The organism is Verrucomicrobiota bacterium (assembly GCA_027622555.1).
In the GTDB taxonomy this organism is placed as follows: domain Bacteria; phylum Verrucomicrobiota; class Verrucomicrobiia; order Opitutales; family UBA2995; genus UBA2995.
The window spans coordinates 1-42,154 of record JAQBYJ010000044.1 but is presented as its reverse complement, the minus strand read 5'-3'; the positions used below and the strand labels follow the sequence as shown (position 1 = coordinate 42,154).

Genomic DNA, 42,154 nt, shown 5'->3' with positions numbered 1-42,154 from the left:
AAAAACCGAATCCTAAAAACTCCATAAGTCCTTGTTGAAAATTGACTTATGTTTTAGCAATGGTGCCCAAGGGGGGACTCGAACCCCCACACCTCGCGGAACATGAACCTGAATCATGCGTGTCTACCAATTTCACCACCTGGGCCTGACTTAAAGAGTTGGGAATTGAAGGTGGGTTAGTCTTCTTTGCCAAGTGAAAAATATCGAGATATTGAAGGTTAGGTGTGAATTTCAAGAGTGCCAAAAAGAGTGGAATATAAATTTTGGGTAGGGCTCGATCCAGCTACGTTTGAAAACTTCGCTGGACACAGTCGCCGACCTGTCCGGCGAAGCTCTGAGGAGCGTAGCGGGAGCGAGCCGTCTAAGAATCGGCGGTTTAGGGCCAAACCGCCCTACCATAAATTAGCGTATGGGATCTCTCGAAATTGTAACTGGTGAGGGTAGTTGCAGACTATTCTCCGTCGAGCAGCTTGCGTATATCCGGGAGCCATTTCTCCCGGTTACCATTTACCATTTTTACCATATAGGGATCTTCTTGCGGGCCTTCCCAGTCCTCATCTTCTTCGTCTTCCTCTTCGAGCCAATCATCATTTAGATCGAAGTAGTGGGAGATGCGTCGTGCTTGTGGTTCGAGAATCAGGCTCGGGTTACTTACGCGACCTTTTTTAGTGGGCACTAAAAGGCATGGAATATGGTTTTCCAGGTAACGGTCAGTAAGGTCTTGAACAAGTTTGTTGCTGGTCTCCAATCCGCGATTGATCAAACAGGCATCTGAAAAATGAATACAGGCATCATACCAGTTTTGCATGTGTTTGTGTGTCTCGATTAAATCACAATGGATAACCGTTATGATTCTGCTTAGCTCGCAGCCAGATGCTTCAAGTAGTGGCATGAGGGCTTCTACTTGATCCACAGGGTTTTCTCTTCCAGGGCTAAGAATGATGTTTTGCTGGTGAGGATTCAGTTGGTCCGTTGCGATGGAGGCCACCTCACCGTCATAAGTTTCAATGGTGACATGCGGAAGCCCTGCCATTTTTTCGTCCCACTCGTTTAAGGTTTCTCCGGACTCGCGAAGGATGGTAAAGGGATTATCCTCTGTGGCTACATCCGAGATCAAGTCATACAGCACCTGCCGACGACCTGACGTTGCGCACCCCAGGATTAAATACACGTTGGGCTCCATTAGTCTTCGAAACTGAATGTTTTGTTTTGCGCTGAATCACGCATCCAATGGTCGACCAGGATTAGAGCGGTCATGGCTTCAACGATGGGTACGGCGCGGGGTAGGACGCAGGGGTCATGACGCCCGCGACCAATCAGCTCCGTTTCGTTACCATCCTTGTCGACGGTTGCCTGTGGCTGCAGTATGGTGGCGGTTGGTTTGAATGCTACGCGGAAGATCAATTCTTCGCCATTACTGATACCGCCTTGAACTCCACCTGAATGGTTGGTGCGTGTCCGGATCTGGCCATCGCGGTTTTCAAAGGGGTCGTTATGCTGAGATCCTTTCAGCTGCGTTCCGGAGAATCCGCTTCCGATTTCAAACCCTTTGGTTGCCGGTAAGGAAAGCATACCTTTTGCCAGGTCGGCTTCCAATCGGTCGAAGACAGGTTCACCCAAACCAATGGGAAGGTTACGGACCCGCGTTTCGATAATGCCACCCACCGAGTCACCTTCGCTGCGAACCGCTTTGATCAACTTGATCATTTTTTCCGCTGAGTCGGCGTCCGGGCATCGAACGGCGTTGGCTTCCACGGATTCCAGGGTAGGGAAGTCCAGCGTTTCCGGCATGGAAATGTTCTGGATGGTTTTAACATACGATCGAATTTCCACTTGGCCGGCTTGGGCGAGTATTTTTTTGGCGATCGCGCCTGCCGCGACCCGGCCGATCGTTTCGCGGGCTGAACTCCGACCTCCTCCCTCGTGGTTGCGGATGCCGTATTTCGTCTGGTAGGTATAGTCTGCGTGTGACGGACGAAACTTGTCCTTCATTTCCGCATAGGCGGATGGACGCTGGTCGCCGTTGGGCACATACATCGCGATGGGCGTGCCGAGGGTTTTGCCCTCAAACGTTCCAGAAATGATGGAGACCGTATCCGTTTCTTTCCTCGGAGTAGTTATGTCACTTTGGCCGGGACGGCGGCGATCAAGCTCAAATTGAATCTCGGCCTCCGTGATCGCGAGATTGGGAGGACAGCCGTCCACAACCACGCCGATGCCACCCCCATGACTTTCTCCCCAGGTGGATATTGAAAATAATTTGCCGAATGTATTTGAGCTCATCTCTTTTTTAAAACGGCGAGTAAAATGCGAGCATTTCCTCGCGTCAACCTTTGACCTGCGGATGTAAATTCCCCTCAATACCCCAATGCCTGTAATCACAGACTCTGAGTATTTATCTTTTCTTGATACTCTCCAACCTATCCAGAAGGAATCGTTAACGCATTACCTGGAAACGTTTGTTTCAGACAACAAGCGTGGACAGATGCATCAGGTGCTCGATCATAGGACGCGGCACGTAGCCGTCGTTTTGGAGAATATATACCAGCCCCATAATGCGGCTGCGACTGTCCGGTCTTGCGAGTGTTTCGGTTTTCAAGATCTCCATATCATAGAAGCAAAAACCAAACATGTCATAAATCGGAACGTTACGATGGGAGGCTGCAAATGGGTTTCCATGCATCACCATAAAAAAGACCTTGGAGGAACGAAATCCATTCTTCAACGGATTAAGGCCTCGGGGTACAAAATTGCAGCTACCTCCATGCGACCGGGATGTGTACCTTTGGAAGAACTCGACCTAAGCGAACCCGTTGCCTTGTGTTTTGGAACAGAGGAAAAGGGATTGAGTGAAGAGGCCCACGAAATGGCTGATGTGTTTGTGCAGATCCCTTCTTTTGGTTTCACGCAAAGTTTCAATGTTTCAGTGAGCGTTGCCTTAAGCCTTACCTCGATTCGGAATCGTCTTGAGAAAAGTAAATTGCCTTGGCAATTGCCCCCGGAGGATCGGCATAATCTTTATCTTACCTGGCTGATGAAAACGGCCAATCGAGGGCTGGTAGTTGCACGGAACTATCTTGCCAGGGAATAATCTCAGGTAAACCGGCTTTAAACTTGTTATTCCCCGATGCTTGCTTCGGGGTCGGTGACTGATAGGAAGTTTGAGCATTCGAAATCGGCAGCGAGCTACCTCCTACAGTTGTATTTGCGATACGAAATGTAGGAGGTAGCTTGCTGCCGAGCATACCATCAACGATGTCTGCTCAGTCTTTTGGAGAAAGTGAAAATAATAAGTAGAAAGCGAACATCTGGTGGGATGTTTTAAGCCTTTCATACCCTGTGGTCTCTGCCACAGGGTTTTGATTTACACCCATCCCCGCTAATACACCGAAAGAATATGCTCACCGCTTTTTGCCCACTGTCGGTTTCCATATCCCTTCGACCGACTCGACCGACTCCGGGCCTGTCCAAGGCGGCATGGTCACGCCAATCATTTTTAGTGGCTCCGATTTCAAAGAGCGAAATTGAAATATCGTTTTCGCCGGTATGGTGAGACAAACGCCGGTTTCAAGGTTGACTACCTCTTCACGTTCTTCGGATTTTCGCCACATCTCACCCCGGCCTGAAAGGATATACCAAATCTCATCGAAGTCCGGATGAATCTCAGCCGTCGAACTCTCTCCCGGCGGAAGCTCAAAATGAGCCATTCCTCCCCGGTCAACTCCCAGCAAAACTCTGACGTTCGATCCGTCAGGTGCTACTTCATCCCAGTCCTCCGGTAATTCCATGGTTTCAAAATGATTCATGCCGTCAGGTCTAAATTCGACAGCTTGATACTGCAAGCCTCCGTCGCGCTTGTTATATGGTTATAAATAAGCTACACCCTCCAGTTATGAAACACTTTGTACGGATCACTCTTCTGTTTTTTTGGACTGGACTAACGGTAGCTTGCACTTCCGAAAAGGCTGAGCAGCCGGGGCACAACTTGAAAACGCACGCGATCACCTACACCGATTCAGTCATCAGCATAGATGGCCAGCTCAACGAAACGGCCTGGTTGTCCGCAACATCTCTGGACGTCTTTGAATTTCCCTGGTGGGAAGCCGGAAGGAAGGAGCAGACCCAGGCCAAACTGCTTTGGGACGACCAATACCTTTATGTCAGCTTTATTTGCGAGGATGCCCACATCTGGGGCGATCATACCGAACGGGACAGTCCTGTTTATTTGGATGACTGTGTCGAAGTATTCACTTCACCCAACCCCGACACCTTGGACATTTATTTCAACCTAGAAATGAACGTGCTCGGTCAATCGCTTGACCACATCCATCCGGAAGGACCTGGCAGCAAGGCTGACTGGGATCCGGAGGTAAAAATTGCAACCACCGTTGACGGTACATTAAACGATGATTCTGACATCGACCGCCACTGGATACTCGAAGTGGCCATCCCATTTGCATCGTTCAGTCAGGTAGCGAAACACACGCCACCGGAGCCGGGTGACGAGTGGCGCTTGAACCTCAATCGCCTCGGCGGTAAATCAAATTTTCAAAAGAGCCAGTGGTCTCCCTCCATTCCAGAAAATACCAGCTTCCATGCACCTCAATTTTTCGGTCGAGTAACTTTTGCAAAGTGAAGACCTTTCTTAATTTCAAAACCAAGCATTTATTATGAAACAGACGAACCGCCTTTTACTGTTGGCATTACTGCTGACTCGATTTCTTCCTATGTCCACGGCCGATGATATGGACTCCCACAAAATATTGTGGGTACAATACGGACTTGCCAATGGAACGCTTAAGCTGGCGGCGCACACGGACGCTGATCCAATGAATCCAACCGAGGCCTCTGCGACCCTTCAGTTTAAAAGCGGTGATAAATGGAACTCGGTTACGGCCGTTAGAGTAGATCCCTTAACCACCGTTGCAGAATTTCGTATTGATCATTGGAATACACTTCAAAGTAGATCTTATCGCGTATTGTGCGGCTCAAACGAGTTTGAAGGGATTATCCGGGCGGACCCAATTAAACAAGACGTTCTTAAGCTCATGGCCATCTCGTGCGTGAACGACAAAAAGTTTCCGTATAGCAAAACGGTGGAGCAGATGGTTTCGCAGGATCCCGATCTGGTTTTCTTTGCAGGCGACCAGCTTTACCAAACCAATTCTGGTGGAGAAACCCTGGAAGCGGAAACGGAGGAAGAGGTGTTACCAGCTATGGCCAGTTACTTGAAAAAGTGGCGAAAATTCGGGCTCACTTTTCGCGATCTTTTAAAGGATAGGCCTTCTATTATTATTACCGACGATCACGACGTCTACGCACGCGATTTGTGGGGGAATGGAGGTAAGCGCATGACAGGCGATCGAACCATGGGTGGCTATTTGCATCCGAAATGGGTGAATGCGGTTGAACGCATTCAAATGTGGTGCCTACCTGATCCGGCTGACGCAGGTCCCTGGGGTGACGGGATCTATGCTTACTTTACTTCTCTTGAATATGGAGGCGTCAGTTTCGCTATTCTGGAAGACCGTAAATTCAAATCCCCGCCGACAGATATTCTGAAGAAGGCCATTGATGATCCAAAAAGTAACAAGCCAAACACCACGCTCGAAGTGATCATGGACCCCACCTTCGACACAAGTACCCTCGACGCTCCCGGACTCAATTTATTAGGGGAGGCTCAGGAAGCGTTCGTTGCGGCTTGGGCAAACAAAGTGAGTAAAACGGATCGTTTGGCAGCAGTATTACACCAGTCTCCATTGGTAAATGTAGGCAACTATCAGCGCACCTTTGGCGACATGGATTCCAACGGTTGGCCGCCCACTGCCCGCAAGAATGCCCTGCGCGCCATGACTCCAGCCAATTCGATCATGATCTCCGGAGATCTTCATTACGGAACCATTTTACAACAAGGGGTAGACGACTGGGGTGATGGTCCCTGGTGTTATTCGCTTCCTCCCTTTGGTTCCGGTCAAGGCCGGGTTTGGGATCCCCTTGAAGCACCTCAAGGAGGAGCCATTCCTGGAATGCCAGGTTCGGGTAATCATTTCGATCGCTTCGGGAACAAGCTTACCGTGTTAGCCAAAGCCGATGGTATCGTTGGTTACGGCATGATCCTTTTCGATAAAGACGCAGGTGAAATCGAACTGCAATTCCATCCCATGGATCCCGACACCCGTGACCCCATCGATATCGATGTTCCCGGTTGGCCTCAACGGATTAAACTCAAAAAGTAGCTGGCGAACAAACACACCAAGATCGCTGAGCATTCCTTAAATTTAAGACAACCATGCAGCACGCATCCCAACACGTAGTCATCGAGGTGCCCATCGAAAAGGTGTTCGAGGTAGTAGGTGGATTTTACACTTTGTCAGATTGGCATCCGTTGTGTGAAGACCCTCCTGAGGGACCGATAGCCAACGAGGGAGCTGTCATTCGGCGAAAGAACCGTATTGTCGGATCGGCTATCGATAACGTGGAAGACCTCGTCCGCAGCTCACTCGACCCGGAAGACCTGCATTATGTTTATGAATACCGGCACGGCATGTTCAGCTCTATTGGCTATCGGTCGACCATACGATGCACTCCGACAAATGGCGGGAAAAGTACCGTAGTGCTGTGGCACGCAACTTGGGAAAGCACCGAAGAAAACGGCGAAGAAGAACAGGTTGCGGTCAACAATTTCTACCGTATTGGCCTTGATGCGGCGAAGGCACTGATAGAAGGAAAATAGTAGCTCACATCCGTGAGTCTTTTTGCCCTTTGAACTTGTTATACCCCGATGCTTGTGTCGGGGTCGGTGACTGAAGGGAAAGGTTGAAATCGCGGAGATCGCCAGCCACTTCGACAAGCTCAAGGAATACAAGCTGGCTCTTACATTTTGACACGCGAAAGTAGCTGTAGGAGTGACCTTGGTCGCGAATCGAATACCAATGATGTCTGCTGGAATCTTGCGAGCAAAAGAGAAAAGAGCTTGTTCTTGTATTTCAGATACCCAGATCCTTACGTCGGGAAGTTTCATTAGGTCAGGCGGGAGGCAAGGCGTTCGGATGGTTCTCTTTGTTACCGAAAAAATAATCCGGGGCATTTACATTAAGGAATCAGTCGGCACGTGCCTCCACTTGAATGAAATACCCGGAATCCGAAAGGTCCGGAATCGTTGCAAACAAAACTTCCTGTCCTGTGCCTTCCTTCCAGTCATCCAGGGTATTCCAGGTTTTCAGGTTCTTACCTCCCCTGATTCTGTAGTCGATTCCAGGGACTCCAACAAACCGAATGGAAAGTGAACCCTCAATAAAAGCGGACTTAATAATCGGTAATGGCGGCGGTGGAGGTTGAGGAGGAATATAGCTGGCATCAAGCACCAGAACGTAGGCTTCAATTTTACCACTGGTCGCACGCCCGTAACCACTAATGGAGTTGCCCGTCGCATCGACTCCGTACGCGCGAAATGGCTCCCAGGATGCTGGCAAAGCTCCCGCAGCAAATGCAATATCCGACACCCGGAACGGTTGTTCATCCACCCAGAAAACAGCTTCTTCATTCCCCAAGACGTTCTCTCCATAACCTACAATTACCCGGCCATTCGCACTCACACGCACAGCGGTTGTGTAGGTTAAAGCGTGCGTCCCGGTAGTGGGAGGAGAAAGAGCGACCATGCCTCCTGACTCCGTCCATTTAAACGCGGTGTTTTTCCCGGTACCTGCATTGTAAGCAAAGCCAGCCACAACAGATCCATCGGGAGAAATTGAAAGTGCACTCAAACCAAGAACCGTGTCGCCGGTTTTGTGTAGCACCACTGGCGCTCCTCCATGGGTCCACATAACGGCGGCTTGCTGAGTCAACGAAGCCTGGGCCCAACCGACTACTTGGCTCCCATTTGCACTCACTCCAAAAGCCCCTCGATTAGGAACAGTAGTTCCTCCAAGAGGAGGAAGCCAAACTGCCTTGGCCTGACCACGATCCCAGAACCAAGCTGCCACGTTTGTAGCCTTGGCATAAGGCAATCTGGTTGCCAGCAAAGCACGCAGTACCCGACCGCCATCCATGGGAAATGCGGGTATCAGGTTGAACAATACCAGCCAGATGTTGATGAGCATAAGACTGCCGAAAAACCCACTTAAGGAATCCAGTTTCATGTAAGCCTCCCGGAAGGGAGTTCCTGCTTGGAGTATAACAAACAAAATGGCCGCAATGACTAGATTGACAGCCGGACCAGCCAAGGCCACCAGCAATTCGTGCGTGGGTTCTTTGGGCATACGTTCGAGTCGGGCCACACCGCCGATTGGCAGAAGGGTGATATCTGGTGTTTTAATTCCGTAGACTCTTGCCGTAAGCGCATGGCCGAACTCGTGTAATATCACGCAAACGAAAAGTGCCAGAACAAAGACAACGCCGGTTAAACCGTCTGTCCAATCACCCTCGCCCGCGAAAGCAAATCCAACCCATATAAGAAGCAGAAAGAATGTTATGTGAATGCGCAGCTGAGTGCCAAAAATACGAGCGATTGGAAATGACCATTTCATAGTATTATGGATCTGTGTTTATTAAAAACATAAAGCAGCATCCCTTTCTTCTCAAGCTCAATGAAGCTTTTAGGGAATGGACAAATACCTTCCGATGCCTATTGAAGCTTATGGGTAAACTCTAATTGTAATTCTGGATCCAATTTCATAAAAAAATACCCCATGAAAACGTTCAATTCACGGCCTCTTCACTGATATGGATTCCACTCTACAATCACTCGGAGGTTTAGGCCTGTTTCTTTTTGGAATGGCCTTGATGACTTCCGGACTACGGAGACTGGCCGGAAATAAAATGCATCATTGGCTGGGCAAGGCAACTCGCACCCCTATTTCCGGAGCCATATCCGGCGCAGTAACCACGGCGTTGGTTCAATCTTCAAGTGCGACTACCGTAGCAACCGTCGGTTTCGTCGGGGCCGGCCTGCTAACCTTTCCTCAATCTCTAGGCATCTTATTCGGGGCTAACCTCGGAACCACCATCACTGGTTGGATGGTTGCGGTCATTGGTTTCAAATTAAAGCTTGGAACGGCCGCCCTTCCTTTACTCTTTATCGCTGCCATACTCTACTTGGTAAAAGCGTATCCAAAAGTCAGAAGCACCGGCAAAGCTCTGGCAGGATTTGCTCTCATTTTTCTCGGCATCAGTTACCTGCAGGACGGTCTTGCCGGATTACAAGATTTGGTCGATTTCAGTTCCTTTGATTCGAGCGGATTCAGCGGTCGTATTTTGCTGTTACTATTTGGGGTCGGCATAACCCTGGTAACACAATCATCCAGTGCTACCGTGGCCGCTTCAATCACGGCACTGGTTACTGGAATGTTGGATCTTCCTCAAGCGGCGGCGGTTGTTATTGGCGCGGACATAGGCACGACTGGCACTGCCGCTCTGGCAGCTATCACCGGCAATACAGCTTCCAGACGTACCGGCTTTGCCCATGTGATCTTTAATGTGTTTACCGGGGTTCTGGCCTTTTTCTTTCTTCCGCTCTATTTGTGGTTTTGCGGAACCTATTTCCCAACCACCGTAATCCAGTCACCTGAGCTCATTGTGATCTCATTTCATTCCGCTTTCAATGCCCTCGGTGTTTTGGTGGCGATTCCCTTTACCCAGCAGTTCGGACGTTTGATTATTCGAATGATTCCAGAACGGGAAAATCTTCTGATCTCGCCGCTCGACCATAAATTCCTCGGCGATCAAGCCGCAATAGAGGCATTGGAAACGGCATGCCGTCGCATCGCCAGCTCCGTTCTAAAACTAGGGTCCCGTATACTTACTGGTGATATTAAAGAGAACCATTTCCGCAAGTTGGAAGAAGCTGAAAAAGCCATATCTGATGCGAGAGACTACGCAGTGAGAGCAGGAGAGAAATCAGGAGTAAACGAGCTTGATACAGACCGTCTTTTCTCACTCCTGCACATCATTGATCATTTGGAGCGATTCGTGCAAAGAGTTCGTAATACAACGCAATCTGAAGGGTTGTTAAAACACCACGACCTGGCCTTGCGCGCTCAAAGCTTGGCAAGAAGCCTGATGAATCTTGCTGCTGAAATTGAAGAACGGGGTCAGCCGAATTCGTTGGAGCACTTTGCCCAATTTGAAGATCAACTCAGGACAGATAAATCAAGCTTTAGGACCCAAGCTATCCAGAGCGCCACTCAGGGCAAACTTACCGCCGACGAATTGGATCGAGCATTGGACGGGGCCAGATGGTTAAGAAGGCTCGCCCACCATGCCTGGAGAATTGTGCATTACGTTGCGAAGCTGGAACCTCAGAAAAAAGATTCTTCTAAGTAGATCGATAAACAAAGGACCAACTCACATCAATGCGTCGGATATTTAATAGACGGATCCCTCCAGTTGATGCCGGTTCGGCCATTAAAATCGAACACGACTTCTCCGGCACGAATGGTCAGCTCACTACTTAAACGCTCCGTTCCCTCGAGCTTGCCTTTCACCGCATCGAGAAAACCAAACTCTCCATTCGTCAACTTAAGGACGGCCAGGTCCGCTTCCACCCCAACGCTGATCTGTCCAAGTTCGGGTCGTTTAACGATGGTGGCCGGGTTGGTCGTCGAAAGTCGAATCACTTCGGGCAGCGGAACTCCCAAGGCCAGAAACTTGGACATCACATTCAGCATGTCCGTAGCGGCTCCATGAATAGAACCCGAATGAAGATCCGTTGAAATGGAATCCGGCCAGAATCCCTGCTCCACCACCGGTACGGCCAACTTGAAATAGAAACTGGCACCGCCGTGCCCGACGTCAAACTTCACTCCTCGTTCTCTGGCTGCCTGTAAATAAGAACGCACCTTGCCACTATCGTCTAGCAGAGGTGCCGGCATTCGAAAGAAATGCGTACTGATATCTCCGGGACGAAACAGCTCACTGATCATTGTTTCGTAGGGCTTCCCTTCAATGAACCACCCGAAATCCACCATAATGGGGATATCCGCCAGTCTACCAGCCTCAAGCGCCCTCTCAACCGAAGTAAAGTCCGGTTGCCACCAATGGGCCGATTTAATTCCAACCACCACATCGGAGTGCTCTCGTGCCATGGCTGCCGTTTTTTCTGGATCCATATCAGCAGGATTTTGCTCGGCTTCATAATTAATCATTCCCAATCCCGTAATGTTGAGCATCGCCAGCACACGGGTCTTCGATCTATCGATCACTCGACTCCGGAATTCTGGAAAACTACGCCAGCCCGTTCCTCCGACATCGACCACCGTGGTTACTCCCGATTTAAAAAAGACATGATCCGGAAACAGGTCAGGCGAACGATCCGAAACCGTACCAGGTTCTCCAACCCGGGATACGTGCACATGAATATCAACAAGGCCGGGCGTTACAATCAATCCGCTGACATCGATTACCTTCGCCGCTAATGCGTCTGGAATTGCGGAGGCAATGGCGGCAATCCGGTCACCTTTGACAGCAACGTCCCGAACATCATCAAGATTGTTTTTGGGGTCAATTACCCGCCCCCCTTTTAACAACAAGTCATACGACGGTTCATTCACCTGAGCGGTTAGCGAGGCAGACATCACGCAAACAAGAAGCACAGCGTGAATAAACATTCTAGTTACTCTCGAAATCATAGGGCATCTGGGATTTAAAGTTGAAATCCATTTTTCAGCTCGAATCCAAATCAGCAAGAGAAAGTTCTTACTGAAAAATGGAGAGCCCAGTCTTACGAAAAATCTTCCTCTGATTTATAAATGAATCGGTATTGTATCTTACACCCAAGAATTGCACTATGGGCAAAAATGAAACAGCGAATCGTCCTAAGTCTACTAGCTGCTTGCATTCTCTGGACTGTACCCACCAGTTGGGCACAAGCGGAAGTGAAGCCGAAACGGCCGAACATTTTATTTATTCTCTTGGACAATATAGGCAAAGACTGGTTTCGATGCTACGGCAGCCAGGAGAACGTTACACCCAACATCGATCGGCTGGCACAAACCGGTGTGAAGTTCAGATCCTTTTATGTCACTCCGGTCTGCAGCACCACCCGCGTTGCTCTTTTAACCGGTCGTTACCCGTTCCGCTCTGGCTGGCACACACATCACGATCCCGCCATTTACGGTGGAGGCTATTTTGATTGGAATCGGGAAACCTCGATCGCCCGTGTCATGAAGAACGCCGGTTATCGAACTTATATTTCCGGGAAATGGCAAATCAATGACCTGTTCGACCCTGCTCAACAGGATGCTCTCAAGGTGCACGGCTTTGATGAACATTGTATTTTCCCCGAAGGAAAGACTGAACACCCTGCCCATAAGAAACGTTATTGGGATCCCTACATTCTCGAAAACGGCCAACGCCTTAACACGGACGGACAATACGGTCCGGAAATTTTTACCGATCGATTGATTGATTTCATGTCCCGTATGGCGAAGCAGGATGACGCGCCCTTCTTTGCTTATTATTCAGCTATCCTTACTCATATCTCCGTAGGAAATACGCCGGATAACAAAGGCGAACAATTGACCGCCCGTGAACAATTTGCCGGCATGGCTCGCTACGCCGACAAACTCGTTGGCAGGATGGTCCAATCGCTCGACGAGCTTGGGATCAGAGACGACACCATTATTCTCCTGGCAACCGACAACGGCACCGATAACGGAGTCTACCACGGATATGAACACCTGGGGGGGCGTGTCTCTGGAAGATTGATAGATGTGGGCTCGACCATGAAACCCAAGGACGATGGTTACTACAACTTGTCTGAATATAACATCAACACGCCCTTTATTGTAAACTGCCCCAACTACATTCCTGGAAACCGCGAGAGCGACGCCCTGATCGATATGTCCGACATCTTTCCGACGCTGGTTGACTTTGCAGATGCCAAGCTTCCTGACGACCTCATCCTCGATGGCCATTCTCTCGTCCCACAATTGCTGAACCAAGCCGACACCTCTCCCTTACGAAATTGGAGTTTCTCCCAGTATCATCAGGTCCGTATTGTTCGCGATCAACGTTTCAAACTGTTTTCCAACGGTCCGTTCTACGACCTCTCTGAAGATCCCCTTGAGCAACACGACCTACAAAACAGCCTTCGTCTTTCCGAGGACGAAACAACGCGCGAGGCACACCACAGACTAAAGGACATTCTCGAAAAACTCCCCCCGAATACCAAGCTCCCCTGGGAATTCAGAAGTATCTCCGCCCGCCAACTCGAAGCGGCTAAGGCTCTGAATAAATAAATGAGTCTTAAAATCTTGTTCAGTTAAAAGACACGAATCCAAAATTCCGAGACCTTGTATAAACATAGGTCTCTCTCTTTTCTGAGTGGCCGATGGCAGTCTATCTCAATCGACCCGATTCAATTCCAGGGAGTGAACATCCACCACTCGTTTGCCTTGGATATCCAGCGAACCAAGCCGGAGTATTCCTCTTCCTTTTTCAAGGCGCATTGTACCCAGCCGGAGAGGTTTAAAATCTTTAACAAAGTAGTGGGAATCTGTGACGCGCTCTTTTGATTTATCGTAGAGTGGAGGATCAAAGACATCAACGACCTTGGCCTGTATGGAATCACCACGCTCCATGGAAAGACTTAGCGTAGCCCCTTGGTCGCCTTCAGCGCAGGTGTAGAAAACAATCACTTCGTATGTGCCGGTCTTGCCTACATCGACATCCCAGGTGATCGAATCATCCGCGCTCGTCCAGTGAGTAAAGAAAGAGTTGTTGGGTGCCTTGGAACTGCGCTCAATCGAACCGTGTTCCACGCCGTCCCTGGCTGGCAAGGTGGTGAAAGGGCCGTATCCCACGGAAAACGGACGGTCGGCGTACTTCCTGAAGTCGGCCTGCATGTCCTTTAAATGAAGCTTGGCCTGACTCAATAAATCAGCTGTCACTTGCGGATAACGGTCGGCCACATTGGTATATTGTCCACGGTCTTTCTCTAGGTCGAACAACTGCCCGGCTTCATCCAGACGAAAGCGCTGCGTACGGACACTCACCGATTTTAACTTCGTGGCAAAGAGGACACGTGGTTCCCAGGTCGCTGTTTGGTCGAATAGCAAAGGTCGAAAACTTCGACCGTCGATGGACTTGTCGAGTTTCGTTTGAATGCCGGTCAATTCAGCCAAGGTAGGCAACAGGTCGATAGCACCGGTTATTTGAGGGACACTAACACCAGCTGCCAAGTGCTCTGGCCAACGTATGAAGAACGGAGAACGTATGCCTCCTTCGTCGATGGCGCCTTTGCGACCTTTCATGCCTCCATTCCAGCGATAAGAGTTGGGACCGTTGTCTGAGAAATAGATGACGATGGTGTCGTCGCTCAGCTTAAGCTCATCCAGCTTTTTGAGAATGCGCCCCACGTTCCAATCGATATTCTCGCACATGGCCAGAGCCGCCCGGGTCATCATTACATCTTCCTGCTTAGGATTACGATGCTGCATGGCCGGATCCTTGCCTTCGAATTTTGCATAGAATTCGTCGGAAATCATCATCGGCGAATGCGGGGTATTGTAGGGAATATAACAGAAGAATGGCTTCTCCTGATTTGCCTCTATAAAGGCCATGGCATGGTCGGTAAAGTCATCCACCACAAATCCATTGCCCCGGACTTTTTTCCCGTTGTGATTCAGGGGCGGACTGAAGTAGTGCCCCCAATGTCCGGAGGTAAATCCATAGTATTCGTCAAACCCACGATCATTTGGATGATACGGCGTCTGGGTCCCATTGTGCCATTTTCCAAATGCTCCTGTGGCGTAACCGTTCGCCTTGAATACGTCGGCGATCGTGGTTTCATCGGGATTGAGCCTTTCCTCTCCTGTACTCACTCCACTCACTCCTGTTCGAGGATAATAACGGCCGGTCAAAAACTCAGCCCGCGTAGGAGCACACACCTGGCAGACATAGAAATTTTCCATCGTCACGCCTTGTTCGGCCAATGAATCAATGTTAGGCGTGGAGAGATTGGTGTTCCCCTGCACACTGAGATCTCCCCAACCCTGGTCGTCCGTCAATATGACAACGACATTCGGTTGCCTGGCCAAAGCCGCCGTCACACCCAGATAGATTCCGATTAGAGATAGAAAACTGGTGATAGAATGTCTCATTGCTTTTATGGGGATTTTTTTACCGTACTGATTTTTTCTAATGTGGTGATCTTACCTAAGACGATACAAAATTAAGCTTGATTAGGTTTACTGCTCCTTCTTTCCGCGGATGTTTTTGTTCTAATTTTCCGTGGCCGACTCAACCAGAACATCCAAGCTATAAACAGACCCTGAACTCCAATGCGAATCCATGCGGCCTTATGACTGCCAATGGCAGGTGTTTCGCTCCACAAGTCTAACAAATGAATCGGCGTAAAAGCGATCATCAAGACCATGGCACCTAGCGCTGAATTTCTACGGCAGGCTGGAATGCATAATCCTGCTCCCAGAATAATTTCAACCAATCCTGTTGCATAATTAACCCACAGTTTGGGTAAGAAATCTGGAATAAACGGATTATAAAATTCGGGGTGCATAAAATGATTAATTCCGCCGTAAAACAAAAATAATCCAAAGAGAATAGCTGCAATGAGTTTTAGTATCTTCATGATTGCTAGGAAATTTCTTTATAGGTGTTCATCACTATTTTACCAAACTGATACCGTTGTCCTCCAACCTTATGAGCTTTTGTTTATACAGCAAACCGATCGCTCGTTTGAAGGCTTGTTTGCTCACATCGAATTCTGCGCGAATGGATTCCGGTGAGGATTTATCATTGAAGGGCAGGGTGCCTTTATTGGTTTTAAGGGCTTCAAGGATTTGTTCACCAATCGGTTCAACGCGTCCGTAGCCGGCACGATCCCGGCGAAGATCGATGTTCCCGTCGTCTCTTACCTTGCTAACATAGCCAACTATCCATTGCCCGTAACCAAGGGGTTCGGAGAGGTCCGTATGGTAGAGCAGCCCCAAATGCTTATCGTTAATGATCGCCTTGTAGCCCAGTGGGGTTTGGTCGATAACCAGAAGATCGACTTCTTCTTCATAGGCATACTTTGCACCCTCATTGTTGGTGAATTGGGTCACGTGTTCGCTCGCTATGATACGTCCGCTATCCTCATCGACAAAGATGTACACGACACAAGTGTCACCTTCCCGTGGATCACTTTTCTGCTCACGATAGGGAAGGAGCAGGTCTTTACTCAATCCCCAGTCGAGGAATGCGCCTACCTTTGGATTCATGCTAACAACCTTCAGCACTGCGAATTGACCAACGACGGCTGCGGGTGTTTCGGTGGTGGCTACGATACGATCCTCCGAATCTTTAAAGACAAATACAGAGATCGTATCCTCATCTACCATGCCCACGGGCACATATCGTTGGGGTAATAAGATTTCCCCCAGATCGCCCCCATCGAGGTAGACACCATTATTGGAGTCCCGGATGCGTTTAAGTGTATTGTGTTTGCCAAGCTCAGCCATTTGTTGACCAAGCTGTCCTTTGTCCTGATCCGTCGCAAGCATCGTTTGTGGAGGTAGTAGTGGCGACCGAAGGTGAGCTGCCTTCGATACCAAGGATCCCCAAGTTAATACCTGCACCATTTCTTCTCTCCTTTGGAATACGAATCTCTTGCATATTTGCCTGGCTGTAACCATGGTCGGATTAGCTTCTTACCCACCATGCTTATGCCATCGTTAATCAGTTTTACTTCTCGGCACTTCACGCCACTAGAAAGCGGCCCACTTTTTTTCAGACGACGCGTATCGCTTGTGATTCTTGTCCTTCTACTCAGCGGGTCGCTCTTCGCTTCTGCTTCATCGGATGTCGACCGGCTCCTCTATGCGGCTTGTCCCGGCTTGCGGAACTATATGGAATACGGCGGACACGGGTTGCTTGTCTTCGATATCGATGACGACTATCGATTCGTGAAACGCATTCCCATTGGAGGTCTCGATGAAAAAGGCCGTCCCATAAATATTAAGGGAGTTTGCGCCAGTGCTGAAACCGGGAGAATTTATATGACCACGCTTCGCACGATGATGTGTCTGGATCTGGTGACCGAGACTCTGCTTTGGGAAAAAACCTATGACGGTGGCTGCGACCGTATGGCCATCTCTCCAGACGGGAAAACGATCTATCTGCCATCGCTGGAAAAAAACCACTGGCACGTCATTGATGCCGAACATGGTGACATTATCAAACGCCTCGATTTCCAATCGGGTGCTCACAACACAATTTATGGATTGGATGGGAAAGAGGCTTATATGGCAGGGCTGCACTCACATTTGCTCCGTGTTGCCGATACGGCGACCCACACCGTCTCCAAGGAGATTGGTCCCTTCACCAAACCGATTCGTCCCTTCACCATAAATCGCTCCCAGACCCTGGCCTTTGTGAACGTCAATGAATTGCTTGGCTTTGAGGTGGGCAACTTGAGGACGGGAGAGATGTTGCACCGCGTGGAAGTCCAGGATTTCAAGGTCGGTCCTGTAAAACGGCACGGCTGTCCAAGTCATGGTATTGGCATGACCCCTGATGAAAGCGAAATCTGGGTGTGCGATGGCTTCAATAGAAGGCTCCACATTTTCGACGCCACTGTCTTGCCACCCAGGCAGGTAACAAACGTCTTTCTTCGGGACGAACCGGGCTGGGTCACGTTTCGTCTCGACGGCAAGCACGCCTGGGCATCCACGGGCGATATTATCGATGTGGCCACGCGAGAGATTATCGGCGGCCTGGAGGACGAATTCGGACGGCTGGTCATGAACGAGAAAGTCGTCGAAATTCATTTCAAGAACGGCAAACCCATAAAAGTAGGAGATCAGTTCGGCCTCGGTCGAGCCGGAGACTCATAAATTCAACAGGATGAACCGAAGACTATTTTTAAAACATGCAAGCTACGCAGGTGGCACCCTCCTGGGTAGCGACCTCCTTCAGCTGGCTCTCCTTGCGGCCTCTGGAGATTCAACCACGTCTGATGGGCTCGATCTCTACGGCGGTACAACTTCGTTGCGCTTTAAGGCTACGGGTTTCTTTCGACTGGAAAAAGCAAAACGCTGGTGGCTGGTCACTCCCGAAGGAAACGCGTTTCTTTCACTGGGAATGAATCACGTTCATTCTGGCTGGATAAACCAGGCCTACAATGCCGATCACTGGCTCAAACAGTTCGGAGCTTCAAACTATGGCGATGAGGCATTCCGGGCAGGGCTACGGACATTCGTTAAAAGCAATCTGAATGATTTCGGTTTTAACACTCTCGGAATTCACAACAGCTGGGATTGGTTGCATCCCGAATTGCGCGTCCCCTGGATCAAGGGTCTCCCATTCGTTGATACGCACCATTATAAAGTGCCCACTGAAAAGGACTTTCTGGATGTGTTTTCGCCCGACTTCGAGAAGCATTGCGACACCCTGGCCAAAAAGGAAGCGACTCCCCTCAAGAACGATCCTTTTCTGCTTGGCTATGCAATGACCGACTGTCCCATTTTGACTGAGCTCGACGCGGCGCCACGCCCAAGTCACGTTTATGGTTCCAAGCGCGAAGGACTTCCCACCTGGCCGCGGGTCTTGCGGAACCTGCCACCCAAAGCTCCAGGCAAACAAGCCTATGTGGTTTCCATGCGCCAGCGGTACCAAGAAAATATCGGAGCATTCAACAAAACCTACACTACGAAATTTGCCAAGTGGCAGGACCTGGAGAATACAACTAACTGGCGGCCTGATTTTGATACCCGCAATGGGAAAGAGCTGGAGGACAACAATGCTTTTCTGGAAGAAGTGGTCGATCGCTACTACTCAGTTATGACCACCGCAATAAAGCGGCACGACCCCAACCATTTGATCCTGGGCGACAAGCTCAACGCGAATACGGACGCGGCCGAAACGGTCGCCCACATTACATCAAAATACACGGACCTTGTCTTTTACCAGCAGTACGGACGGTGGCAGGAACAGCGTAATCTTTTGATTCGATTGAGCGAAGCTTCCGGGAAGCCCCTCTTCAATGGAGATGGAGGATTCAACACCCCGCACGAAAATATGCCGAATCCCCATGGACCACACAGCATGGACCAGGTACATCGAGCTGACGAGACTATTCTTTTTGCCAGCAACGCGTTTGCTCGAGAGGATTTTGTTGGCTGGACAGTGTGTGGCTGGGTCGACACCTGGAAGACCATGCCTGGAAAACAGTACAAGCAACACGGTGGCTTGATGGATGCCTTTGGTAAACCGTACCAGCATTATCAGGACGCGATAAAGTCTTTCTCTGGACGCCTCTATCAAACCGCTCTTTGACCCTGTTGCCCCCAGTTAGGAGCGAGCAACTCGATAATCCTGGATTCGTTCGCATCGGAATCGTGAGAAGGAGCAGAAGTGAAGAATTGTTCAATCGATTAACAAAAGGGTATACTTTCGCCGATAGGATCTTCTATATTGCACGGTTAATCTCCTTATTTACTTTTGTCTGAGTATCGGCCATTAACTGAACCCCAACGGAAGCGCGCGCAAAACGCAGCCTTGTTGTCACAACTGTTTGCCATCATGATTACCATGGTGGTGTCGGGGCAGTACATGATTCTGTATGCCAATGACGTACTTGGATTTTCCCCCCAGCAAATAGCGCTGATTTTCAGTCTGGCTCCATTTGCCAGCATATTTCGCCTGCCGATGATCCCCTGGATCGAACGAATCGGGTTAACGGTCAGCCTTCAAATCGCACGGGTTGGTCAGATATTGATCATCATTTCATTGCTTCTCATACCGGCCGACCTACTCAGTTTTCCACTTCTGGCAGGTTTGATATTGATTTTCGTTTTATTCAGGGAACTTGGGCTGAGCACTGTTTGGGGTCCCCTCATGCAGCACATTACTACGGATGATGATCGTGGTACGTTTTTCGCCCGGATGCGGGCAAGCTTTACCATGGTTAACCTCTCCCTCAGCGCGGGAGTTGCCCTGCTGATCGGGCAAAAGATGGAGGCGACCCAATACAAGATTATCCTGGCAGTGTGCATACTCGGTTCCCTCAATTCCATTTTCTGGTCAAGACGTATTCCGGAACCTCCCAAGCGGGGAGAAGATGGTTACGAGGCTGGTGATCACTCGATGAAAGGGTTATGGAAATTATTCAAAACCTCACCCCTTTTCCGGATTCCCCTCTTGGTTACCTTGACGGTCTCCCTGGCGGAACTTCCGATCGCCATTGTTTATTTTCGCGAGGCTTTGCATGTGCCGGCCAACCTGATGGGTGCACAGATATTCTGCGCAACCCTGGGGCAAGTGTTGTCGCTTCTGTTGTGGGGGAAGATCTCCGACAGTCTGGGCTTTCGTCCCATGTTGGCAGGGTTACTTTGGCTTACCTTAGGTATGTCCCTTCTAATCTGGATTATTCCTGTTTTTCCTTACGACCTTCAATCTTCAGCGGATATGTTTCAGGAATACCTGCCCGGGATCATCGCCCTGATGCTCTACGGGTTTGGCAATGGCGTTCTTCTTGCAGGATTGGGAATCGCCACCACCGCGGTTAACCACTACCATGTAAATGCCAAAAACAGCCTGGCAGCACTCAATCTCTTCGCACTGATTCAACTCCTTTTCCAGGCGGCGATCATGCTGGTTATTGGGGTTCTTCTACAAAAGATAGTCATTCCCCAATCTCTGGATGCCACTTACCACACCGGGTTCACATTTGACTGGTTCAAAGCGTTCCGTGGAGGACTGGTTCCACTCCTGATGCTGCTATCCATTCCGGCCGTATTGAAGCTGCCAAATCTGAAGCCCTGGATTGGAGTTTCTGATTTCTTCGCCGTGTTTCGCTACAATCCGTTTCGAAGTATGCTGGGTGGCAGGCGGATATACGATGAGAACGAATCACAGCGAATCCAATTTGCTCGATCATTAGGCGAGACCAACAACCCTTTAAATCTTTCCATGCTAGGAGTATTGTTAAAAGACCCATCGTATGAAGTGAAAGTCGAAACAATCCGCAGTCTTGCTTATACCGGTTCAGACTTTGCCGGGGAGGAACTTTTGAAGCTTTTGAAAGATCCCGAGTGGCGGGGACTTTGGAACCATGCGGCATGGGGACTGGGCGAATTAAAGTATCAATGCGCCGTGGACCTGCTCATTGAGCGTTTGGAGCCCAACAGTCCACCTCGTGTCAGAGGCATGGCAGCCAGAGCACTTGGTAAACTGAAAAATCCAAAAGCCATTCAGCCCCTGTTGGATACGTTGGAGAATGAAACCATGTACCCGCACATAATATCGGCATGCAGTTGGGCTCTCCTGCAAATTGAAAACACCGCTTCCACGGAAACGGCATTTCTAAGTATCATCAAACTCCGTGAGCGGGAGGAACGCTATGAGCTCCTGAGTATTCTATCGCGAATGATGGGAATTTCCGATCGCTGGATACTAATTTCCGATAGTAGAACTTCTGCCCATAAATGCCTTCATGACTACATCGAAACCTTTTCCAAAAAGTGGAAACAGGAGCGTGAATTTATCATCCAAGCCTTGGAGAATCAGAATAAAGAAGTTATACACCAGGCCTTGACCGATCTCCTGGACCTTGCACCGATCAACGAATTGCTACCTCAACGATCACTTTCAAGGGCACTTGAAAAAACAGAGTCCTGGACGCCCGTGACGGTGCTGGCGGCAGCCTGGCTTCTACTGAAATAGGACAATTCAAAAGATGACCTTGGAGAATTGTCATCTTTTCGCCTAAAAATACAGCTCTGAAATTTAGCAAAAGATTCCCTTCACCTATTGGGTGAAAATGAGTTATCGCGAAAATTGCTCTCTCAATATCCATCAATGCCCTTATCATTATTCAACAGCGGTTTTAAGATTCATCATTGGCTTGAGATTGGAGGACTGCGAGATGGGGAAAAGGGAGTCTCGACAGTAGTTGTACCTTTTTACAACATGCTGGAATGAAGAAGTTGCTCGCATTTGTCCTGCCGGTCTTTTTAACCGGATGTCTTATCATCTCTAATTTGGGTTGCTCGCCGGAATCCTCGTCTGACGACCAGGTGATCATGCTTTTTGACGGGACATCGCTGGAGGGTTGGAATATTCAGCCGGGAGAGGAACAATGGTGGCGGGTAAATGAGGGCATGATTGAGGGCGGCTCTCTGGATGAAAATGTACCGCTCAACACCTTCATCACGCTTCCACAGTCCTATCAGAATTTTGAACTCATGCTGAATATACGCATCGTCTCCGGCGAGGGCGCGGGATTTAAAAACTCGGGAATCCAGATTCGCAGTCAGCGACTGCCGAATCATCACGAGATGATCGGTTACCAGGTGGATGCTGGCATTGGCTGGTGGGGAAAAATCTACGACGAATCACGTCGCCGCGAAGTGATCGCCAATCCCGTGGACGAAGCGGCCTTGAAAGAAGTGGTCCATGATTGGGATGGCTGGAACAATTACCGCATCTTGGCCGAAGGTCCGCACATCCGCAGCTGGATAAATGGTGTGGCCGCGGTCGACTACACAGAGGAGGATCCGACTATTCCCCTCGACGGTCTAATCGGGGTGCAAGCTCACAAGGGTGGAAAGTTTGTGGTGCAGTTTAAAGATATCACTATTCGGGAACTGCCGCCGATACCAGGCACACCCACCTGGGAAGGGATAGAGTTAAAGGAATGGCCGAAGAAGTGAGCCGAGTCGAAAGGGTGGCTCGGAGATAGAGTTACTGGAATTAGGATTAAGGTTAGGATTAAGATTATGGTTCTGGGGTAGGGGAGACTGTTTGAGTGTGCGATTGAGGGATTGGGTGACTTGGAATCGGATTAGGATTGGGATGGTACAAGAATACAGGACCGCACAGAGTACTCATCGTTGAAACATTTATAATGAACAAACTTCGTGTCTCTGAGCTTTGGTGATAGCCAATTAGTCTGATCCTAGAATTTCTCAGCATTCTTCGCTTTCAGCTACGTCATGGCACCGTTGAGGTAATAAACTGGACTTTGGAAGAACGGATCAGGATTCTTTCCGGCCCTTAACTTTGATGTCTCGATGACTACACGAACTATTTTTTCAACGATGCTTTTTTGTCTGACGGTTGTGGGGGAAGTATTTGCTGTTTTGCCGGATCAGCTGAGTGTGGGGGGATATTGATGGAGATTTCAAGGCTGAGGTGTTGGTGCTTACGAAGCGCTCGGTGAGGACGGCCAACCACTATCAGGTTAAAACCTGGGATGCCGTAAACGGTTATAAGGATGTGGCGGCGCCCGAGGTTCGGACCTATCGCGGATTTGTCGAGGACGATCCGGATATGCGAGTGAATGCCAACATTGAATTGGGAGGATTACTCAATGCCAATCTCAGCGATGGTCGAAATATTAATATTCGACTGACCACTCAATCGGTTACGGTGACGGGTCCGGAGGGTACCTCGAATCCGGGGACGGGCAATGTAGTTGTTCCCTTGAAGGTGGATCGAATCTCTCCGACCTCCAGGGGATTTATTGTTCCGAGACACATCATGCGTCGCATTCAGATGGGTGCCGGTCATCAGTCCTCGTGGGACGACATCATGCAAAGCGCTGGTTCTTGTTTGGGAACCGGTACAGTGGAGCGAATGATAGATCACAGTCATGTCGCGCTGGAAGCTGCGGCACCCGCTGTTGTTTATGGTACAGCTCTTCCTCCTTTCGCCATGGAAGACGGTGGCAACACCCAGATGGATCAACCCCTGGAAATTGATTTATTGGAGAATGATTACGACGGTAACGGAGACGACATTTTTCTGGAGCAAGTAGATTCGGTCACCTCACGTGGAGGACGCGTTGAAGTCGTGGAAGGTGGCAAGGTTCGTTATACGCCACTCCCAGGATTCCTCGGTATGGATGAGTTTACTTACCAGGTATCGGATTCGGATGGACTGACCAATCGGCATGGTTACGCAAAAATATTTGTGCGGAATAATGGTCTGGCGACCCGTATTCGATTTGATGAAACGAGTGGTTCTATTGCCAGGGACTCTGGGCCGTATAGAGCTCATGGATTACTGACAGACGGATTGTGTTTCTGCCATTCAGAATCAGGTCAGCTCGATTCTGCGTTGGAAAGAACGGTTGAGGATGGAGTAGCAGCGAGTGCCGACTTTGAAGGTGTGGGTGATCCTATGGATGGAAGTTTGAGCGTTTCGCTCTGGGTTAAATATAGACAGGCACCGACAGAAGAAGGGATATTGATCTGTAAGGGTGGAACCGTGATTAAAAGTCGCTTCGACAATCCGCGCGGTGGATGGTTTATCGGACACACCGCGACTGGTGGTTTTCGCTTTGCGGGAAATCTGCAACGTGACCTTTGGCAGAACACAGAAAAATTTGATAGAGAATCAAACGCTCCCATCAAGGCAGAAACCTGGTATCACTTAGTTATGGTAATCGACCGTCCAAATCAGGTGATTCGAGCTTGGGTAAACAATGAGGAAATCTTGAATTCGAACTGGACCAGCTTTGTGCCCGATGGATTGATCAATAGTTCCCACAGTCCCCTGGTTATTTTCAGTAGTGAAGAACAACAGGATCAGGGCGAATGGTTTGGTCCTGTAACCATCGATGAGATTCAGATTTATAACAACGTGCTAACTTCAGAGGATGTTGCCTTGCTCAATGACGTGGTACTCGACTCCGACAACGATGAGCTTCCCGACCACTGGGAGTTTCTCAACTTTGGGACTATCGAAATGGTGAATGCCACCAGAAATAACGACGGCGATGGAGCCACTGATCTGGATGAATATATCGCTCGAACTGATCCGAAACTGAATTCGGAATATCTGCGAACCCATTTAGTCCAACAGAATCCTTCGAGCCGGGAATTGATCTGGCAAAGTATTCCCGGCGTAAGTTACCAAATCGAATATTCTCAATCACTCGAAGTAGAATCCTGGGAGTCAATTGGAAGTGATCTTAATGGACTGGAAGGGTATACTAGCTGGATCGATTCAGATCTCGAACGAATGGACAGTGAGCTGGGATTTTATAGAGTGAAGGTGGTAAGGTGAGGGGAGATTGAGGAATGGAGAGACTTGAATACTTGGAAACTGAGAGACTGGCCTTTGATAACTAAAGGAACTTGGTGCCCTATGTCCTTTTAATTCTTATAGGCACTTTATGAAAGGTCGGTTTCGTTTTGTTGGACGTTGGGGATGGTAGTTGGATTTCCATCGCGCGTTGCCCGGTATTGTGGGGAGGTTGGGAGAAGGGATTTGGAAAAGGGTATTGGGCTCGCAAAATTTCTGAAGATGAGCGTACGTTTACAGTGGGAATTATTTTTTATGCGAAAGATTGATTGTCATGTGCACCTTGTCGGAGACGGCTCCTCTGCGAGTGGTTGCTGGTTTCGTTTGGACACGCTTTATCATCGATTACAGGCACGCCTGATGTTGCGGGGACTTGGGATCGATTTCAAATACCTTAAAGGTGGATTGGATGACGTGTACGTTGAGACCTTGGCTAGTCTTGTACGAACGTCGTCTTTGGATGCTGTAGTGCTTTTGGCCCAAGACATTCCCTACGATGATATGGGTAATGCTCTCCCGGAAAAGGCCGGATTTTATGTGCCTAATGAGTACCTGTTTGATGTCATTGAAAAACACCCGGACATTTTTATCCCGGCTGTGTCGATTCATCCCGGACGCCAGGACGCGATGGAAGAGTTGCAGCGTTGTATCGACCAGGGAGCCCGGGTTTTGAAGCTGCTGCCGAATTGCCTGAATATTGATTATACCGAAGCCCGCTACATCCCGTTCTGGGAATGTATGGAAAAGAATGAAATGATTCTATTGTCCCATACGGGAGGTGAGAAAACGTTACCTGTAATGCGTCCGGAGTTCGCAGATCCTTTGCTTTTGCGATCGCCGCTTGAATGCGGGGTTGCAGTGATTGCGGCTCACTCTGCTGGCCGATCAGGAATCTTTGATGCCGATTATACGGATACACTTCTTAAGCTCTTTAAAGAATTCCCACATTGCTATGGCGATAACTCGGCATTGTGTAGCTTGAATCGGGCACGAACACTACCGAAGATCATTACAAAAGAAGCGATGCCCAGGCTGATTCATGGCAGTGATTATCCTGTTCCGATCATGGGATCCGGACCCTGGATGAACGGTGTGCTTTCCTGGAAAGACTACCGCCGCTGTCGTAAGATAAGCAATGTGGTTGAGCGGGATTATCAGCTCAAACGAGCGATGGGCTTTTCGGAGGTTACATTTACGAGGATGGATGAGTTGTTGAAGGGAGGAGGATGAAATTAGAAAATGGAAAGACGCCATGCTTCCCCAAGTGTTGGCAGAAAAAAGACGAAGAGGATGAGAAGGAGGAAGATGAAGATTTATTTAGACAGTTAGGGCCGCCCAGGCATAGGTTGCGGTTACGGAGAAGAATACAACAGTGAGTAGGTGGTAACCGGATTTGTGCCACCATTCTTTTTGGAATTCACTCATGTCAAAGAATCCGTATTGAATGATCAGGCGAGCACCCCAAAATAAAGCAAAGTAGGTGAGGAGGACTTTTGCTAGAACAGTTCCTTGAGCCAATTCAGCCGCAAAGATGATGCTGATCAGACCTATACTAAATATTGAAAAGGCAGTATAGCTCATATAGACCCAGAACAGCTTTTGGTGGAAATCAGGCATGAGTCTGACTTTGTTTTTCAGATCGATAACTCCGGGCATTAGGCTAGCAGCCAACAATATGCAGAGGGTCGCGCAACCAGCGAGTCGTATAAGAAGTTCTGCGTTCATAGTAGTAAGAAGTCTAAAAATGGATTCATGACTTCGTATAAAAAGCTAGTGTGAAATAGTAGGAACACAGGCGCAACAAGGATTAGCCAGGTAAAGATGATTCCGCCCACGCCGTCAGAGATACCTAGCTGTTTTCCTGGTTTGCTTCTCTCTGCTATAATACCGAGGCCTTGGAAGGCAAAATACAAAGTAGGAAGCCCATAGCCACCTCCTGCGGGAATTGAGATCACCAGGTCATGAATGAGACCGGACATCAGAAACGTGAATACAACGGCGCAAGGAAGCCCCATCTTTCGATAGATGGGTTTAAAGAAATACGCGTTTGCCAAATTGTTGAATGCCCGGTTCCAACGTACACTCCAGAATTCACTTAACGTACGACTGAGTAACGGTGATTTCATGATGGGTTCCGCTTTCACATCGAAAATGCGCCACACAATGGAAAGCAATTGAAAGCTACCGAAATGAAGCATAAGGATCAATCCCACCATACCGGACCATGCGCGGGAAAAGGGATCTTCAATTTGCGGTGTGAGACCCCAAACCAGCAACGCTCCAAGAACGGTTTTAAGGATGGCCACCAACCATTCGAATAATGTCGCTCGCACAGCCTTTCCTTTGGCTCCGAGAAATTCACCAATATCCATGCCCGGCCAAAGAAGAAAAAATCGAAAAGCATCGTAGGACCGGATCTTTTTTCTCCTAGTGACCCACTCCATAAAAACCGCCCATTTGAATCCGAAGAACAAGGCGAACGCGATACACCACATAAAAACCCAGGGTGGAAGTTCTCTTCGAAGGAACAAGCTGCCAAGCATGAGTCCGACCAAAGGCAACCAGCGAATGATGGGTAGGTACCGGGTGCTCTTGTTGTCGGATTGATACTGCCGGCCGCTTTGATTTCCCAGGTCGATCTGGTTATTGAACGAGAGGCTGGCGATATTCTGTTGGGGTGGAATGATGGAGGAGAACTGCAAACGTCCACTGACCTGGCAGAATGGGAAACGATGCTGAACACTCCCAGTCCTTTGAGGTTGGTTCGTGAGGAACAGTTGGACAGTCAGTTTTTTAGAGTCGTTAGCACCTGGAGTACACGGGCAGAATTATTGGATGCCAATTCGGAGATGTCGGTTGCTGAACTGAATGGGAAAATATATGTGCTGGGCGGATATCCTTCGTCGAGGATCAGCGTCGCCACTGTCCAGATTTATGATCCGGAAACAGACGTTTGGAGTTATGGAACTTCGCTGCCGCAAGCGCTCAACCATACAATGGCGGCGAGTGTTGCAGGTAAGATTTATCTAATAGGTGGCCAGGTAACTGCAAATGGCGTTGGTCCTTTTGTTAACACTGTTTATGCATACGATCCTGAATCCAACGAATGGAGCGTCAAAGCCCCGATGCCGACCATTCGCAGTGGATGTAATGGAATAACTGCTAACGGTTGCTTCTACGTTTTTGGCGGAGAGGGTGACGACTCCGCCACCCATGGCGTCTTTGAGGAGGTGGAAGTTTATAATCCGAAAACCGACAGCTGGACTCAGTTGGAGCCATTTCCAATCCCGGTCCATGGGGTAACCGGTGCGGCGTTTATTGATGGACTTATTTATCTGCCGGGTGGAGGTGTTTCAGAAGGTGGCAGTAGCGGCGGAACTCAGCACCAGGTATTCCATGTGTCGCTTGAATGCCTGTAAGAAGTTTTTCAGAAACTACAACGAATGCTTGGTGAGGATTTTATCACCAGAATTAAGAATGCCGAGGTGGGTATCCTTGAATCCTGTACTATATTTTAATCCGTAACCGAGAAGGCGATCGAATCCAATGTGCGCGATCCAAATAAGTGAAATTGCCATTAAAGTAAGCCGCGAATATCCCAGGGATACGGCCGCAAGAATAAGTGGAAGCACATAGGTATGAGCGACGTTGTACAGTATCGCTCCTATTTCCTTATTAATGATATAGCCGAGCATGAACAGGTCGGGAATGAGAAATAATGAAAGGAATAACCACCAGTTGAATTCTAATGTTTGGTATGCAGTGACTGAAGTCAGGAAAATAGCCAGGCCTTCAAGTTTAAGTAATAATATGGGTTTCATAATATGTGGTGCATTCACCCGCCTTGCACTGAAGGATTCAGGTAACGTTCAAGGAGTATTCTACTGCAAAGTTTTACTTTCTCGAGGTCATGGATTCGTCGGACGAGACGGTGGTAACTGTAGAGTACTTTGAATAGATGTCCTTTGGCTATCCAGTAATACATTTTATCAGGTACGATTTATCAAGCCGAGCGCTATATAGTTCACCGGGTACTGCCGCGTAAATAGAGTCCTCGAATACGCCGGGAATTGCGAGGCCTCCGATGATGCTGGAAGATAGTTTTAGAAATTCTTTTCGATTCATTTTGGATTTTCCGGGTCGCCGCCGCAAACGCTTATTAAGCGGTGTTATATTCTTGAGAGTTCAGGAAGAAAGTCAATGTGAGTGATCCAAGGAAAATTAATTGACCCTTTTAATAAAGTAAAAATCGTTTAAGACGATCTTGTATACTACTGAAAATTTGGGGATTGAAGGTGCCTGTAGTTGCCATACGACGAAATTGACCGCCCTTTCGATTCTTTAAAAAATAATGAAATGTTTTAAAATCAGGACCGAAGGTCGACTATTCTGCATATTTTCTAGGAGGTCTCCTAAGTAACTCCAATACGAGCTTCAATCTGTCATTGGAAAAACTCTTGCTGTTCGTGAACTAGAAATAAAATATCCTGTGTTAATTCTATGGATTTATCGGAAAATAGATTAGAAGTAAAATATCAAGAAACGGATTCGGCGAAAGTTTATAAAACTTCGAACGGAAGCTCTTTTTATTACTGTAATGTAATTTCCAGATTCGAGAAACTTTTCGACCAACAGTATATTCGAGAAGTAGTTGGTAACGTTCGGGCATCGATCAACTTTAGTGATGAGATAGATATTTATGTGCATTACTATAATCCATTGGATCTTGTACCAGAACCGATTTTTATTCAAAATAAGGAACGGCGTCGCATCCTGATTCTTATCTCGGATGAAACGGGTTCGGTTCCTACTTATTTGACCAAGGATTTTGATGCGGTTTTCAAAAACTTTATCCCCGATAGCCCAGAGAGTGTTCCTCTTTTCCCACTGCCAGCCGGGTATTCAGGAGATTCAATGAACTCCTCAAAATTACCGGTTAACCAACGGGGAAATGACGTGTTTTTTTCGGGTAGAATTGAGCCGCATAGGCATGAGCTTTATCGTTCGCTTACCTCGCTTCAATATTTACCAAGTATCAACCCTCGTTTGGATCGAGTTATATCCCGGCTTTATTTGAAAATCCTTAGACGGAAAAAAATCCGAAGGTTGTCGAATTCATTTATTCATTTTCATGCGGATAATTTTTATGAAGGGGTTCTTGATCCGCGGAGTTTTAATGAATTGTTGATGAATTCCAAGATAGCCCTTTGTCCCAGGGGGCGTGCATTGGAATCCTTTCGACACATAGAAGCTGCCAGAGCAGGGTGTGTCATCTTTTCTGAGAGCTTGCCTGATCACTATTTCTACAAGACGGCACCTTTTGTGTTTTTTGATTCCTGGAAAAATGTTTTGTCCACTATAAAAGGAGTTCTTTCGGACGAAGATTTGCTATTGCAGCGCCAGAACGAGACCATTGCCTGGTGGGAAAATATGGTGAGTGAATCCAGTGTTGCGCGCTACATAGTTGAGCGGTCTTTAGAAACTATGAACGGTAGATGACCCTCATAGGGTTAGGTTTATCAGCTTTCTTGACCTTCCCAGGCTTTTGAAAAAGCCTCTTTTTGAATGACGCATCTCAAGTCTCAGGTTTTTGAAAAATCTCATAGCCGTTCTTTTCTCTGGAAGCTTTGTATCGGGACGGTTCTTTTGGGAATCGTAACAGGGTTCGTACTCAGTCGTTTTGATTTCAAGAGTGAGCTTTCGCTTCAATCGCGGGTTGAAACGTATTTTTCTGCAAATCTTTCAGAGTTTTCACAAGCCGGTGACCTTCAGAGTGAATTGACAGAAGTGGTTTTTTTGCTGGTAGAGGATTCATTGAAATCCGGGGAAATTGAAACCGAAGAATTACTGACAGAGATTCCTTTTTTAAGTTATTGGATTCTAGGTGATGGTCATGCCCGGTTTGAAATTTTATTTCGGAAGTACCTTTCAGCGGTCGATTTTAGTTTAGTGTTTTTATTTGTCGATGCGCTGGGCGAAGAGCCCGATGCCGCCGCGCAACTAAAAGAACTCGGGGAAACGAATCCTACTCCACGTTACGCCAATCAAGTACTTGCGCTTTTGGAAAGTAACAAAGAGTTATACGACAACGCGTATCCATTTTTGCTGAAGGAGGGAGAGTTTTCCGAAGCCTTATGGGCAAGAAAACAAGCTGTAATCAATCGTCACTATCGCAAAGACTTTAATGCCTTGGAAGAACTGGCGAATAATCCGGATTATGAGGATGCATTCGATCCCTGGATACGAAGGGAGTTGGCAACTCATAACCGCGATTGGCTATCGACTGTAAAGTGGATTATGATTGGTCAATTAGTCGGGCTTGAGCCGGGCAGCTTTATTTTGGCTACCATTGCCATGCTTGTTTGGGGCACGCTTTTATTGCAGCTTGGTCAGGCAAGTCGTTTCGACAAATGGACACCTGTTCTTTGTTTCCTGGGTTTGCTTTTGGGAATGTTAAGCATAACGCCTGGCCGGTTCTGGATCGTATTGGAGGATCTGTATCTCCCGATATCGGAAGGCGAAGATCTTTTCCACAGTATCGTCTACTTTATTGCTACGGTGGGATTGCGGGAGGAAGTTTGCAAACTGCTTTTGTTTATTCCCCTGACGCCTATCCTGATCAGGCGACGGAACGAACTCGAGTTTCTACTCGTTGCCAGTTTTGTCGGGTTGGGCTTCGCCTACGTAGAAAATTTTAACTACCTGATCAGTTCAATGGGAACCGGCGTCGCGGGTCGTTTTTTAACAGCCAATTTTTTCCATATTTCTCTTACCGGAATGAGTGGATTGTTTTTTTGCCGGATGTGGAAAACCCGGGGGTATAGCTACAACGACTTTCTGTTTATTTTCGGAGTCGCAATAATCGCTCACGGCCTCTACGACGCGCTACTTACTCATCCTCCGATGGATGACGGAGGATTCATCGCCCTGATACTGTTTATAGTTTTCGCAAAATACTATTTCAAGGAAGTGCACCATCTTCGGGAAGTATCCAAGAGCATCATTAGTTTATCAGCCAGTATGAGCTTCGGTATTTCCCTGATCCTGGCCAGCTTGGTAGTTTATTTAAGTATTGTGCTCAATGTATCCCAGGCTATCCAACTCGCTTTCGGCAGTTTTCTGGGAAGCGGCATTATTCTAATTATGTTTTTCAGAGAATTTAACGAATCGCTCGGAGCCTAGCGGGTGCCTGAAAACAAACCCGAGCTATCGAACTAAACAAATAGCTTTTCCACTACGTGGCCGACGTTGATAGTGGGTCTTTCGAGACGCCCGCCTTTTTTGAACTCGAGGTTCATATGATCCAAACCCAAGGCATGCAAGATGGACGCGTGCAGATCATGCACATGTATTTTTTCAGAAACGGCCCACAGACCCAGTTCGTCGGTCGAGCCGATGACCTGGCCTCCTTTTATTCCACCCCCTGCCATCCACATGGTGAAGCCAAATGGATTGTGATCCCGACCATTTCCTTTTTCACTCATCGGGGTTCTTCCAAATTCTCCACCCCAAACGACTAACGTATCTTCGAGCAGTCCACGCCTTTTTAAATCCGTCAATAATGCGGCCACCGGCTGGTCCATGGACTCACAGAGTCTCTGGCCACGTTCTTCGTGATTTGCATGCGTGTCCCAGCCGCTGCCCGATCCGCTATAGACCTGGACAAAGCGCACACCTCTTTCAACCAGGCGTCGTGCTTGCAAGCATTGTTTTCCGAAGGGTTCTGTAACTTCTCGGTCCAAACCATACATCGATTTGGTAGCCTCGCTTTCTTGTGAAAGATCAACCGCTTCAGGAGCATCTGCCTGCATACGGTAAGCCATTTCATAAGATTCAATTCTAGCTTCGAGCTCGTCATCAAATGCGTTTTGTTGTGCATGCCTTCGATTCAGGTTGGAGAGCAGATCCAGTTTCAACTTCTGACGCGTATCCGATACTCCTTTCGGTGGATCCAGATTGGGAATTGGTACCGTACCCTGTTGAAATAAAGTACCTTGATAGGTTGCCGGCATGAATCCGGTGCCCCAGTTACGAACGCCACCGAGCGGTAGTTTCTTTCCGTCCGTTAAGACGACGAAGGAGGGTAGGTTTTTGTTTAGTGAACCAAGACCGTAAATGGCCCAGGCACCGAGTGAGGGACGGCCACCCACCACGGATCCTGTGTTCATTTGGCAAACAGAGCCCACGTGATTTAAGCCATCGGCCTGACAAGAACGAATCACTGCCAATTCATCCGCATGCTTGGCAATGTTTGGGCACCAGTCGGAAACGGAAAGTCCACTCTCGCCATATTGTTTCCAGGTTCTGGGGGATCCCATCAGTGGTGATCCTTGTTCTCCCATGGCGGTGACCGGTTCCTTGAAACTCTTCGGCAGTGTGGTCCCATGAAGTTTATTTAAAAGGGGCTTAGGATCGAACATATCGATATGACTCGGTCCGCCTTCCATAAACAGAAATATGACGCGTTTCGCCGTTGCTTTATGCTGTCCGGCCTTTGGCGCCAGTGGATTTTTTGCCGCTGCACTTAGGGTTTCGAATCCGAGCATGCCGGCGAGGGCAACACTGGCTGCTCCACCTCCGGCGCGCATGAGAAAGTCCCTGCGCGAAAAAGAATATTCCATATGCGCCATCGATTTTATAAAGGTGTTTTGACTGTTGCCCATGGGATTTCTTTAATTGCTGTAAACAAATTCGTTGGTGTTCATCAATACATGACAGAAGTCTGCCCAGGCTGTCCTGTACGCATCACCTTTGGGTTCTACTGATTCAAGAAAGTTACGTGCATCGATGATGTCCTCTTCGGTCGGACCACGGCCTAAGGCCGTAAGGTAAGCCGTGGTAATCCGGTCTTCAGTGCTGGCTCCTTGTTTACTTAAAACCTGGTCTGCAAATTGTTTGGCCCGTGATAGGGTCCAATCGCCGTTTAACAATGCCAGAGCTTGTATCGGAGTTGTAGTGACGTCACGAAGTGAACAGCTGTTGTGAAGGTCGGGAGTATCGAATGAGTTCATCATCGTCATTTCTTTGTTGCGCTTATTGATCACATAAATGGATCGGCGCGGAGAATTCTCTTCTTCTACAGCGGGGCCGCCCATGGTGGTATCGATCTCACCACTGACCGAAAGGAGAGCGTCGCGCAATTGTTCCGCATCCATGCGCCGAACCGGCATCCAGGACAAGTAGCGATTGTCTGCATCCGCCTTCTCTGCGATATCGGCATCTCTGGGAGTCGAGCTTTGTCGATAGGTTGCAGAAGTCATCATCAAACGGTGCATGGATTTTAGGCTCCATCCCTCTTCAACGAACTTTCGTGACAACCAGTCCAGTAACTCGGGGTGGGAGGGTTCCCCGCCGAGAACACCGAAGTCATTACTCGAAGGTACGATTCCGGTTCCGAAATGCCACTGCCACAAACGGTTTACCATGACTCGCACGCTCAATGGATTTTCTTCATCTGTCAGCCAGAGCGCGAGGGTCGCACGTTGCCCGGTTGTTTCAGAGACGTTATTCAATGAGACGATGGTGGCGTCTTGCGGATCCAAAATGGAGAGGTATCCGGGCTCAATAAGTTCACGTCCGTTTTTGCCTTCGAGGTAGGACTTGGGGGCTGTTGCTCCGATATCCTTGACCGCGGCAACTTGTTCACGTTGAGGTTTGTAAGCGTCGAACGCCCGAAGTTCTTTTTCCAATGCTGCCCAACGCACCTTCTCTTCTTTGTCTAATTCCGCCTGGAATCTGATTTCCGATCGAGAGTCGATTAATTTATAGGCAAAACGAGTGAGTTGCTCCTCGTAGGGCGTGCGTTCAGGCTTATCCAAAATTTCCTTCATATATGTTGGAAGTTTTGCTCTGGCTAAAGCCTTCTCCTTTTCCAAGGGTCCAACTTTTAGAGCCTCCATTTCGGTGCGTATACCCAGGGTCATACTTTCCCACGTTGCTAATTCCGTACGGTACCTTTTATCCGCATCCTCGCCACCGAGGTGAATGTCCTCCCATGGTGAAATTGCGGAAAAGAATGATCGAAATCGAAAGTAATCTTTTTGGGTAATCGCATCAAACTTGTGGTCGTGACAACGCGCACACTTCATGCTCATCCCAAGAAACACATCTCCGGAAACATCGGCGATGTCATCCAGTGTGGCTTCCCAATGACGGGTCATGTCCGGTTGATTATCCTCATACGGCCAGAGGCGTAAATATCCGGTGGCTTTTTTGGCCTCGTCATTGTTCGGATAAAGTTCGTCGCCGGCGATCTGCTCCTGCACAAATTGCGCATAGGACTTGTCGCTGTTTAGCGATTCAATCACATAATCCCGGTAGCGCCAGGCATTGGGTCGAAGAACATCCGCTTTGAATCCGTCCGTGTCCGCATAGCGGACGAGGTCCAGCCAATGGCGGGCATAACGTTCTCCATAGCGTGGTGATTCAAGAAGCTGGTCGATTAGCTTTTCATACGCATTGGGTGCCGGGTCATTGATAAAGGCGTCGACTGCTTCAGGCGTCGGAGGCAACCCCAATAAGTCCAGGCTGGCTCGGCGGATTAAGGTGCGTCGATCAGCCTCATTTGCCGGAGTCAGTTTGCGACTTTCGATGCCTTGCAAAATGAAAGCATCGATAGGATTTCTGATCCAATCCTTGGCCCGCACCGTCGGAACCTTCGGTTGTGAGATGGGTTGGAAAACCCAGTAAGCGCGTTGCTCCTCCGTGAAAGAATCTTCCGCAGGAGTCCCGAATAAGCAGCTTGCTGAGAGCAGCAGGAAACCAACGATCCATAATCGTTTGAGATAAATAGGGGTAATCTTTCTTCTACTCATTAGAAACCAACGGGTTATTGGAACTGATATGCTCGCTTTGTGCAAGCAAGGCCTGCAGGGATCATATCCGCACAATTTACTGCCATCGTCAAGGTTACAGCTTATTCCAAAAGTAAAACGGGAAGCCTATTTTTATGATAATGCCTGGGGCACCGCGAATTCTCCTTTGTTTTCGGGCTTTTTTGATGTTGGTCAATAGACCGAAGCCAAGAGTGGACGCAGCTTTCAGGCATGTGCTCGAGAACATCAGCTGTTGGATGACAGATTTTTGCTGGTAGAGGCTCATCGGGCCGACTGAAACGCGCTGGAGCGCGTTAACAGGTTAATGCCAAAGTCTATCCCGGGGGCGGTGGATTCATCGGAGTCAACCGGTTAATCCCTAGTAAATATGAAATATGAACATCGACCCTATTCTGTTCTGAACATCGACCCTATTCTGTTCTATTCTGTTCCTCTCGGCCTTGTTAATGCAGGCCCACCTAAGAGGAAAGTAGCGGGCCTATAGGTTGCATGTATCATTTCGGTTTTCAAAACAGTTGCTCAATCAAACATTGACGCCTCTTGGTCCAATCCTACATTTCCATCCTTTTATGATGCGGGTGTAGCTCAGAGGATAGATTCGAGGCTTTAGCCGACAGTCCTCACTGCGGTTTTCAAAACAGTTGCTCAAATACTAAGTTGACCTACCGATGCGACTTTCTATTTTCCCCTGATTTCTATTATGCGGGTGTAGCTCAGAGGATAGAGCTGCGGTTTTCTAAACCGTAGGTCGCAGGTTCGATTCCTGCCACCCGTACCATTAATAATCAACGGGGTCTCTACCAAAAAGTGGGGGCTTTTTTATGTACGGTTATTGTTATCCACATTGAGCGATGGGGGTGTGGATCGACTGTCTAGACCGCCGTTGGTATTGGTATTAATCAAAGCGGTCAGATTTTTTCGGATAAAAGGACTTCCGCAATCACCCAGCTCCCAATAATCCAGTCTTGAGTCCCAGCAGCTTATTGCATGTAAATAAATGGGCTTCACCCATCTTCTCATTCACCCCATGGATCAAGATACTCCACCCAGTCCAGATAATGGCTCCTCTAACCCGCCTTCAGGTAAGTTTCGGCGAGACAAGATGGCGAGACATGGCGTGAGAATCCGCGGTTTGATGCCTTGTTGGAGGATTGATTGTTAACCACGAAGGACACGAAGAACTCTAATATTGAATGGAAACCTTGGAACAGATCGGGACACTTCATACCATCGCTCAAGTCGCTATTACTTTAGTTGGATTTACCGGCATCGTCTTGGTATTCGGAGAACGATCGTCGTTGAAGTTGGGCGAGAGTGAGTATCTTCGCATCCTCTCCATGGTTGCGCCGACCTTGGTGGTCTTGTTGGGTTGTTTTGTTCCGATCCTGTTGATTGATTTCACGGACAATGAAGTTGTGATCTGGCGAATATCAAATGGGATATACGGGACTCTTCATCTATATCCTGTTACAAGCTTCTTACTTAATAAGGCGAAGAAGACCAAAGGTCAAAACACAGCAATGATTTTTGGTTATCTCACAATATTGGCGAACTACTTGACGGCTTTCGGCCTGATTCCATGGCCTGCAAGTATCTTTTTCTTTGGCCTTCTTTGTGTGGGAGATGGGGGTCATACCCCTGCCATTTCTCCCCTGCCATTTCTCCCCTGCCCCATGACCCCATTTCTCCCCTGCCCCCAAGGCGGCAGTCGAAGGAATACATGCGATAAGTTCCACCAGATGATATGAAAAAGTGTCCGGATAACGATTCGTCGTAGGGCGAATCCTCTTCTATATGTTGAATGACGGTGTTTGCGGAGTCCACGATTCGTTCGTGTCTAAGGGATATGCCGTCCAAGGCAATCAGATCACTTTCCAGCTCCGCCTTTAAAGACTTTAAGATTTTTATTTCCTTAGCGGATGTTTTCCCGGCTTCGTGCCAGTCGCTGATCTGCAGCGCCACCAGTATCCCCGCTACGATCAGCAGAAATTCTCCAACAGCATACCGCACATAGCGGGAGGTTTTGCCTTCGTTGATCAGGGTCTTGCGGATGGAGCTGAAGAGGCGGAGCATTTATTGAAGAATGGAAATATTGGAAAACGAATGTGACTACATTCTCATGCGTTTAGCGGGAGAAAGTGTCAGGAGAAGTGAGTGATTAAAGCCTGTTGATTGAGTCACGCCCAAGCTACAGGGGCAACCGATGGGGATCAAGAGGGAAGTTGGGGCGGTGCGATCCGCCTCCGCAAGGCATCCGGCGTGACAAAGGGGACGAGAGGCAAGGGACGAGAGAGGCGTGGGACGAGGGACGTGGGACGATCCGGCCTTCACAAAAGTTACGGCGTGACATGGGAACGAGAGTGAGATTTTGTTTTCTCCATTGGGATTGCCAGAAATGCCACCTGGCACTGGTTTTCTTCAGAGAAAAAGGTCCAGCCATTCACCGGTTGCCATTAGGACCGCAGCGGCGGTGAAAAACATGACGACAAAGATTCTAACTATAGGATGATATTTCATGATAAGGATGCGATTAGATGTTTCTATCCTTACATGCTCCGTTTCGCGCAGAATAGTGTCACGCGGAGATGAAAATGAAATCGCCACGCTCAGTACCGAAGTCCACAGGGCGACATCGACCAAGCCTTACCCCGTGGCAAGACCAAGGGGTATCAACAGGCTTCCTGTCCTATCCTTCGGCCAGGACCGCTAGGCGATGTCAGGCCTGTTGTTCGCTTCGCTGTCGGATAAATCCTCGGTACTCGCAAAGCTCGTGAAGATCAAAAGTGCAATTATAACCCTGTGGCAGTACCGAGTCGCGAAGCGGCGACAGCGAAGCGAACAACAACCACAGGGTACCGAGGGAGGACGTCCCGACACATACAAGTTCTAGCAGATTCTTCCTCAATCTTTTATGCAGCCTGGTTATTTCTATGCGGGTTCAAGACCTTCGCAAAGAAATGCCCCCAGCAATCTCTCCTAAGATTACTGGGGGACTTAATATGTTGGTTGCGACTCTCCAATCAGCAATCATTCAAGCCTCTCCCAGCCCAATTAAGGGCCACTCTTCAAGACCACTATAAATGCTATCTCCCTTTGCCGGGATCGCAACCATGAAGAGTGATTTATGGAATAAAATTCTATCAATTTCCCAACCTTTCAACCCAGCTTCGTTTATAACTTCTCTGGGTTCGTCGCCGACTTGTCCGGCGAAGCTCGGATGAGCGTAGCAGAAGCTAGCCGTTTTGGAATCGGCGGTTTTGGCAAAACAGCCCTACCTTAGTTATAAAATTCAGATGTAGGGTCCGAGATCGTTGTAACGCGAAACCTAGTGGCGAAACCACCTACAGTCGGAAGCCACCCCAAGAATTGGGCCTTGATATTGGAGAGGGGGTCGCCTCGAATTGGGAGGAATGGAAGTTTTCGTTAGTTCGGTGACTGAGCCGATGGTCAATATGGGATTGGAATCATTTTTTCTCAATAAGTATGAGGGGGAAGGGTGCCTGGTTTATCGGAATGCGCCTTGTGTGGTAATTGGGAAGAATCAGAACCCCTACCGTGAGGTGAATGTCGGGTTTTGTAAAAGTGAGTCATTACGGGTGCTTCGACGGATTAGTGGAGGTGGGACGGTTTATCATGATCTGGGGAACATCAACACGGCGTTCTTTGGCAAGAGAATGGGTATAGCTGATAATCTTTATGAGCGCTGGACGGAGCCCGTGATTGAATTTCTGAAATCTTTGGGTTTGGTGGCGGAACGAGATGGTAGAAATGGTTTGGAATTGGTTGGACAGAAAATTTCCGGATCAGCTCAGGCGTTGAAGCAGCATCGCTTTCTTCAGCATGCAACCTTACTTTACTCCAGCGATTTGGATGCTCTGGAATCTTCAATAGATCCCGTTCCTGGATTAGTTGAAGGACGAGGGATAGCCTCTCATCGGAGCCCGGTTACAACCATTTCGAAACATTTGGATGGAGCAGATACGGATGAAGCATTTCAAGCAAAGTTGGTTGATTTCTTCCTTAGCACTTTTGGGCGTTCTGCGGTTTCTGGAATACCGGATGAAGCTGAGAAACACGTCCAGGAGTCGGTGAAAGAGCAATTCAGTAGCTGGGAATGGAATATCGCCAGGACGCCACCCTTTGAATTTCGTTTACCGATTTCAGGCGGGAATCTTGTTCTCAAAATAAATAAAGGAATCATTCGAAGTTGTGTGACAGAAGCTGTTGCCGAACTCGCTCCGATTGATTTTGAAGGTTTGATTGGTGAGCCTTTTGTGGAAGAGACTTTTAAAAAGAATGGAATCGATAAAATCAGCCCGGATATCGGTAGTTTAATTCTTTAGTATTAATCGTGATGACTAACACTTCTATCCATGAATCCATCCGTATTGATAAATGGCTTTGGTGTATCCGTGCGTTTAGGACCCGGTCAAAGTCAACGACGGCGTGTAAGGCATCCCATGTCAGAATAAATAGCCAAGTCATTAAGCCGGCATCTCCCGTTCGGGTTGGAGATGAAGTGACGGTCGAATACCCTCATCTAAAACGCACTTTAAAAGTAGACGCTTTGCTTTCCAAGCGAGTGGGTGCTCCTTTGGCAATCAAACATTATACGGATCTAACTCCAGAATCTGAATACGAAAAACTCAAGAACCGTACTCTGGCCCAGTCTATTATCGAACGTGATAGAGGAGCGGGTCGCCCAACCAAAAAAGACCGCCGTGAATTGGAGAAATGGTTAGAGGACTGGATAGTTGAGGAAGAGGAGTAGGAAAGGGAAATGACAGGTTAAATTGCTCCTGCTTTCTTAACCATAGGCTAGGCCCCAAAGATCCATTCTTCCGGCGAACCAGTGTTTAAGTCGTTTAACCGTGGGGTGGGATTGACTGAAGTTCCCTTCATCTAAGATCTGTTTTAACTGCTGAAGTGAAAGTTCCTCTATGGGTATACTTTTTTCAACAGGGAAAAGAGAAGCAGCCGTTTCGGAAAGGAGTTTCAAGTCGAGCTCCTTCCCATGATTTATCACACACAAAAGCAGATTGTTTTTCTGACCGGTATTCTCGCAGCTCAGAAATGATTGGGTGAAATCCAAATCGAGCGGCATTTGATCTTCTTCATCTATCCGCTTGAGAAAACGTGCATGGGACGAAGTACTGGCCGCCTGTGCTTGTCCACCCAATACCATGCCAACCAGGTCAACGGGAGAAATGGCATCTTCGTTAGGTTGTTGTCTCACCCATTCCTGACCAATGTCGTTCAATTCAAATGGAATGTACTTAACGCCGATGCGGGCGATAATTGAAAGCTTACCGTCCTGCGTCTTTCGGGTTTCGATCATGTTTTGCGGAGTTTAGATAGAAATGGAGAGTGAATAGGGAGATTCTTTCAGCTTCGAATAGTCAATGAATTATTCCGAGATATCACGCAAAAACTCATCACGCCAACTCTGATTGGATTTGTCCGTTTTCTTGGACATCTCTTTTACTTTCGCCTGATATTTTTTGGACATCCCCTTTACGACTTGCTTGTATGAATGTTGGATCAATTCCATGACGGTTTCATTGGAAATACTCCCATCTATAGTGACGGTGTTCCAGTGTTTTTTATTCATGTGAAAACCTGGATTGACCGCTTCGAATTGGTTGCGTAACTCGAGTGCATAGTCGGGTTCGCATTTGAGGTTAACAGTGAGCGGCTTTTCGTAGGCACATAGGGCGTACATCTTACCGAGAACTTTATAAACAATGACGTCTGGTCCGAAGGGTTCTTCTTCGGTTACGCCAGCAAAGTTCAATAGAGCCTCTCGCAGTTCTGTGGAGTCCATGGTCGATCATTGTCCTAAGCTGCGCACAGCAGATCAATTCATTTTCGAACAAGGCAGTTTAAAAAAAAAATACCTACCTTTTTGCGACTTTGAAAACATGACCTGTGTTTTTAAGTCATAATTTAAACCAATACATACAATGACAAAAATTATATTATCTATCATCCTGGTAACCTCCTTTTCTTTATTCGGAATGGGCTTTTCAAGTCCTGAAGGCATTAGTGCTTTCGATGATCCCTACATAGTAAGTGGATTCTTCCTGTTGGTATTTTCGGGTCTGGCAAGCGTCGGGTTAATCGACTTGGTCAACAAGTAAGAAGGTGTTTCCCACCATTAACTCGATCTTGCCGGACTCTTCTTTAACTTGTAATTCCCCGTGGTCTCTGCCGCGGGGTCGGTAACTGATAGGAAGTTTGAGCATTCGAAATCGGCAGCGAGCTACCTCCTGCAGTTGTATTTGCGATACGAA

Annotated in this window: 36 protein-coding genes and 2 tRNA genes; 19 read left to right on the top strand and 19 right to left on the bottom strand. The window is 48.3% G+C overall.

From position 1 onward, the window contains the following. Window positions 1-60: 60 nt before the first annotated feature. The 3 genes from O3C43_12865 to aroC all read right to left on the bottom strand — a co-directional run bounded on the left by O3C43_12865 (window position 61) and on the right by aroC (window position 2,283). Window positions 61-145 (bottom strand) — tRNA-Leu (locus O3C43_12865). A gap of 306 nt (window positions 146-451) precedes the next feature. Beyond that, window positions 452-1,183, bottom strand: coding sequence for a hypothetical protein (locus tag O3C43_12860; GenBank protein MDA1067384.1), 732 nt, complete (start codon window positions 1,181-1,183; stop codon window positions 452-454). Then, a complete protein-coding gene (gene aroC / locus O3C43_12855; GenBank protein ID MDA1067383.1) occupies window positions 1,183-2,283 on the bottom strand; it encodes a chorismate synthase in 1,101 nt (366 codons plus the stop codon). The genes O3C43_12860 and aroC overlap by 1 nt, the downstream gene beginning before the upstream one ends. Window positions 2,284-2,368: 85 nt before the next feature. On the opposite strand from aroC, the gene O3C43_12850 reads away from it, so the two are divergent. Continuing rightward, complete coding sequence (locus tag O3C43_12850) at window positions 2,369-3,091, top strand: RNA methyltransferase (GenBank protein ID MDA1067382.1); 723 nt, start codon at window positions 2,369-2,371, stop codon at window positions 3,089-3,091. Between the two features lie 310 nt (window positions 3,092-3,401). Here the strand turns inward: O3C43_12850 and O3C43_12845 are convergent, their stop codons facing one another. Then, on the bottom strand, window positions 3,402-3,806 hold the full coding sequence (locus tag O3C43_12845) for a cupin domain-containing protein (GenBank protein ID MDA1067381.1): 405 nt from the start codon (window positions 3,804-3,806) through the stop codon (window positions 3,402-3,404). Between the two features lie 86 nt (window positions 3,807-3,892). Here O3C43_12845 and O3C43_12840 point away from each other — a divergent pair, with 86 nt between their 5' ends. Genes O3C43_12840 through O3C43_12830 form a run of 3 tightly spaced genes read left to right on the top strand, consistent with a single transcriptional unit; the run spans window position 3,893 to window position 6,733 of the window. After that, entirely contained in the window at window positions 3,893-4,636 is a 744-nt protein-coding gene (locus O3C43_12840; protein ID MDA1067380.1) for a carbohydrate-binding family 9-like protein, read from the top strand. Between the two features lie 34 nt (window positions 4,637-4,670). After that, the gene (locus tag O3C43_12835) at window positions 4,671-6,236 is read left to right on the top strand and encodes an alkaline phosphatase D family protein (GenBank protein ID MDA1067379.1); all 1,566 of its coding nucleotides are present in this window, start codon (window positions 4,671-4,673) and stop codon (window positions 6,234-6,236) included. 53 nt (window positions 6,237-6,289) lie between these two features. Beyond that, window positions 6,290-6,733 (top strand): SRPBCC family protein, encoded by a 444-nt coding sequence (locus O3C43_12830; protein MDA1067378.1) that lies wholly within the window; start codon window positions 6,290-6,292, stop codon window positions 6,731-6,733. A 367-nt stretch (window positions 6,734-7,100) separates the two neighbouring features. Here O3C43_12830 and O3C43_12825 read toward each other — a convergent pair whose 3' ends face one another. After that, window positions 7,101-8,525, bottom strand: a complete 1,425-nt coding sequence (locus O3C43_12825) for a site-2 protease family protein (protein ID MDA1067377.1) — start codon at window positions 8,523-8,525, stop codon at window positions 7,101-7,103. A 196-nt stretch (window positions 8,526-8,721) separates the two neighbouring features. On the opposite strand from O3C43_12825, the gene O3C43_12820 reads away from it, so the two are divergent. Continuing rightward, complete coding sequence (locus O3C43_12820; GenBank protein ID MDA1067376.1) at window positions 8,722-10,320, top strand: Na/Pi symporter; 1,599 nt, start codon at window positions 8,722-8,724, stop codon at window positions 10,318-10,320. 26 nt (window positions 10,321-10,346) lie between these two features. On the opposite strand, the gene O3C43_12815 is transcribed toward O3C43_12820, so the two are convergent. Further along, a complete protein-coding gene (locus O3C43_12815; protein MDA1067375.1) occupies window positions 10,347-11,603 on the bottom strand; it encodes an amidohydrolase/deacetylase family metallohydrolase in 1,257 nt (418 codons plus the stop codon). A gap of 189 nt (window positions 11,604-11,792) precedes the next feature. On the opposite strand from O3C43_12815, the gene O3C43_12810 reads away from it, so the two are divergent. Continuing rightward, window positions 11,793-13,235: a sulfatase-like hydrolase/transferase gene (locus O3C43_12810; protein ID MDA1067374.1), complete on the top strand. Its 1,443-nt coding sequence runs from the start codon at window positions 11,793-11,795 to the stop codon at window positions 13,233-13,235. Between the two features lie 105 nt (window positions 13,236-13,340). Here O3C43_12810 and O3C43_12805 read toward each other — a convergent pair whose 3' ends face one another. The 3 genes from O3C43_12805 to O3C43_12795 all read right to left on the bottom strand — a co-directional run bounded on the left by O3C43_12805 (window position 13,341) and on the right by O3C43_12795 (window position 16,577). Further along, entirely contained in the window at window positions 13,341-15,098 is a 1,758-nt protein-coding gene (locus O3C43_12805; GenBank protein ID MDA1067373.1) for an arylsulfatase, read from the bottom strand. 71 nt (window positions 15,099-15,169) lie between these two features. Next, window positions 15,170-15,586 (bottom strand): DoxX family membrane protein, encoded by a 417-nt coding sequence (locus tag O3C43_12800; protein ID MDA1067372.1) that lies wholly within the window; start codon window positions 15,584-15,586, stop codon window positions 15,170-15,172. Window positions 15,587-15,620: 34 nt separating this feature from the next. Continuing rightward, complete coding sequence (locus tag O3C43_12795; GenBank protein ID MDA1067371.1) at window positions 15,621-16,577, bottom strand: S1-like domain-containing RNA-binding protein; 957 nt, start codon at window positions 16,575-16,577, stop codon at window positions 15,621-15,623. A gap of 84 nt (window positions 16,578-16,661) precedes the next feature. Here O3C43_12795 and O3C43_12790 point away from each other — a divergent pair, with 84 nt between their 5' ends. The 6 genes from O3C43_12790 to O3C43_12765 all read left to right on the top strand — a co-directional run bounded on the left by O3C43_12790 (window position 16,662) and on the right by O3C43_12765 (window position 26,256). Beyond that, a complete protein-coding gene (locus O3C43_12790) occupies window positions 16,662-17,831 on the top strand; it encodes a hypothetical protein (protein ID MDA1067370.1) in 1,170 nt (389 codons plus the stop codon). Window positions 17,832-17,841: 10 nt separating this feature from the next. Next, window positions 17,842-19,272, top strand: coding sequence for a hypothetical protein (locus tag O3C43_12785; protein MDA1067369.1), 1,431 nt, complete (start codon window positions 17,842-17,844; stop codon window positions 19,270-19,272). 165 nt (window positions 19,273-19,437) lie between these two features. After that, on the top strand, window positions 19,438-21,660 hold the full coding sequence (locus tag O3C43_12780) for an MFS transporter (GenBank protein MDA1067368.1): 2,223 nt from the start codon (window positions 19,438-19,440) through the stop codon (window positions 21,658-21,660). 254 nt (window positions 21,661-21,914) lie between these two features. Next, a complete protein-coding gene (locus O3C43_12775; GenBank protein MDA1067367.1) occupies window positions 21,915-22,649 on the top strand; it encodes a DUF1080 domain-containing protein in 735 nt (244 codons plus the stop codon). Between the two features lie 445 nt (window positions 22,650-23,094). Beyond that, the gene (locus O3C43_12770) at window positions 23,095-25,008 is read left to right on the top strand and encodes an Ig-like domain-containing protein (GenBank protein ID MDA1067366.1); all 1,914 of its coding nucleotides are present in this window, start codon (window positions 23,095-23,097) and stop codon (window positions 25,006-25,008) included. 240 nt (window positions 25,009-25,248) lie between these two features. Further along, complete coding sequence (locus tag O3C43_12765) at window positions 25,249-26,256, top strand: amidohydrolase family protein (GenBank protein MDA1067365.1); 1,008 nt, start codon at window positions 25,249-25,251, stop codon at window positions 26,254-26,256. An 87-nt stretch (window positions 26,257-26,343) separates the two neighbouring features. On the opposite strand, the gene O3C43_12760 is transcribed toward O3C43_12765, so the two are convergent. Then, complete coding sequence (locus O3C43_12760) at window positions 26,344-26,751, bottom strand: hypothetical protein (protein MDA1067364.1); 408 nt, start codon at window positions 26,749-26,751, stop codon at window positions 26,344-26,346. Further along, window positions 26,748-27,587: an MBOAT family protein gene (locus O3C43_12755; protein ID MDA1067363.1), complete on the bottom strand. Its 840-nt coding sequence runs from the start codon at window positions 27,585-27,587 to the stop codon at window positions 26,748-26,750. The genes O3C43_12760 and O3C43_12755 overlap by 4 nt, the downstream gene beginning before the upstream one ends. Before the next feature lie 42 nt (window positions 27,588-27,629). On the opposite strand from O3C43_12755, the gene O3C43_12750 reads away from it, so the two are divergent. Beyond that, the gene (locus O3C43_12750) at window positions 27,630-28,445 is read left to right on the top strand and encodes a hypothetical protein (protein ID MDA1067362.1); all 816 of its coding nucleotides are present in this window, start codon (window positions 27,630-27,632) and stop codon (window positions 28,443-28,445) included. Between the two features lie 15 nt (window positions 28,446-28,460). On the opposite strand, the gene O3C43_12745 is transcribed toward O3C43_12750, so the two are convergent. Further along, window positions 28,461-28,847: a DUF4260 domain-containing protein gene (locus O3C43_12745; protein MDA1067361.1), complete on the bottom strand. Its 387-nt coding sequence runs from the start codon at window positions 28,845-28,847 to the stop codon at window positions 28,461-28,463. 148 nt (window positions 28,848-28,995) lie between these two features. Further along, entirely contained in the window at window positions 28,996-29,151 is a 156-nt protein-coding gene (locus O3C43_12740; protein MDA1067360.1) for a hypothetical protein, read from the bottom strand. 375 nt (window positions 29,152-29,526) lie between these two features. Between O3C43_12740 and O3C43_12735 the strand changes: the two genes are divergently transcribed. Further along, on the top strand, window positions 29,527-30,525 hold the full coding sequence (locus O3C43_12735) for a hypothetical protein (GenBank protein ID MDA1067359.1): 999 nt from the start codon (window positions 29,527-29,529) through the stop codon (window positions 30,523-30,525). A 66-nt stretch (window positions 30,526-30,591) separates the two neighbouring features. Continuing rightward, complete coding sequence (locus O3C43_12730; GenBank protein MDA1067358.1) at window positions 30,592-32,208, top strand: PrsW family glutamic-type intramembrane protease; 1,617 nt, start codon at window positions 30,592-30,594, stop codon at window positions 32,206-32,208. Between the two features lie 32 nt (window positions 32,209-32,240). Here O3C43_12730 and O3C43_12725 read toward each other — a convergent pair whose 3' ends face one another. Both O3C43_12725 and O3C43_12720 read right to left on the bottom strand, forming a co-directional pair. Beyond that, entirely contained in the window at window positions 32,241-33,689 is a 1,449-nt protein-coding gene (locus tag O3C43_12725) for a DUF1501 domain-containing protein (protein ID MDA1067357.1), read from the bottom strand. A 9-nt stretch (window positions 33,690-33,698) separates the two neighbouring features. Continuing rightward, window positions 33,699-35,840, bottom strand: coding sequence for a DUF1549 and DUF1553 domain-containing protein (locus O3C43_12720; protein MDA1067356.1), 2,142 nt, complete (start codon window positions 35,838-35,840; stop codon window positions 33,699-33,701). Between the two features lie 723 nt (window positions 35,841-36,563). Here O3C43_12720 and O3C43_12715 point away from each other — a divergent pair. Continuing rightward, window positions 36,564-36,639, top strand: a tRNA-Arg gene (locus O3C43_12715). A 456-nt stretch (window positions 36,640-37,095) separates the two neighbouring features. On the opposite strand, the gene O3C43_12710 is transcribed toward O3C43_12715, so the two are convergent. Both O3C43_12710 and O3C43_12705 read right to left on the bottom strand, forming a co-directional pair. Next, complete coding sequence (locus tag O3C43_12710; protein MDA1067355.1) at window positions 37,096-37,263, bottom strand: hypothetical protein; 168 nt, start codon at window positions 37,261-37,263, stop codon at window positions 37,096-37,098. Window positions 37,264-37,397: 134 nt separating this feature from the next. Then, window positions 37,398-37,934 (bottom strand): DUF6090 family protein, encoded by a 537-nt coding sequence (locus tag O3C43_12705; GenBank protein ID MDA1067354.1) that lies wholly within the window; start codon window positions 37,932-37,934, stop codon window positions 37,398-37,400. Between the two features lie 1,337 nt (window positions 37,935-39,271). On the opposite strand from O3C43_12705, the gene O3C43_12700 reads away from it, so the two are divergent. Both O3C43_12700 and O3C43_12695 read left to right on the top strand, forming a co-directional pair. Further along, window positions 39,272-40,204 carry a lipoate--protein ligase gene (locus O3C43_12700; GenBank protein ID MDA1067353.1) on the top strand — a complete coding sequence of 311 codons (933 nt, stop codon included), beginning with the start codon at window positions 39,272-39,274 and terminating at the stop codon, window positions 40,202-40,204. Between the two features lie 11 nt (window positions 40,205-40,215). Continuing rightward, entirely contained in the window at window positions 40,216-40,632 is a 417-nt protein-coding gene (locus tag O3C43_12695; protein MDA1067352.1) for a S4 domain-containing protein, read from the top strand. Window positions 40,633-40,668: 36 nt separating this feature from the next. Here O3C43_12695 and O3C43_12690 read toward each other — a convergent pair whose 3' ends face one another. Together O3C43_12690 and O3C43_12685 are read right to left on the bottom strand one after the other, a co-directional pair. Further along, the gene (locus tag O3C43_12690; protein MDA1067351.1) at window positions 40,669-41,199 is read right to left on the bottom strand and encodes a hypothetical protein; all 531 of its coding nucleotides are present in this window, start codon (window positions 41,197-41,199) and stop codon (window positions 40,669-40,671) included. Window positions 41,200-41,268: 69 nt separating this feature from the next. Beyond that, the gene (locus O3C43_12685) at window positions 41,269-41,685 is read right to left on the bottom strand and encodes an MmcQ/YjbR family DNA-binding protein (protein MDA1067350.1); all 417 of its coding nucleotides are present in this window, start codon (window positions 41,683-41,685) and stop codon (window positions 41,269-41,271) included. A gap of 139 nt (window positions 41,686-41,824) precedes the next feature. Between O3C43_12685 and O3C43_12680 the strand changes: the two genes are divergently transcribed. Next, a complete protein-coding gene (locus O3C43_12680) occupies window positions 41,825-42,001 on the top strand; it encodes a hypothetical protein (protein ID MDA1067349.1) in 177 nt (58 codons plus the stop codon). The last annotated feature ends 153 nt before the right edge of the window (window positions 42,002-42,154 follow it).

Coding starts and splice junctions, on each gene's coding strand:
- O3C43_12860 (MDA1067384.1), bottom strand. CDS start 1,183: ATGGAGCCCAACGTGTATTTAATCCTGGGGTGCGCAACGTCAGGTCGT.
- aroC (MDA1067383.1), bottom strand. CDS start 2,283: ATGAGCTCAAATACATTCGGCAAATTATTTTCAATATCCACCTGGGGA.
- O3C43_12850 (MDA1067382.1), top strand. CDS start 2,369: ATGCCTGTAATCACAGACTCTGAGTATTTATCTTTTCTTGATACTCTC.
- O3C43_12845 (MDA1067381.1), bottom strand. CDS start 3,806: ATGAATCATTTTGAAACCATGGAATTACCGGAGGACTGGGATGAAGTA.
- O3C43_12840 (MDA1067380.1), top strand. CDS start 3,893: ATGAAACACTTTGTACGGATCACTCTTCTGTTTTTTTGGACTGGACTA.
- O3C43_12835 (MDA1067379.1), top strand. CDS start 4,671: ATGAAACAGACGAACCGCCTTTTACTGTTGGCATTACTGCTGACTCGA.
- O3C43_12830 (MDA1067378.1), top strand. CDS start 6,290: ATGCAGCACGCATCCCAACACGTAGTCATCGAGGTGCCCATCGAAAAG.
- O3C43_12825 (MDA1067377.1), bottom strand. CDS start 8,525: ATGAAATGGTCATTTCCAATCGCTCGTATTTTTGGCACTCAGCTGCGC.
- O3C43_12820 (MDA1067376.1), top strand. CDS start 8,722: ATGGATTCCACTCTACAATCACTCGGAGGTTTAGGCCTGTTTCTTTTT.
- O3C43_12815 (MDA1067375.1), bottom strand. CDS start 11,603: ATGTTTATTCACGCTGTGCTTCTTGTTTGCGTGATGTCTGCCTCGCTA.
- O3C43_12810 (MDA1067374.1), top strand. CDS start 11,793: ATGAAACAGCGAATCGTCCTAAGTCTACTAGCTGCTTGCATTCTCTGG.
- O3C43_12805 (MDA1067373.1), bottom strand. CDS start 15,098: ATGAGACATTCTATCACCAGTTTTCTATCTCTAATCGGAATCTATCTG.
- O3C43_12800 (MDA1067372.1), bottom strand. CDS start 15,586: ATGAAGATACTAAAACTCATTGCAGCTATTCTCTTTGGATTATTTTTG.
- O3C43_12795 (MDA1067371.1), bottom strand. CDS start 16,577: ATGGTGCAGGTATTAACTTGGGGATCCTTGGTATCGAAGGCAGCTCAC.
- O3C43_12790 (MDA1067370.1), top strand. CDS start 16,662: ATGCCATCGTTAATCAGTTTTACTTCTCGGCACTTCACGCCACTAGAA.
- O3C43_12785 (MDA1067369.1), top strand. CDS start 17,842: ATGAACCGAAGACTATTTTTAAAACATGCAAGCTACGCAGGTGGCACC.
- O3C43_12775 (MDA1067367.1), top strand. CDS start 21,915: ATGAAGAAGTTGCTCGCATTTGTCCTGCCGGTCTTTTTAACCGGATGT.
- O3C43_12765 (MDA1067365.1), top strand. CDS start 25,249: ATGAGCGTACGTTTACAGTGGGAATTATTTTTTATGCGAAAGATTGAT.
- O3C43_12760 (MDA1067364.1), bottom strand. CDS start 26,751: ATGAACGCAGAACTTCTTATACGACTCGCTGGTTGCGCGACCCTCTGC.
- O3C43_12745 (MDA1067361.1), bottom strand. CDS start 28,847: ATGAAACCCATATTATTACTTAAACTTGAAGGCCTGGCTATTTTCCTG.
- O3C43_12740 (MDA1067360.1), bottom strand. CDS start 29,151: ATGAATCGAAAAGAATTTCTAAAACTATCTTCCAGCATCATCGGAGGC.
- O3C43_12735 (MDA1067359.1), top strand. CDS start 29,527: ATGGATTTATCGGAAAATAGATTAGAAGTAAAATATCAAGAAACGGAT.
- O3C43_12730 (MDA1067358.1), top strand. CDS start 30,592: ATGACGCATCTCAAGTCTCAGGTTTTTGAAAAATCTCATAGCCGTTCT.
- O3C43_12725 (MDA1067357.1), bottom strand. CDS start 33,689: ATGGGCAACAGTCAAAACACCTTTATAAAATCGATGGCGCATATGGAA.
- O3C43_12720 (MDA1067356.1), bottom strand. CDS start 35,840: ATGAGTAGAAGAAAGATTACCCCTATTTATCTCAAACGATTATGGATC.
- O3C43_12705 (MDA1067354.1), bottom strand. CDS start 37,934: ATGCTCCGCCTCTTCAGCTCCATCCGCAAGACCCTGATCAACGAAGGC.
- O3C43_12700 (MDA1067353.1), top strand. CDS start 39,272: ATGGAAGTTTTCGTTAGTTCGGTGACTGAGCCGATGGTCAATATGGGA.
- O3C43_12695 (MDA1067352.1), top strand. CDS start 40,216: ATGACTAACACTTCTATCCATGAATCCATCCGTATTGATAAATGGCTT.
- O3C43_12690 (MDA1067351.1), bottom strand. CDS start 41,199: ATGATCGAAACCCGAAAGACGCAGGACGGTAAGCTTTCAATTATCGCC.
- O3C43_12685 (MDA1067350.1), bottom strand. CDS start 41,685: ATGGACTCCACAGAACTGCGAGAGGCTCTATTGAACTTTGCTGGCGTA.
- O3C43_12680 (MDA1067349.1), top strand. CDS start 41,825: ATGACAAAAATTATATTATCTATCATCCTGGTAACCTCCTTTTCTTTA.